The sequence below is a fragment of the Actinoplanes sp. NPDC026623 genome (assembly GCF_040638275.1).
Classification (GTDB): domain Bacteria; phylum Actinomycetota; class Actinomycetes; order Mycobacteriales; family Micromonosporaceae; genus Actinoplanes.
The window spans coordinates 1-48342 of record NZ_JBEZXZ010000050.1 but is presented as its reverse complement, the minus strand read 5'-3'; the positions used below and the strand labels follow the sequence as shown (position 1 = coordinate 48342).

At 71.3% G+C, this 48342-nt stretch carries 42 protein-coding genes and 2 pseudogenes; 33 read left to right on the top strand and 11 right to left on the bottom strand.

Going from position 1 to position 48342, the window contains the following annotated elements:
- Positions 1 to 216 precede the first annotated feature (216 nt).
- Positions 217 to 825 (bottom strand): TetR family transcriptional regulator, encoded by a 609-nt coding sequence (locus AB0F10_RS17470; protein ID WP_360625309.1) that lies wholly within the window; start codon positions 823 to 825, stop codon positions 217 to 219.
- A 128-nt stretch (positions 826 to 953) separates the two neighbouring features.
- Between AB0F10_RS17470 and AB0F10_RS17465 the strand changes: the two genes are divergently transcribed.
- The 4 genes from AB0F10_RS17465 (at position 954) to AB0F10_RS17450 (ending at position 5771) form a co-directional block, all read left to right on the top strand.
- Positions 954 to 1877, top strand: a complete 924-nt coding sequence (locus AB0F10_RS17465; RefSeq protein ID WP_360625306.1) for an ABC transporter ATP-binding protein — start codon at positions 954 to 956, stop codon at positions 1875 to 1877.
- A complete protein-coding gene (locus AB0F10_RS17460) occupies positions 1874 to 3466 on the top strand; it encodes a multidrug ABC transporter permease (protein ID WP_360625303.1) in 1593 nt (530 codons plus the stop codon). The genes AB0F10_RS17465 and AB0F10_RS17460 overlap by 4 nt, the downstream gene beginning before the upstream one ends.
- Before the next feature lie 158 nt (positions 3467 to 3624).
- Positions 3625 to 4638 carry a LacI family DNA-binding transcriptional regulator gene (locus AB0F10_RS17455; RefSeq protein WP_360625300.1) on the top strand — a complete coding sequence of 338 codons (1014 nt, stop codon included), beginning with the start codon at positions 3625 to 3627 and terminating at the stop codon, positions 4636 to 4638.
- A gap of 359 nt (positions 4639 to 4997) precedes the next feature.
- Positions 4998 to 5771: a glycoside hydrolase family 16 protein gene (locus AB0F10_RS17450; RefSeq protein ID WP_360625297.1), complete on the top strand. Its 774-nt coding sequence runs from the start codon at positions 4998 to 5000 to the stop codon at positions 5769 to 5771.
- Between the two features lie 146 nt (positions 5772 to 5917).
- On the opposite strand, the gene AB0F10_RS17445 is transcribed toward AB0F10_RS17450, so the two are convergent.
- Positions 5918 to 8020 (bottom strand): ATP-binding protein, encoded by a 2103-nt coding sequence (locus AB0F10_RS17445; protein WP_360625294.1) that lies wholly within the window; start codon positions 8018 to 8020, stop codon positions 5918 to 5920.
- Positions 8021 to 8086: 66 nt separating this feature from the next.
- Complete coding sequence (locus tag AB0F10_RS17440) at positions 8087 to 8824, bottom strand: TetR/AcrR family transcriptional regulator (protein ID WP_360625291.1); 738 nt, start codon at positions 8822 to 8824, stop codon at positions 8087 to 8089.
- Positions 8825 to 8922: 98 nt separating this feature from the next.
- Here AB0F10_RS17440 and AB0F10_RS17435 point away from each other — a divergent pair, with 98 nt between their 5' ends.
- Complete coding sequence (locus AB0F10_RS17435) at positions 8923 to 9876, top strand: ATP-binding cassette domain-containing protein (RefSeq protein WP_360625288.1); 954 nt, start codon at positions 8923 to 8925, stop codon at positions 9874 to 9876.
- Positions 9873 to 10658, top strand: coding sequence for an ABC transporter permease (locus tag AB0F10_RS17430; protein WP_360625285.1), 786 nt, complete (start codon positions 9873 to 9875; stop codon positions 10656 to 10658). Before AB0F10_RS17435 ends, AB0F10_RS17430 begins: the two co-directional genes overlap by 4 nt.
- 10 nt (positions 10659 to 10668) lie before the next feature.
- Here AB0F10_RS17430 and AB0F10_RS17425 read toward each other — a convergent pair.
- From AB0F10_RS17425 to AB0F10_RS17405, 5 genes and pseudogenes are all read right to left on the bottom strand, one after another.
- Positions 10669 to 10963 (bottom strand): annotated as a pseudogene (locus AB0F10_RS17425) (enolase C-terminal domain-like protein); the annotation flags it as partial.
- A gap of 49 nt (positions 10964 to 11012) precedes the next feature.
- Positions 11013 to 11684, bottom strand: a complete 672-nt coding sequence (locus AB0F10_RS17420; RefSeq protein ID WP_360625282.1) for a FadR/GntR family transcriptional regulator — start codon at positions 11682 to 11684, stop codon at positions 11013 to 11015.
- A 72-nt stretch (positions 11685 to 11756) separates the two neighbouring features.
- A complete protein-coding gene (locus AB0F10_RS17415) occupies positions 11757 to 12518 on the bottom strand; it encodes an SDR family oxidoreductase (RefSeq protein ID WP_360625279.1) in 762 nt (253 codons plus the stop codon).
- Positions 12519 to 12619: 101 nt separating this feature from the next.
- Positions 12620 to 13096 carry an SRPBCC domain-containing protein gene (locus AB0F10_RS17410; protein WP_360625276.1) on the bottom strand — a complete coding sequence of 159 codons (477 nt, stop codon included), beginning with the start codon at positions 13094 to 13096 and terminating at the stop codon, positions 12620 to 12622.
- The gene (locus AB0F10_RS17405; protein WP_360625273.1) at positions 13093 to 13431 is read right to left on the bottom strand and encodes a metalloregulator ArsR/SmtB family transcription factor; all 339 of its coding nucleotides are present in this window, start codon (positions 13429 to 13431) and stop codon (positions 13093 to 13095) included. The genes AB0F10_RS17410 and AB0F10_RS17405 overlap by 4 nt, the downstream gene beginning before the upstream one ends.
- A gap of 178 nt (positions 13432 to 13609) precedes the next feature.
- Here AB0F10_RS17405 and AB0F10_RS17400 point away from each other — a divergent pair, with 178 nt between their 5' ends.
- Both AB0F10_RS17400 and AB0F10_RS17395 read left to right on the top strand, forming a co-directional pair.
- A complete protein-coding gene (locus AB0F10_RS17400) occupies positions 13610 to 15241 on the top strand; it encodes a methyl-accepting chemotaxis protein (protein WP_360625270.1) in 1632 nt (543 codons plus the stop codon).
- Between the two features lie 106 nt (positions 15242 to 15347).
- Positions 15348 to 15905: a hypothetical protein gene (locus tag AB0F10_RS17395; RefSeq protein WP_360625267.1), complete on the top strand. Its 558-nt coding sequence runs from the start codon at positions 15348 to 15350 to the stop codon at positions 15903 to 15905.
- 91 nt (positions 15906 to 15996) lie between these two features.
- Here AB0F10_RS17395 and AB0F10_RS17390 read toward each other — a convergent pair whose 3' ends face one another.
- A complete protein-coding gene (locus AB0F10_RS17390) occupies positions 15997 to 16518 on the bottom strand; it encodes a hypothetical protein (RefSeq protein ID WP_360625264.1) in 522 nt (173 codons plus the stop codon).
- A 149-nt stretch (positions 16519 to 16667) separates the two neighbouring features.
- Here AB0F10_RS17390 and AB0F10_RS17385 point away from each other — a divergent pair, with 149 nt between their 5' ends.
- From AB0F10_RS17385 to AB0F10_RS17355, 7 genes are all read left to right on the top strand, one after another.
- Positions 16668 to 16811, top strand: coding sequence for a hypothetical protein (locus AB0F10_RS17385; RefSeq protein ID WP_360625261.1), 144 nt, complete (start codon positions 16668 to 16670; stop codon positions 16809 to 16811).
- 168 nt (positions 16812 to 16979) lie between these two features.
- Positions 16980 to 17642, top strand: a complete 663-nt coding sequence (locus AB0F10_RS17380) for a response regulator transcription factor (protein ID WP_360625258.1) — start codon at positions 16980 to 16982, stop codon at positions 17640 to 17642.
- A 136-nt stretch (positions 17643 to 17778) separates the two neighbouring features.
- Positions 17779 to 18111: a hypothetical protein gene (locus tag AB0F10_RS17375; protein ID WP_360625256.1), complete on the top strand. Its 333-nt coding sequence runs from the start codon at positions 17779 to 17781 to the stop codon at positions 18109 to 18111.
- Between the two features lie 16 nt (positions 18112 to 18127).
- Complete coding sequence (locus tag AB0F10_RS17370; protein ID WP_360625253.1) at positions 18128 to 18397, top strand: hypothetical protein; 270 nt, start codon at positions 18128 to 18130, stop codon at positions 18395 to 18397.
- A gap of 11 nt (positions 18398 to 18408) precedes the next feature.
- Positions 18409 to 20349, top strand: a complete 1941-nt coding sequence (locus AB0F10_RS17365) for a phage tail sheath C-terminal domain-containing protein (protein ID WP_360625250.1) — start codon at positions 18409 to 18411, stop codon at positions 20347 to 20349.
- A 30-nt stretch (positions 20350 to 20379) separates the two neighbouring features.
- Positions 20380 to 20877, top strand: coding sequence for a phage tail protein (locus AB0F10_RS17360; RefSeq protein WP_360625247.1), 498 nt, complete (start codon positions 20380 to 20382; stop codon positions 20875 to 20877).
- Between the two features lie 3 nt (positions 20878 to 20880).
- A complete protein-coding gene (locus tag AB0F10_RS17355; RefSeq protein WP_360625244.1) occupies positions 20881 to 21741 on the top strand; it encodes a hypothetical protein in 861 nt (286 codons plus the stop codon).
- Between the two features lie 144 nt (positions 21742 to 21885).
- Here the strand turns inward: AB0F10_RS17355 and AB0F10_RS17350 are convergent, their stop codons facing one another.
- Positions 21886 to 22608 carry a hypothetical protein gene (locus AB0F10_RS17350; RefSeq protein WP_360625241.1) on the bottom strand — a complete coding sequence of 241 codons (723 nt, stop codon included), beginning with the start codon at positions 22606 to 22608 and terminating at the stop codon, positions 21886 to 21888.
- A 279-nt stretch (positions 22609 to 22887) separates the two neighbouring features.
- Here AB0F10_RS17350 and AB0F10_RS17345 point away from each other — a divergent pair, with 279 nt between their 5' ends.
- The 15 genes from AB0F10_RS17345 (at position 22888) to AB0F10_RS17275 (ending at position 44432) form a co-directional block, all read left to right on the top strand.
- On the top strand, positions 22888 to 23727 hold the full coding sequence (locus AB0F10_RS17345; protein WP_360625238.1) for a Pvc16 family protein: 840 nt from the start codon (positions 22888 to 22890) through the stop codon (positions 23725 to 23727).
- Positions 23724 to 25874: an ATP-binding protein gene (locus AB0F10_RS17340; protein ID WP_360625235.1), complete on the top strand. Its 2151-nt coding sequence runs from the start codon at positions 23724 to 23726 to the stop codon at positions 25872 to 25874. Before AB0F10_RS17345 ends, AB0F10_RS17340 begins: the two co-directional genes overlap by 4 nt.
- Positions 25871 to 27046: a hypothetical protein gene (locus AB0F10_RS17335; RefSeq protein ID WP_360625232.1), complete on the top strand. Its 1176-nt coding sequence runs from the start codon at positions 25871 to 25873 to the stop codon at positions 27044 to 27046. Before AB0F10_RS17340 ends, AB0F10_RS17335 begins: the two co-directional genes overlap by 4 nt.
- 28 nt (positions 27047 to 27074) lie before the next feature.
- Positions 27075 to 31418: a DUF4157 domain-containing protein gene (locus AB0F10_RS17330; protein WP_360625229.1), complete on the top strand. Its 4344-nt coding sequence runs from the start codon at positions 27075 to 27077 to the stop codon at positions 31416 to 31418.
- Positions 31419 to 31439: 21 nt separating this feature from the next.
- The gene (locus AB0F10_RS17325; RefSeq protein ID WP_360625226.1) at positions 31440 to 31898 is read left to right on the top strand and encodes a hypothetical protein; all 459 of its coding nucleotides are present in this window, start codon (positions 31440 to 31442) and stop codon (positions 31896 to 31898) included.
- A 154-nt stretch (positions 31899 to 32052) separates the two neighbouring features.
- The gene (locus AB0F10_RS17320) at positions 32053 to 32766 is read left to right on the top strand and encodes a hypothetical protein (protein WP_360625223.1); all 714 of its coding nucleotides are present in this window, start codon (positions 32053 to 32055) and stop codon (positions 32764 to 32766) included.
- 5 nt (positions 32767 to 32771) lie between these two features.
- Positions 32772 to 33356, top strand: a complete 585-nt coding sequence (locus tag AB0F10_RS17315; RefSeq protein ID WP_360625220.1) for a hypothetical protein — start codon at positions 32772 to 32774, stop codon at positions 33354 to 33356.
- 7 nt (positions 33357 to 33363) lie between these two features.
- Positions 33364 to 34494 carry a hypothetical protein gene (locus AB0F10_RS17310; RefSeq protein ID WP_360625217.1) on the top strand — a complete coding sequence of 377 codons (1131 nt, stop codon included), beginning with the start codon at positions 33364 to 33366 and terminating at the stop codon, positions 34492 to 34494.
- On the top strand, positions 34491 to 35213 hold the full coding sequence (locus AB0F10_RS17305; protein WP_360625214.1) for a phage baseplate assembly protein V: 723 nt from the start codon (positions 34491 to 34493) through the stop codon (positions 35211 to 35213). Before AB0F10_RS17310 ends, AB0F10_RS17305 begins: the two co-directional genes overlap by 4 nt.
- A 2-nt stretch (positions 35214 to 35215) precedes the next feature.
- Positions 35216 to 35674: a hypothetical protein gene (locus tag AB0F10_RS17300; RefSeq protein ID WP_360625211.1), complete on the top strand. Its 459-nt coding sequence runs from the start codon at positions 35216 to 35218 to the stop codon at positions 35672 to 35674.
- Entirely contained in the window at positions 35671 to 36030 is a 360-nt protein-coding gene (locus AB0F10_RS17295; protein WP_360625208.1) for a GPW/gp25 family protein, read from the top strand. Before AB0F10_RS17300 ends, AB0F10_RS17295 begins: the two co-directional genes overlap by 4 nt.
- Positions 36031 to 36051: 21 nt before the next feature.
- The gene (locus tag AB0F10_RS17290; RefSeq protein WP_360625206.1) at positions 36052 to 37608 is read left to right on the top strand and encodes a baseplate J/gp47 family protein; all 1557 of its coding nucleotides are present in this window, start codon (positions 36052 to 36054) and stop codon (positions 37606 to 37608) included.
- Between the two features lie 2 nt (positions 37609 to 37610).
- The gene (locus tag AB0F10_RS17285) at positions 37611 to 39608 is read left to right on the top strand and encodes a hypothetical protein (protein ID WP_360625203.1); all 1998 of its coding nucleotides are present in this window, start codon (positions 37611 to 37613) and stop codon (positions 39606 to 39608) included.
- Positions 39609 to 39621: 13 nt separating this feature from the next.
- Entirely contained in the window at positions 39622 to 41136 is a 1515-nt protein-coding gene (locus tag AB0F10_RS17280; RefSeq protein WP_360625200.1) for an IPT/TIG domain-containing protein, read from the top strand.
- Positions 41137 to 41165: 29 nt separating this feature from the next.
- Entirely contained in the window at positions 41166 to 44432 is a 3267-nt protein-coding gene (locus AB0F10_RS17275) for a hypothetical protein (protein ID WP_360625197.1), read from the top strand.
- Positions 44433 to 44504: 72 nt separating this feature from the next.
- Here AB0F10_RS17275 and AB0F10_RS17270 read toward each other — a convergent pair whose 3' ends face one another.
- Positions 44505 to 45767, bottom strand: a complete 1263-nt coding sequence (locus AB0F10_RS17270; protein WP_360625194.1) for a GAF domain-containing protein — start codon at positions 45765 to 45767, stop codon at positions 44505 to 44507.
- Positions 45768 to 46208: 441 nt separating this feature from the next.
- Here AB0F10_RS17270 and AB0F10_RS17265 point away from each other — a divergent pair, with 441 nt between their 5' ends.
- The 3 genes and pseudogenes from AB0F10_RS17265 to AB0F10_RS17255 form a co-directional block, all read left to right on the top strand.
- Positions 46209 to 46919 carry a SigB/SigF/SigG family RNA polymerase sigma factor gene (locus AB0F10_RS17265; RefSeq protein WP_360625312.1) on the top strand — a complete coding sequence of 237 codons (711 nt, stop codon included), beginning with the start codon at positions 46209 to 46211 and terminating at the stop codon, positions 46917 to 46919.
- 241 nt (positions 46920 to 47160) lie between these two features.
- Positions 47161 to 47898, top strand: coding sequence for a DUF4118 domain-containing protein (locus tag AB0F10_RS17260; RefSeq protein WP_360625191.1), 738 nt, complete (start codon positions 47161 to 47163; stop codon positions 47896 to 47898).
- 187 nt (positions 47899 to 48085) lie between these two features.
- A pseudogene (locus tag AB0F10_RS17255) lies at positions 48086 to 48342 on the top strand (amino acid transporter); the annotation flags it as partial.

Genomic DNA, 48342 nt, shown 5'->3' with positions numbered 1-48342 from the left:
GGGGGGCCCCCCGGGGGCCCTCCCAAAACCCGCGCGCGTGACACCCCCCCGGGCGCCCCCGGCCGGGGCGCGGGGGCAACGGGGGGGGGCGCGCCCCGCCGCCGTCAGCACGTATCGCTCGGCACCATCACCATCACCATCACCATCACCGACGCCGGCCGGGAACGCTTCGGCCGCCTCCCGCCCGGTCACGTCGAGGTCGCCCGCCGCGCGAACCTAGGAGGTGGGCCTGGGGCCGGTCAGGTATCGCTGGATCGCGGGCGCACACAGGGCGATGAGCTCGGCGCGGTCCAGGTCGGCGATGGGGCCGGCGCGCACGACGTACCGGGCGACGGCGATGCCGAGCAGGTGGGCGCCGGCGAGGGCGACGCGGGCCTGCCCGATCGTCCCGCCGAGGTGGGGTGCGAGGTCGGCGAGGAAGCGGGCGCTGAGCATCGCCTGCAGGCGGTCGGCGGCGTGGTCGGAGGCGATGGCGGAGCGCACGATCGCCAGCAGGGCGCCGGCGCTGGCCGGGTCCTCCCAGAAGCCGAGGTAGACGTCGATGAGGCGTTCGCCGAGCCGGTCCGGGTCGCCGGTGAGCGCCCGCGTCAGGCGCTGGGGGATCTCGTCCGGGAGTTCGAGGGCGGCGTCGAAAAGGTCGTCCTTGCTGCCGTAGAAGTGCCGGATCAGGCCGGTGTCGACGCCCGCGGCCGCGGCGATCACCCGCAGCGACGCCCCGTCGTAGCCCTTGCCGGCGAACTGCTCGCGCGCCGCGGCCAGGATCGCGTCCCGGGTGCCGCTTTCACCCGTACGGCGACCGGCGGTGCGGCGGTTTTCCGGCTCCACGCCTGACGACACTACCAACCACCCGGCGTTATTCATCGAGTGTTGACTTCAACGGCCGTGGAATTTATCGTCGGAGTGAACTCCTCACCTGTGGAATTCGACCTCGGCTGTTCGGGAAGGGCATCGCCATGAGCTCCTCGCAGTCCGCGTCCGGCGGCGACGCGGTCATCGAAGTGGAAGGCCTGGTCAAGTCGTTCGGGGCGTTCCGGGCCCTCGACGGCCTCGACCTGCACGTCGCCCGGGGCGAGGTGCACGGCTTCCTCGGCCCGAACGGCGCCGGCAAGTCGACCACGATCCGGGTGCTGCTTGGCCTGCTCAAGGCGAACGCCGGGCGGGTCCGGGTGCTCGGCGGCGACCCGTGGAAGGACGTGGTCGCGCTGCACCGGCGGCTGGCCTACGTGCCCGGCGACGTCAGCCTGTGGCCGGGGATGACCGGCGGCGAGGCGATCGACCTGCTCGGCAAGCTCCGCGGCGGCCTCGACGAGACCCGCCGCCAGCATCTGATCGAGCGCTTCGAGCTGGACCCGACCAAGCGCGGCCGGCAGTACTCCAAGGGCAACCGGCAGAAGGTCGCCCTGATCGCCGCCCTGGCCTCCGACGTCGACCTGCTGATCCTGGACGAGCCCACCTCCGGGCTGGACCCGCTGATGGAGTCGATCTTCCAGGAGGAGATCGGCAAGGAGAAGGCCCGGGGCCGCAGCGTGCTGCTGTCCAGCCACATCCTGTCCGAGGCCGAGGCTCTCGCCGACCGGATCAGCATCATCCGGGCCGGGAGGGTCGTCGAGACCGGCACCCTCGACCAGCTGCGCCACCGCACCCGCACCACGATCTACGCCGTCTTCGCGGAGACGCCCGCGAGCCTGGACGCGCTGTCGTCCATCCACGACGCGAAGCTCAAGGACGGCCGGTTCACCGGCGCGGTCGACGCCGAGCAGCTCAGCGCGGCGATGGCCGAACTCGGCCGCTACCCGCTGACGTCGCTGACCGTGGCGCCGCCGTCGCTCGAGGAGCTGTTCCTGAGCCAGTACGGCACCGGCGGCGGCGCGGCATGAACCAGACCCTGACCGGCGCGAAGCCGCTGCTGCGCGCCGCCCTGAAGCAGGACGCCCGAAACATCGCCCCCTGGATCATGCTCATCTCCGCGCTGTCGGCGTCGTCGGTCCTCGCGTACGCGTGGGTGTTTCCCGACCTGCACGCCCGGCAGCAGCTGTCGGCGACCCTCGGCGCGAACCCGGCGCTGAGCCTGATCTTCGGCCCGTCCCGGGACCTGCTGACCGCCGACGGCTTCAACGCCTGGCGCGCCGGCGCCCTCGGCACCTTCTTCGCCGCCCTCATGACGATCTTCATCGTGATCCGCAACAGCCGCGCCGACGAGGACTCCGGCCAGGCAGAGCTCCTCGCCTCCGGCGTGATGGGACGCCAGACCCGCCTCGCCGTCGCCATGATGATGGCGGTGCTCGCCTCGATCGCCCTCGGCGTCGTGTCCTGGCTGCTCACCATCGCCTGCGGCGGCGGCTGGCAGAACTCGCTGATGCTCTCCGCGACGTTCACCGCCTCCGGGCTGATGTTCGCCGGTGTGGCCGGCATCGCCGCACAGATCGGCTCCGACGCGCGCACCGCGAACAGCATCGCCGTCGCCACCCTCGGGATCGCGTTCATCGTGCGCGGCTACATCGACGCCAGTCAGGCGGGGGAGTGGGCGGTGTGGCTCACCCCGCTCGGCTGGCTCGAGCAGGTCCGCCCGGCCGCCGGCAACAACGGCCGGCCGCTGCTGCTCGCGCTGGCCTTCACGATCGTGACGGCCGCGATTGCGCTGGCGCTGCACGCACACCGGGACTTCGGCCTCGGCATGATCGCCCCCCGGCGGGGCCCGGCCCGCGCCGGGATGGTCGCCTCCGTGTGGGGCCTGGCGCTGCGGATCAACCGGGGCTCGCTGATCTCCTGGCTGATCGCGTTCGCCGGCCTCGGCATGGTGTTCGGGTTCCTGGCCACCTCGGTCGGCGACGTCTTCGCGAGCAACCCCGCCATGGGCGGGCTGATCCGATCCGGCGCCACCACTCAGGCCGGGCTGATCTTCGCGTTCCTGGTCACCATCCTGCAGCTGGTGGGGATCATCGCCTCGGTCTTCGGCGTGCAGATCGTCATGCGCGTCTACGCCGAGGAGCTCGACTACCGGGTCGAGCCGGTACTCGCCGGCTCGCTGAGCCGCACGAGGTATCTGGCCAGCAACGCGATCATCGCGTTCGTCGCTCCCGCCGTCGCGCTGCTGATCGCCGGCACCGTCATCGGGCTGGTCGCCTCCGCCGCCGAACCCGGCATCGCCGCGGGCGACGTCCTGCGCCAGGCCGCGGCGACCATCCCGGCCATGTGGGCCATCGTCGCGGTGTCCCTCGCCGCCGTCGGCGCCAATCCGCGGGTCCGGCTGGCCGGCTGGCTCGCCGTGGTGGCCACCTTCGCGATAACCCTGCTCGGCCCGATGTTCCGGCTCTGGGACTGGATCCTCGGGATCAGCCCGCTGTGGCACGTCCCCAACGTCACCGCCGCCGCCGTGGACTGGAGCGGACTGGGCTGGGTCAGCCTGGTGGCCGCCCTGCTGACCGTCGTCGGCTTCGTCGGCTTCGGCCGCCGTGACGTCATCTGAGGGGGTGCGCCGGCGACCTGCCCGGCGCGTCGGAGCCGGGAGTTCTGACCGGCCATGACGCCGCTTTACATGGTCGCGCGTGACTATCTAGGATCGCCGGAGGCCATGTCGGCAGGAGCGTTCCATCCTGGTGATCGGCTCGAGCGGAGGGGGCACGAATGCCGTCACCGGCCCCGTCTCGGCCGCCTACCCTCGACGAGGTCGCCGAGCGCGCGCAGGTGTCCCGCACCGTCGCCTCCCGAGTGATCAACAACGGCCCGCACGTGAGCCGGGCCAAGCGCGACGCGGTCGAGAAGGCGATCCGGGAGCTCGGATACACGCCCAACCGGGCCGCGAGGGCGCTGGCCACCCGTCAGTCCGGTGTGGTGGTGCTGGCGGTCTCCGGCGACGGGCCCGAGGTGTTCGCGGACCCGTTCTTCGCGCAGGTCATCGTCGGCGCGTCCGCCGCCCTGGAGAAGACCGAACTGCACCTCATGCTCAGCCTCGCCACGAGCGGTCACGGCCGGCGCCGGCTGCATACCTTCCTGCAGACCCGGGGAGCCGACGGGGTGATGCTGGTCGCGATGCGCGGCCACGACCCGCTGATCGACATCGCCGCGCAATCGGGAGTGCCGACGGTCTTCGTCGGGCTGCCCCTGCACGGGACGCCGCCCTGCTACGTCGACGTCGACAACGTGGGCGGGTCGCGGGCGGCGACCGAGTACCTGCTCAACAGCGGCCGCCGCCGCATTGCCATGATCACCGGACCCGTCGACACCGCCGTCGGCCGGGAACGTCATCGCGGCTACGCCGAGGCGTTGCTGCTGGCCGGGCTCGAGCCGTACGCCACCGAGCCGGGCGACTTCCTGGAGACCAGCGGCGTCGCGGCCATGCGCGCGCTGCTGAGCGCGCGGCCGGACCTCGACGCGGTGGTCGCGGCCAACGACAACATGGCGGCCGGGGCCCTGCGGGTGTTGCGCGACGCCGGCCGCACGGTGCCCGGCGACGTGGCCGTCGTGGGTTTCGACGACTCGCCGCTGGCGGTGCACACCGATCCGAAGCTCACCACCGTCCATCAGCCGGTGCAGGCCCTGGGCCGCGAGGCCACCCGCATGCTGATCGAGTTGCTGGACGGCGTGCAGCCGGAGTCGTGCATCCTGCCTACGAAGATGGTCGTGCGGGAATCCGCCTGACTGGAAGCGTTTCCAGTTTTGACCGTACGGTTCGGCGCCATCGATGTAAACGACGGGTTTCGCCGATCATGTGGACGGTCGGGCCGCGGCAAGCCCCTCTCGCTGCTGGAACGCGGTACATCCCTGAACAGTAGCCCGAGATCGCGCGGCCGGCCCTTGACACAGTTCGCCGCGTGAGTTCAAAATCTGCCATAGACGTCGCTGGATGAAACGAGCTGGAAGCGCTTCCGAAATGTTTCCACGAGCATCCAGAAGGTCGACGTGTCCACATCAGACAGCGCGGCCCGGGCGCCCCCTCGCCGGCCCACCCCCGACCCGGCATCCCCCACCTCCCCCGCTGTACCGAACTGGAGACATCCGTGCGCAAAATTCGATCCCGCGCCCCGATGGCGCTCGCCCTCGCCGCCCTCACCGTGGCCGCCACCCTGATCGGTGCCGGCGCCCGACCCGCGGAGGCCGCGATCGGCCCGAGCTTCGTCGACAACTTCGACGCGTTCAACACGGGCCGCTGGCACAAGGCCGACGGTTACAGCAACGGCAACCCCTTCAACGTCGGCTGGCGCGCCGACCACGTCTGGTTCAACGGCGGCGTCATGGGCCTCAACCTCGACACCGCCTCCTGCCCGGGCGGCTGCTCCGGAAAGCCCTACGCCTCCGGCGAATACCGCACCAACGACCTGTTCTCGTACGGCCGTTTCGAGACGCGCATGAAGGCCGTCAAGAACCCCGGGACCGTGTCCTCGTTCTTCACCTACACCGGGCCCAGCGACGGCCAGCCCTGGGACGAGATCGACGTGGAGGTTCTCGGCAAGAACACGACCCAGGTGCAGCTCAACTACTTCACCAACGGCGTCGGCGGCCACGAGACCGTCATCAACCTGGGCTTCGACGCCTCGACCGGCTACCACAACTACGCCTTCGAATGGTGGAACGGGGGCACCATCAACTGGTTCGTCGACGGCCGGCTCGTCCACCAGGAGAACGGCTCGCGCGGGCCGCTGCCCACCCACCCGCAGCGCATCATGATGAACCTCTGGCCCGGCATCGGCGTCGACGGCTGGCTGCAGCCCTTCACCTACCCGGGTAGGACGCTGACCGCGAACTACGACTGGGCCAGGTACACCAAGTACTGATCGCCCGGCGTGGCGGCCGGCGCGAACCGGTCGCCACGCCCGTGGTTACAGCTCGATCAGTGGCGAAGGCGTGGTGGCGGGCTTTCCCGGTCACCGTGCGGACCGCGGTCTCGCTGCGCGGCGTTGGTCCCGTCGCCCGCGCCTGGTCAGCCCGGGTCGCTCGACATCGGACCCGAGGTGCGCGATGCCGCGGCGGCGGAGGGGAGGCCCCGGGGCAGCGTGAAGGCGAAGCAGGAGCCGCCGCCGGGGTCGTCGGTGGCGGTGATGGTGCCGCCGTGGCGTTCCACGATGCGCCGGCAGATCGCCAGCCCGAGCCCGGTGCCCTGGTAGCCGCCGCCGACGTGTGCCCGGTGGAAGTTGCCGAAGATCGCCTCGTGCTGGCCCTCGGGCACGCCGATGCCGTTGTCCACGATGCGCACGGTGACCATCGCCTCGTCCTGCCCGGCGGCGATCCGCAGGACGGGGACCACCCCCGGCCTGGTGTATTTGATGGCGTTGCCGACCAGGTTGTCGATCAGCTGCCGGACCAGCACCGGGTCCGCCTGGACCGGGGGCAGCTCGCCGACGGTGAAGAGCGGCTCCGGCCTGCCGGACGCCACCGCCGCGTCCGAGCGGGCGAGCGCGATGTCGGCGACCACCTCGGCCAGGTCCACCTCGGCCGGTGCGAGCGTCGCCTGCCGCGCCGTCGCGTAGGACAGCAGGCCGTCGATCAGGCCGCGCATCCGCGCGGAGGCCAGGGCCAGGCGGGCCAGGTCGGCGCGGGCCTGCTCCAGGTCCGGATGATCCGGTACGCCCTCCAGCGAGTCCCGCGCCGCCATCGCCCACCCATCCACGCTGGCGAGCGGGTTGAGCAGGTCGTGGGCCACCACGCTGGCGAAGTTGGTCAGCTCGTCGCGGTGCCGGCGTTCGGCGGTCACGTCGTGGAAGAGCACCACCGTGCTGAGCGTGCCGTCGGGGTGCGGCAGTGCGGTGGCGGTCACCCGCACCACCCGGCTGTCCGACGATCCCTGGTTGTGGATCAGCATGTCGACCCCGGGCGCGTCCTCGCCGGCGAGCGCCCGCAGGTAGGCCGGCTCGCCCGCGGCGTCCCGGGTGCCGTCGGCGTGGTAGAGGCCGGACCAGTCGGTGCCGAGGATGTCGTTCGGGCCGGCGCGCTCGCCGAACAGGTCGGCGACGGCCGGGTTGCGCAGCGTCACCCGGCAGTCCGGGCCGATCACGGCGAGGCCGTCGCCCATCGAGTCGATGATCGCGGTGAGCAGGTCGGCGTGGTGCGTGACCTCCGCCTTCTGCGCGGCCAGTTCGATCTGCCGGGCGGCCAGTTCGGCCTTCTCCCGGGCCAGGGCGCCCAGCAGCGCGCGTCTTTCGTCGCGGCCCAGCGCCAGGGCGAGCCCGATCACGGCGACCAGGACGGCGAAGAGCTGCACGACGGCCGCCCGCAGCATCACGTCACCGATCAGGGCGAACGGGCCGAAACCCGCCAGGGTGCAACAGAACGCCACGATCCAGACCGCCGCATTGTGCAGCAACACCCAGGGGAGGCTGAGGCGGGCCCCCGCCAGGACGGTGATCCCGAGCAGGGCGAACGACAGCGGAAAGCGGCCCTCGGCCGTGAAGACGGCCAGGTACCCGGCGACGCTGAGGGCGCCGATCCCGGCGACCTCGGCGATCCGCCAGGGCGAGGCGGGACCGCGGGGGTGCCACCAGTCGGCGACCGGGCGGCCCTGCGCCCGGAGCCGGGTGAGCGCGGCTCCCGCGCAGATCCCGGCGGCTCCGATGATCAGGATGCTGGCCATGTGCCGGGCCACCGACATCGTCGAGACCAGGACCGGGAACCCGTCGGTGACCAGGCCCTGGCCGAGCACGTTGACGGTCTTGGCGGCGACGGTCGCCGCGAGGCCGGCCCCGAGCAGGGTCCACAGGTCCCGCGGGGAGCGCAGCGGCGCGCTGCCGCCCGCGCCCCAGAGGCGCGGGCACCACCGGTGCAGCAGCCAGAGGAAGACCATGATCTGGATCAGGCCGACGAGGCCGGCGACGACGCCGCTCGCCACGGAGGCCCCGGTCAGCCAGTCCGTCCCGCCCAGGATCAGGGCGAGAAGCAGCATGTCGAGGCGGCGGGTGGGTGCCCGGCGGTGTGCGCAGAACCAGACCACGGCGACGCCGGCGGCCGGCCAGACCAGGTTGACGTCGTAGCCCAGCCAGAATCGTCGCCCGATGTAACACGCGCCGGCGTATACGAGGGCGAACAACATGGTCCGGGCCAGAGAAAGCCGGTAACCAGCCGTCACCGCCACCCCCGCTCGACAGTCTTCACCTCCCTATCGGCTGGATTCCGCCGTTGCTGAGACGTCGGTTCCGGCGATCGCCGCGAGCCGGGCCTCGATCCCGGTCAGGAGGATCGCCAGCCCGTTCTCGAACCGCTCGTCGGCGTCACCGAACTCGGCCGCCTCGATCATCCGGCCCAGGTACGGGAACTCGCCGGTCGCCAGCAGGGTCGTGAGGTACGGGCCCATGCGCTTCTGCCAGGCGAGGCGGTCGGCGCCGGACGGGTCGGAGTCGGCCAGCTCGGCCTGCACGGCGCCGTTGACCCAGGTGCGAACCAGGTTGAACACATCGAGCATCTCGTTGATGTGCAGGCCGCGACCGCCGAGCAGGGCGAGGTCGCGCTCCGTGCCGCGCAGCACGTTGGGACCCATGATCGGCCGGCTGGCGAGGAACGGGGCGAGCCAGGGGTGCCGGCGCAGGGTCCGCCGGTGGCGGCGCGCCAGGGCCGCCAGGTCGGCGCCGACGTCGCCGGTCGGCTCCTGCGGCTCGAAGCCGACCGCCTGGTCGATCATCACCGTGTAGAGGTCCTCCTTGGCCGGCAGGTAGCGGTAGAGCGTCATCGCGCCGGTGCCGAGTTCCTTGGCGATGCGCCGCATCGAGACGGCGTCGATGCCTTCGGCGTCCGCGATCCCGATCGCCACCGCGGCGATCCGGTCGCGGCTGTATGCCGGCGCCGGACCGTGCGCGGACTTCTCCGGTCGCATCCAGATGATCGATTCCTGCTCGGGCACGACAGCCACTCTACGCAATCCGCCGACAGCTTGCGTACGCCGTACCCAGTCGGTTAGATTTGCGACTGCATACACCGTACCCAGTTAGGGAGGTGATCATGACCGATCCGATCGTTCGCACCAGCGGGCTGCGGAAGGACTTCGGCGCCGTCACCGCGCTGAGCGGCCTGGACCTGGAGATACCGCCGCACGTCGTCTACGGGCTGCTCGGCCCGAACGGCGCGGGAAAGAGCACGACCGTGCGGATCCTGAGCACGCTGACCAGGGCGAGCGGCGGGCAGGCCGTCGTCGCCGGGTTCGACGTGGCCCGCGAGCCCGGCAGCGTCCGCGAGGTGATCGGGCTGGCCGGCCAGGACGCCGCGCTCGACCACGGCCTGTCCGGCCGGGAGAACCTGCGAATCTTCGGCCGGCTGTCCCGGCTGGGTGTGCGCGGCGCCCGGCGGCGCGCCGACGAGCTGCTGGAACGCTTCGACCTCGGGCACGCCGCCGACCGGCAGGTCGGCACCTACTCCGGCGGCATGAGGCGCCGGATCCACCTGATCGCCGGCCTGCTGCGCGCTCCCGAGGTGCTGTTCCTCGACGAGCCCACCACCGGGCTGGACCCCCGGAGCCGGATCGGGGTCTGGGAGTCCATCCGCGACCTGGTGGCCGATGGCACCACCGTGCTGCTCACCTCCCAATATCTGGAGGAGGTGGACCGGCTCGCCTCGGCCGTCGCCGTCATCGATCACGGCCGGCTGATCGCCGAGGGCAGCCCGGCCCAGCTCAAGTCCAGGATCGGCGGTCACATCGACGTCGTGGTGGATTCCGTGGACCACCTGCCGGGCGCCATGGCCGTGCTGGAAAGGCTCACCGGCCGGCGGCCGGAAGCCGACGGGACGCGCATCGTGGTCGCCGCCGTCGGCGAGGTGCCGCCGCTGCCGCGGGTCGTGCGCGAACTCGACCTGGCCGGCGCCGGGATCCGCGACATCGGGATCCGTGAGCCGAGCCTCGACGACGTCTTCCTGTCCCTGACCGGGCCGGCGGCCCGGAGCCCGGAGGTGATGGCGTGATCCTCCTGGCCGACGGCTGGACCCTGACCTTGCGCAAGCTCCTCCAACTGCGCCACCAGCCCGGAACGCTGGCCGCCATGCTGATCGGGCCGATGGTGTTCGTGGTGCTGTTCGGGTTCGTGTTCGGCAGCGCCATCGCCATACCCGGCGGCGGCAACTACCGCGAATACCTGTTGCCCGGGCTTTTCGTCATGACCACCGTGCCCGCCATCTCCACGGCGATGGTGGCCATCGCGACCGACCAGGGACACGGCGTCATCGATCGCCTGCGCTCGATGCCGGCCAGTCGTGCGGCCGTGCCGCTCGGGCAGGCCAACTCGGACGGGATCACCGGGATCTTCGGACTGACGGTCATGCTGGCCTGCGGGCTGGCCGTCGGCTGGCGGGCACACCACGGCATCGGGAAGACCCTGGCCGGGATCGGCCTGCTCCTGCTGTTCCGGTACGCGATGTCCTGGATCGGCACCTTCCTCGGGCTGGTGATTCCCTCGGTGCAGATGGCGGCCGGCCTGGCGCCGCTGACGTTCGTCATCAGCATGCTGTCCAATTCGTTCGTGCCCACCGACGGCATGCCGGACTGGCTCCGGACCATCTGCGACTGGAACCCGGTCAGCGCGACGGTCACGGCGTGCCGGTCACTCTTCGGCAATCCCGGCGTCCCGGGACCGGACGCCGCCTGGCCGCTGGCGCACCCGGTGACCGCGAGCCTGCTGTGGCTCGCCCTCCTCCTGCTGATCTTCGTGCCCCTGTCGGTGCGCCGCTTCGCACGCGCCGGGTTGTAGCGAGGACGGGTCAGGTCCATTCGGGCCCGTCCGGGTAGTCGTACCGCCGCAGCGTCTCGGGTCGTATCCGGGCCGAGAACCCGGGCGCGGCCGGCAGTTGATAGGCGCCGTCGCGGATCACGACCGCATCGACGAAGTGCTCGTGCAGGTGGTCCACGTATTCGATGACCCGGTCCTGCAGGCTGCCGGAGACGGCCACGAAGTCGAACATCGACAGGTGCTGGACCAGCTCGCACAGGCCGACCCCGCCGGCGTGCGGGCAGACCGTACTTCGCGGCCAGCAGCAGGATCGCCACGTTCTCGTTGTCAGTGTCCTGAGCCGAATGAGGCCCTATACGTAAGAAGTTTGTCGGGTCAGAGCGCGCTGCGGAGCCACTCCTCCACGCCGGCGATGTGCACCGTCGCCCACGATCGGGCCAGCTCCGGCTGCCGTGCCGCCAGGGCGTCGTGGATGGCCTGGTGCTGCTCGCGGGTCCGGGACACCGCGCCCTCCTGGGTCAGGCCGCGCCACACCCGGGCCCGGCTGGTCGGCGCGGACAGCCCCTCGATCAGCGAACAGAGCACCCCGTTGCCGGCGCCGGCGGCGATCTGGCGGTGGAACTCCAGGTCGTTGGCGACGAGCGCGTCGACCGTCGGCTCGGGACCGAGCTCGTCGAGCAGGGCCTGCAGCTTCTCGATGTCGGAGTCGGCCATCCGCAGCGCGACGAGCGCGGTGGCGGCCGGCTCGAGGATCCGGCGCACCTCGAAGAACTGCAGGACGGTGTCGTCGCGATGGAAGTCCACGACGAAGCTCAGCGCGTCCAGGAGGACCGTGGGGTCGAGGCTGGTCACGTAGGTGCCGTCGCCCTGGCGGACGTCCAGCACGCGGATCATCGACAGCGCCCGGACCGCCTCGCGCAGGGAGTTGCGCGAGAGGCCGAGGCGTTCGGCCAGGTCGGCCTCGCGCGGCAGCCGGTCGCCGGGTCCCAGCTCACCCGACACGATCATGTTCTTGATCTTCAAGATCGCATCGTCGGTCAGCGCCACGTGTCATCCCCTGTCGATGTGGTCGCGAAGGCCTCCGGACACCCTATAGCGATACATCGGATGTAAATCCGTTCACTGGGCCGCTGCCGGCCGCAGGCGCAGGCCCGCCATGCCCCCGTCGACGGCGAGCGCGGTGCCGGTGGTGCTGCCGGCGGCCGGTGAGGCCAGGTAGGCGATGGCGGCCGCGACCTCGCCGGCGGTGACCAGTCGCCCGGTCGGCTGCCGGGCGCACAGCGCGGCGCGCTCGGCGGCCGGGTCGTCCGCCGCCGCCAGCAGCCGCCCGACCCACGGCGTGTCGGCGGTGCCGGGGTTGACGCAGTTGACCCGGATGCCCTCGCGCACGTGGTCGGCGGCCATCGCCAGGGTGAGGGAGAGGACGGCGCCCTTGCTCGCCGAGTACAGGGCGCGTTGCGGCAGCCCGGCGGTGGCGGCGATGGAGCACGTGTTCACCACGGACGCGGCGGCGGACCGGCGCAGGTGCGGCAGGGCGGCGCGGGTGACCCGGACGATGCCGAGCACGTTGACGTCGAGGACCCGGTGCCACTGCTCGTCCGGGTTGTCCTCCACGGTGCCGGCGGCACCGATGCCGGCGTTGTTGACCAGGATGTCGATCCCGCCGAGCGCGTCGGCGGCGTCCCGCACGGCCGCGCGCACGGAGAGGTCGTCGGCCACGTCGGCGCGGAACGCGCGCAGCGGGGCGGGCACGTCGTCGCAGTCGAGGTCGAGGACCGCCACGCGTGCCCCGCGTTCACCGAGCAGCCGGGCGGCGGCCAGCCCGATGCCGGAGGCGCCGCCGGTGACCAGGGCGGTGAGCCCATCCAGTTCTGCGGTCATTGGTCGTGATCCTCCCCGCGCACAAGGGACGTCGGGTCGTGATCATAAGAGCCGCGGGATCCGGGTGGCAAGAATTCATCCGATGTATCGCGGTCCGGTCCTCAGCGTGGGTCGGCGCCCTCGGCGACCCTGGCGAGTTGCTTGGTGACCGCGCCCCAGCCATCGAGGAAGCCGAGCTCCTCGTGGCGGCTGCGGGCTGCGGGATCGCCGTGGCGGACGATGACCCGGTAGTCCGTGCCGTCCGAATGATCGCTCAGGGTGATCTCCGCGGTCAGGGACACCGGCATCGGGTTCGTGGGCCGCCAGGCGCTGTCGATCGCGTTCGTGAACACGATCCGCTCCAGGTCGTCGACGACGAGGAAGGTCGCGTCCATGTGCGGGACGAAGGTCACCCCGTCGTCGCTGAGCCGGGTCACGAGGGCGCCGCCGGGCCGGACCTCCAGGCGGTCGACGCGGCACAGGGTCGGGGCCGGCAGCCACCACTTCTCGAAGCGCGACGGGTCGGTCCAGGCGCTCCACACGGCGGCGCGGGGTGCGCGGATGACCCTCTCCAGGGTCAGGTCCAGGTCGGGATTCACTGTCGGTTCTCCTTGGGATCGGTGACGAGACGTTCGAGGCGGTCGGTGCGCTCTTCCCAGACCCGGCGCTGCTCCGCGAGCCAGTCGTCGACGAGGGCGAGGCGCTCGCGGTTGAGCACGCAGGTGCGCACCCGGCCGGACTTGGCCGTGCGGATCAGCCCGTTGGATTCCAGCGTCCGCACGTGCTTCATGAACGAGGGAAGGGTCATCGGAAACTCGCGGGCGAGGTCGCCGACGCTCGTCGGGCCGTGCCCGAGGCGCCGGATGACCCCGCGTCGGGTCGGGTCGGCGAGCGCGACGAACACGCCGTCGAGCTGCGGCGAAAACTGTTCCATGTGGCTAAGTATTGCCGCGCGACAATACTTAGCGCAAGAGCAAAGTATCGCGGATTTCCTGCCCTGCGGGACGACCGGCCCGGAATGTTCAGCGCCCCCGCCGCCCGGCCGAAATGCCTCACAACGTGGCGCACGCCACGTCCGGACCGCCGGTCGGCGAATGAAATGTGGGGGTTTCATGAGCACTTCGAGCGAGGCGCGCGGGTTCCGCGGCCATCAGTGGGCGCGGCTGGTGACCGACCGGAAGGTCGGCACCAAGATCGGGATGGCCGTCGGCGCGATGGCGGTCGCCGCCGGCGGGGTGGCCGCCGCCTCGCTTGCCAACATGAGCACGATGCAGCGGCAGTCCGACTACATGTACGGCCAGACGCTGTTGCCGATCACCGATCTCGCGCGCATGCAGCACGCGGCCGAGATCATGCAGAGCAGCCTGCTCAACGCCGCGATCTCCACCGACCTCGCCCAGGTGCGCGGGTTCCTGCGGGAGAGCAAGGCCCAGGACGCGGCCTTCGACCAGGCGTTCGCGGACTACACCAGCACCGACATGACCGACCGGGAGCAGGCGGTCACGCAGGTCGAGCAGGCCGTCGCCGCCGTACGGCAGCTGCGCGACGGCAAGCTCGCCCCGGCCGCCGAGAAGGACGACCGGGAGGAGTTCGCCCGCGTACGCGACAGCGAGGCCGAGCCGGTCCTCGCCGCGCTCAACGGCGGGATGGAGGACCTCATCGAGATCGAGACCGCCGCCGCGCGCGACCGCAACGACGAGTCGCGGGCCACCTCCGGCGGCGCGCAGACCACGGTGATCGTGTTCGTCGTGCTCGGCGTGGTGCTGGCCGGCGCCGCGAGCTGGCTGATCGCCCGCGGGATCACCCGCCCGCTGTCGCGCTGCGTGACGGTGCTCATGCGGGTGCAGGGCGGGGACCTCACCCAGCGCACCGGGCTCACCGGCCGCGACGAGGTGGCGCAGCTCGCCGCGGCGCTGGACGCGTCCACGGGGTCGACGGGGGTCATGGTGCGTGAGGTGACCGAGAACGCCACCCAGGTGGCGGCTGCCGCCGAGGAGCTGTCGGCGGTGTCGACGCAACTGTCGGCGGCGTCCGAGGAGACGTCGGCGCAGGCGGGCACGGTCGCGGCGGCCGCGGAGCAGGTGTCGGGGAACGTGCAGACGGTGGCGGCGGGTGCGGAGCAGATGTCGGCGTCCATCGGCGAGATCGCCGGCAATGCGGGCGAGGCCGCGAAGGTCGCCACCGAGGCGGCGCAGGCGGCGACGCGGACGAACCAGATCGTCGCGCGGCTCGGCGAGTCGTCGGTGCAGATCTCCGGCGTGGTGCGGCTGATCACCTCGATCGCGGAGCAGACGAACCTGCTGGCGTTGAACGCGACCATCGAGGCGGCCCGTGCGGGCGAGCACGGCAAGGGTTTCGCGGTGGTGGCGACCGAGGTGAAGGACCTGGCGCAGGAGACGGCGCGGGCCACCGGTGACATCGCGGCGCGGATCGCGGCGATCCAGGACGAGACGGCGCAGGCGGTCTCGGCGATCGGGGAGATCGCGGTCGTGACGGGCCGGATCAACGACTACGCGACGACGATCGCGGCGGCGGTGGAGGAGCAGACCGCGACGACAGGTGAAATGGTGCGGAACGTGGCGCAGGCGGCGTCGGGCACCGAGAACATCGCGGGGAACATCGCCGGGGTGGCGTCGGCGGCGGATTCGGCGGCCTCGGGTGCGTCGGAGACGCAGGCCACGGCGAACAGCCTGGCGGCGATGGCGACGGAGTTGCAGCAACTGGTCTCCACCTACCAGACGTAGGCGTCACACCCACCTGGCCGGTGGCCGGTCCGAACGGACCAGCCACCGGCCGCCGGCTTCCCGGGGCGAGGCCCGGTCCGATCCACTGCTCGGGCATGATCTGTCGGTGCTTGCCGAGTCGAACTCAGCCGTTGCCGACACCCTCACCCTCCCGCTGAACCGGCGGCGGCGCGTCCAGCGGGGCTTCTTCCTGCTCGGTGTCGTCCTCACCGTTCCGGTGCTGGCCCTGGTCGCCATTCTGATCCTGACCAGCACCCTGCAGTTCGCGTACCTGTTCGCGCCGGGGTTTCTGGCCCTGCTGACCGTGCCCTTCGGCATCGCCTGGCTCAGCCGGCCGAGCCGGTTGCCGCACGCCGACCCCGTGCTCGACCGGACCGGCATCCGGCTCAGCGCCGACGGCCGGCTCCTGCGCCGCGACGTCGTGCTCACCTGGGACCGGGTGCAGCTCCTGGCGATCACCCTGCGGACCCTCACCATCGACCCGGCGGCGTGGCCGGATCTCGCCGGCGACGATCCGGCCGAGCGCGGCCGCTGGGCGAAGCGGGAGAAGAAGCGGACCGGCCGCGGAGCGCTGCAGTACGGCCTGGCCGCGGGGCTCCCGGCGAAGGCGCGGCTGCGTGAGATCGTGGCCGACCTGAGCGCCGGGCGGGTCGACCTGCAGTGATGCCGTCCGGCGATCCGCGCGCACGTCGACCGCGCGGGCGACACTCAGTTGGACGTCGTTCAGGCGGCTGCAGGTGTGGGCACTTTCCGTGCTATTTGATGGCGACAATTGCGAATGCGACCGGGCCGAGGAAGGCTATCGCCGCGAGTTGAAATCCGTAGCCCCATCGGAGGGCTATCGCTTTTCTGTCGTTGCTTGACTGCAGGCTCTCTATGGCGCGATAGCGGTCTGTGCTCACATGGTGCATCGACTCGCCGGATGAGTCACGCCATCGCTCATTGAGCAACGACTTCAGGCCTGCGGTGCCGGTGGCTTCGTATCCACGATTCAATTGAGCGACCACGCCAGCCACCGCTGCTGCGAGGAACGTAAGGATCGCCAGCATCAAGAAGGGCATCGTCCAATGAGGAATCGCCGAGCGGGCCGATCCTTGATTGATCGAACCAAGCCCGACCAGGACGGCGTGGATGGCTCCGGACGAGGTCACAAGACTCGCCCCGCGACCGTCAATCTTGGACTTCCTTTCAACCTCGGACTTCAATTCAACCTCGAAGAATCCCGCATAGGTGGGATTGTCGGGGACTGCACCGACGGAAATGTTGGGTTCACTCATGATTTGACGGTTGCATCGATCTTACAACGAGTTGCGCTTCTTCCGAGGATTCGTGAGCGACAGCCCTCCGTAACTCGCCGGGTTCGCGCTCGGGTGGCCCTTCCCGACCCGGTTCATCGGTTCGAGTCAGAACGGCCGGCGATCCGACTGTGGCCACCGTCGACGAGATCGTCGCAGCGCTCGGGGGCATCCCGGCGGCGGAGCGTGTCGGCTGGCGCTCGGCGGACGAGCTGTGCCGCCTCGGCCGTGGCCCCCGCAAACACATCCTCGCGGTGCGCCTCGTCGGCACCTGATGGTCCCTTCAGCCGACCGCACATCCGGAACGTCGAGGAAATCATCCGAAGGTCTGGTATCTCGGCTACGGTCTGTCGCCAGTACGTCACTGCGATTGTCCGCGCGCCGTTTTGGGGCTGAATTGACAGCGGAGCTGTCGGCTTTTCTGGCCTTGCGGGAGCGGTGTGATGATGAATGGCTACGCCAATGACTCCCGGATTCGGGTCCTCGTCATCGATGATATTCGACTTTACCGCGAAAGCCTGATCTCGATGCTCAGCCTGGAGCCCACGATCACCGGTGCGGTCGGTGCCGTCGACGGCGACGACGCCCTGCGGCAGCTGGACGGCGCGACCTTCGAGGTGATCCTGCTGAGCCTGGCGACCTCCGGGAGCCTGCGGATCTGCCGGGCGCTGGCGTCGACGACGCCCGTGGTGGCGCTCGCCGTCACCGGCGGCGACGACGAGGCGGTGGCCTGCGCCGAGGCCGGCGTCGCCGGTTACCTGATGCGCGACGAGCCGCAGGACGCGCTGGTCAAGGTCATCGCGACCGCGGCGCGGGGGGAGACCTCGTGCCCGCCGCAGGTGGCGGCGGCCCTGATGCGCCGGATGGGCCCGCGCGGCAGGCCGCCCGGCGCCTCCCGGCTGACCGTTCGGGAGCGCGAGATCCTCGGGCTGATCGACGACGGCATGTCCAACAAGGAGATCGCCCGCAAGCTTTGCATCGAGGTTCGCACGGTCAAGAACCACGTGCACAACCTGCTCGAGAAGCTCAGCGTGCATCGGCGCGGTGAGGCCGCCGCGCTGCTGCGCGGGCGCGGTGAGCCGTACGCCGGGCGGGTGCTGCGGTAGTCCCAAAGGACCAGACCGGGGCCTGGTCCCTCTTTGAATATCAAGCTCCATTCTTAATCCGCATCGGTTTCCGTAGCGTCGGAAGTGCCTCGCAAAGGGGGCCGATGTGTCAACGATTCGAGTTCTCCTCGGTGCCATGCCGACGACGGTTCGGAAAACCGTTTCGGACACGACCGACCGGCAGGCGGACGTGGAGGTGGTCGGGTTCTTCACCCGGCCGTCGGAACTACTGCACGCCGCGGGCGACCTGCGCGCGGACGTGGTCGTGGTGGCGGCGGTCGACGGCGAGTTGCCGGGCATCGCCACGCACCTGCTGGACCAGTATCCGGACCTCTGGGTCCTGGCCGTCACCTCCGAGGCGCGGACGGCCCTGATCTACACGGCGCGCCCGCGGGTCGAACGGATCGCCGGGGCGACACCGGACGACCTGGCCGCGGCGCTCCGGGCGAACTGCGCGATCCGCGCCTGAACAGGAAAGGTGAGTCATGACCGTCAGGATCCGCAGTCTGCTGGTCTCGGGCCCACTGCTGGTGCCGCTGTCCAGCGGCGGCACCGTGCGGCTGTCACCGGGGCAGGTGACCGACGAGCTGTCCGACGCCGAGATCACGAACAACGCCAAGATCGAAAAGCTGCGCGCCCAGCAGGTGATCGATGTCGAGCAGACCGAGGCCGCTGAAGCCGAGGGCGACGAAGCCGAAACCGAAACCGGCGGCAGCGACTCGAAGACGTCCCGCCGTAGCAACCGGTCGCGATAGGAGATCACGGTATGCCGACGTTGAGTTATCCGGGCGTCTACGTCGAGGAGATCTCGAGCGGGGTCCGCCCCGTCGACATCGCCAGCACGTCGACGGCCGCCTTCGTGGGCCTCGCGGAGATGGGACCCGCCGAGGCCACCCGCGTCACCAACTGGACGGAGTTCCAGCGGCTGTACGGTTCGTACATCGCCGACGGGTATCTCGCCCACAGCGTCTTCCAGTATTTCAACAACGGCGGGCGCCAGTGCTACATCGTGCGGGTCACCCACGGCGACGCCGCGGTCGCCGCCGTGACGGTGCAGAACCGGGCCGCCGCGCCGGTCGCCGGGCTGATCCTGACCGCCCGCAACGCCGGGAACTGGGGAAACTCGCTGCTGGTCTCGATCGACGACGGCACCCTGGACCCGGGCAACGAGTTCCGGATCACCGTGCGCCGTCAGGACGATCCGGCCGTGGTCTCGGCGACCTTCCGCGACACCACCCCGCTCGAGGTCTTCGACAATCTCAGCGTCGATCCGGCCGCCCCGAACCATGTGGTGACCGTCCTGCGGCAGAGTTCGGCGCTGATCAGCGCCCAGGTGCCCGCCGCCAACGTCAGCGCCCAGCGCGGCCAGCACCGGGGCGGATTCACCCCGACGCTGCCGCTCGGCGCCAAGGTCTCCTTCCTGATCAACGTGGACGGCGACGGCTTTCAGCAGGTGACGCTGCCGGCGGCGGCCGGGACGTCGACGGTGCTCGGCGACGTGGCGACCGCGATCCAGAACGCCGTGGTGGCGCTGGTCAAGAAGAAGACCTCCACCAGCGGGACCGCCTTCACCGGCTTCACGTGCACCGTGGAGACGGTCGGCGGGCAGTCCCGGCTGCTGCTGCAGTCGGGCACGACGGCGGCGACCTCCTCGGTGGCGGTGCAGCCGGCGGCGGCGAACGACGCGAGCCCGCAACTGCGTCTCGGCACCGGCAACGGCGGCCTGTCCGAGGGCGGCGCGGCCATCCGCCGCCCCGCGAAGGTCGACGCGCTGCAACTCGGCGACGCCGCCGTGGCGGCGCCGGTCATCGCGGCCACCCCGGGCGGCGACGGCGTCGCGGCGATCAACGAGCTGACCTTCGGCGCCGCGCTCACCAAGCTCGACGCGATCACCGACTTCAGCCTGCTCGCGGTGCCGGGCGAGGGCTCGACGGCGATGTTCGACATCGGCGCGGCCTACTGCGCCAACCGGCCGCTCAAGGATGCCTTCTACATCGGCGAGACCACGTCGCACGACGACACGGCGGCCGAGGCGGCGGACTTCCGGGCCAAGCTCACCACGGCCAACTCCTACGGCGCGCTGTACTTCCCCTGGGTGAAGGCCCTGGACCCGACCGGCCTGTCCCGCGATCCCATCCTGCTGCCACCCAGCGGATTCCTCGCCGGCCTGTACGCCCGCATCGACGCCTCCCGTGGCGTGTGGAAGGCGCCGGCCGGCACCGAGGCGAGCCTCAACGGCGTCCTCGGGCTGGCCGCCGAGCTCAGCGACGTGCAGCAGGGCAACCTCAACCCGCTGGGTGTCGACGTGATCCGCCGGTTCCCGGGTGCGGGCGTGGTGGCGTTCGGCGCCCGGACGGTCACGTCGGATCCGGAGTGGCGGTACGTTCCGGTCCGGCGTACCGCGATCATGCTGCGGGTCAGCATCTACAACGGGATCCAGTGGGCGGTCTTCGAGCCCAACGACGAGCCGCTCTGGTCCCAGCTGCGGCTCAACATCGGCGCGTTCATGATGAACCTCTTCCGGCAGGGCGCCTTCCAGGGCGCGTCGCCGGCGCAGGGATTCTTCGTCAAGTGCGACGGCGAGACGACCACCCAGGGCGACATCGACGCCGGCGTGGTCAACGTCCTGGTGGGCTTCGCGCCGCTGAAGCCGGCCGAGTTCATCGTCGTCAAGATCAGCCAGAAGGCGGGTCTGGCCGCCGGATAACGAGGCGCCCAGCGGAAAGGAGAACGGCCGATGGCCAGATTCACCGTCAACAGCACTCGATTCGATCCCTACCTCGGGTTCAAGTTCAAGATCATCATCGACGGGCAGCCCGTCGCCGCGGTCAACAAGTGCAGCGCGCTCAAGCGCACCATCGAGGTCACGCCGTGGTACGAGGGCGGCGACTCCAGCGGCCCGCGCCAGATGCCGGGCAAGTGCAAGTACGACCCGATCACCCTCGAGGCCGGTGTCACCCACGACACCACCTTCGAGGAGTGGGCCAACAAGGTGAACAACTTCCAGGGCGACGCCGCCATGTCGCTGGCCACGTTCCGCAAGAACATCAGCATCGAGGTCTACAACCACCAGGGCCAGAAGGTGCTGGCGTACAACGTCTTCCGCTGCTGGGTGTCGGAATACCAGGCGCTGCCGCAGCTCGACGCCGGCGGGAACGCGGTGATGATCACGACGATCAAGCTGGAGAACGAGGGCTGGGTTCGCGACCCGATCGCCGAGCTCAAGGAGACGTAACCGGTGGCCGACGGTGAACTGCCCGGCGGGTACTTCGACGCCGCCGGGCGGCTGCAGCGTGACTTCGACCTCGCGGTCCTCACCGGCCGCGAGGAGGAGTTGCTGACCCGGACCCGGCACGCCGGCCCGGCCGCGCAGATCACCGAGGTGCTCAGCCGCTGCGTGCGGCGCCTCGGCGACATCAGCCCGGTCCCGGCCGAGGTGGTCCGCGACCTGCTGGTGGCCGACCGGCACTACCTGATGCTGCAACTGCGCCGGGCCACCTTCGGCGACCGGGTCCGGGCCGACCTGTTCTGCCCGTGGGCCGACTGCGGCGAACGGGTGTCGCTCGACTTCGCCCTGGCCGACGTGCCGATCGAGGCGCCGGCGCAGCCCGGCCGGGTGCACCGGATGACCCTGTCCGACCGGCGGCCGGTGGAATTCCGGCTGCCGACCGGGGCGGACCAGGAGTTGCTCGCCGGCCGCCTGGCGGAGAACGAGGCGGCGGCGCTGACCACCCTGCTGGCCCGCTGCCTGTTCCGCCTCGGTGATGAGACGCCGGACGAGGACGCGGTGGCGGCGCTGCCGGCCTCGGTCCGGGCCGAGATCGAGCAGCGGATGCGCGAGGTGGCGCCGAGCGTCGCGCAGACGATCGACGTCCGGTGCACCGCCTGCGGGCGGATGTTCGCCGCGCCGTTCGACATACAGCGGTTCTTCCTGGGCGAGCTGCGCACCGACGGCGCGCTGCTCTACCAGGAGGTGCACTACCTCGCCTACCACTACCACTGGGCGGAGAGCGAGATCATGGAGATGACCCGCGACAAACGGCGCACCTACATCGACGTGCTCGCCGACGCGATCGGAGCGCTCAATGACGGCGCCTGACGGCTATCTGCGCGCGATCCTGGCCGACGGTGCCCGCCCGGTGCGTCACCGCGGCGGCGTGCGGGAGCTGCTCGGCGTCGTGCCTGACGCCGGCGTCCGGGTGAGCTTTCCGGCAATGCCACGCCTCGGCTTCGTCTATCGCCATCAACAAAGCGACGGATACGCGCCGACCCGACCGGCTTCTTCACCATGGCAGATCGAAGAGATGGACGACCCGTTTGGCAGCGACGGCCGGCTCCGCGGACCCGACCCGGTCGTCGCACAAACCTCTTTTTCCGATACGCACACAGAATCGTCCACAATGCACGGCCCGGCCGGGTCGTCCGTCACCGCCGAGCCGCAGCCGCCGGCTCCGCGGGCCGGCGCCGAACCACCGTCGCCCGAGGCGACACCGGAGCCCCCGGCGGGATCGCTCAGCGGGCCGATCATCGCCGTGCCCGGGATCACGACCCGCCCGACCCGTCCCGCATCGCCGGCGCTGTCGCGCTCGGCTCCGGCGACCGCCGAGCCGACGGCCACCGCGGGTGGCGGTCCTGCCGCGGCGCGATCCGAGCCGGGCGCGAGGCGACCCGGGATCGGCGCGGCGCCATCCGGGCCGGGGTCCGATCCCGATGCGCCCGGCGCATACCGCGTCATGGAGGAGACCCGGCGCGACGGACCGGCCAGGCCGCAACGGCCCGCTCCCGCAGCGTCAATCTCGTCTCCGGACGCACCGGCACGGCCCGCTGCGCCCCGGCCAGGCTCGGCCGGCACGCCGGAGCATCCCGATGCCGTTCCCGTGACGGGATCTCGGCCCGGCACCTCCGCATCCGCACCGCGGCCGGCGGCGATGACGACCGGTGCGAGCGATTTCGCAGTGAAGAACACTTCGGCGCGGTGGACGGCGACGCCCGGTGCCGTCCCGCCGCCTGGGCACCCGCCGACAACAGAGTCTCGGCCACGGCAGCCCGGCCGGCGGGCGGCGCCGCCGGCGCTTCCCGGGCCGGAGGCTGACTGGCCTTCGCCCGTCGAACGGCCCGCGCCGCCCGCCCCGGTTCCACCGCCATCGCCGCCGCCGGTCGTGGTGGCGGCCGCGCCGGGTGGCGTGGGGCCGGCGGCGTTCTGGGAGCGGCGGCACGTCGGGCGGTTGCGCGCGAGGAACCTGCGATGAGCGCCTCCACGGCCATCGGCATGGTCAGCGCGTCGCTGCGCAACCTGCTCGTCGGCGAGATGCGGCTCGCCCCCGCGGTCGACGTGACCCTGCTCGCGCCGGACGAGACCGCCTCGGCGCGCCGGGTCAACCTCTTCCTCTACAAGATCGTCGAGAACCCGTTCCTGAAGAACCAGGACTGGACCGTGCGCCCCGGCAACCCCGGCCAGCTGGTCGCGGCACCCCTGTCGCTGTCGCTGTACTACCTGCTCACCCCGTACGCGGCGAACGATCCGCTGACCGGGAACGCGGCCGCGCAGCAGATCCTCGGCGAGGCGATGCGGGTGCTGTACGAGAACTCCGCCGTGCCGGCCACCTATCTCGAGCCGGGGCTCGTCGATGCCCGCGAACAACTGCAGATCGCCAGCAACGCCCTCGATCCCGAGGAGCTCAGCCGGATCTGGAACACGTTCTCCCAGCCGTTCCGGCTCTCCGTGCTCTACCAGGTCTCGTCGCTGCAGCTGGACCGGCTCGCCACGACCAGCCGCCCGGTGCCGCAGCGGGTACGCCGGGTCGGCGTGCCCGACGTGCGGGTGCCGTACCGGCCGCCGGTGGTCCTGGGGGTCACGCCGCAGGCCGGCGCGCCCGGCGACGTGCTCACCTTCACCGGCACCGACCTGACCGGCTGGCGCGCCGACGTGGTGATCGGCGACCAGCGGGTGGTGGCCGCGCAGCAGCTGACCGGCGACACGTTCACCGCGACCCTGCCGCCCGGCCTGGCGCCCGGCTTCTACGACGTCCGGGTGGAGGTCTCCGGCCTGTTCCGGCGCGGCTTCCTGGTCGAGGTGACGCCGTGAGCACCGAGCTGGGCTATCTCGACAATCTGGAGCATCTCGCCGACGAGCTGCACCGGCTGGATCTGATGATCCGGGCCCGGCTGTCGACGCTGGCGGCCCTCAACGACCTGTCCCCGCAGAGCCAGACCGCCCGGACCGTCTACATCTCCCGCGAGGAGGTGGCCTGGCTGCTCGCCCCGGCGCCCGCGCCGCCACCGGACGGCGCGGTCCACGGCGAGCTCGAGCTGGCGTCGCAACGCATCGAGGCGCGGCTGCGGCAGAGCCATGCGGCGGGCGTGTCGCCGCGGCTTGCGGCGCTGGGCCGCCGCTTCGGCCTGTCCGCCGCCGAACTGCGCGCGGTGGTCGTCTGCCTGGCGCCCGAACTGCGCCGCAAATACGACCGGCTGTACGCCTACCTGCAGGACGACATCACCCGCAAGCGGCCGAGCGCCGACCTGATCCTCGACCTGCTCCACGCCGACGAGGCCGACCGGTGGCGGGCGCGCGCCCTGTTCGACGACGCCTCGGCGCTGCTGCGGCTGGGCATCCTGCGGGCCTTCGCCGATCAGGGCAGCCCGTCCGGGTCGACCGGGCTGGCCCGATTCCTGGCACTGGACCCGCGAATCTGCTCGTTCCTGCTCGGCGGCGACGACCTCGACGCCCGGCTGATCGGCCTCGCCCGGCTGCACCTGCCGTCGCCCGGCCCGGAGCCGCAGCACCCGGCGGCCGCCGGGCTCATCCGCCTGGCCGGCCGGGCACCGCGCGCGTTCGTCATCGCGCTGTACGGGCCCGCCGGGGTGGGCCGCCGGGAACTGGCCGCGCAGGTGTGCGCCGGCACCGGCCGCTCGATGCTCAGCCTGGACCTGCGGGCGATCCCCGGCGCGGACGCCGAGCGGGCGGAACTCGTGCGGGTCGCCGTACGCGAAGCGGTTCTGCAGCATGCCGCGATCTGCCTGACCGGCGCGGAGGAGCTGGCGAACGACGATGCCCGGCCTCTGCTCGCGGCCCTCGGGGCCGCCCTGGCCGACCTCGGCGGGCTGGCGTTCCTCTGCGGGCAGCAGCCGTGGCCGGGCGCGGCCACGCTCGGCGAGGTGCCGGTGCACGTCGTCGCGCTGGCCCTGCCGGACGTCGGCCGGGCCGCCGAGCTGTGGCGTCGCGCGCTGGGCGGCCTGGCCGCCGATCCGCCGGGGTGGGCGGCGGAGCTGGCCGATCGCTTCCGGCTCACCCCGGCGGCGATCCGGGCCGCCGTCGCGGCCGCCGACCGGCACCGGCTGGCCGGCGATCCGCCGCGCGCGCTCGCCCTGAGCGACGTCTACGCGGCCTGCCGGGAGCTGTCCGCGGGGCGGCTCAGCGACCTCGCGGCCGCCATCCACCCGGCGTGCGGCTGGGACGATCTGGTCCTGCCCGCCGACCGGGTGGAGCTGCTGCGCGACATCGGCGCCCAGGTCCGGCACCACCATCGGGTCTTCGGCGGCTGGGGGTTCGGCGCCCGCGGCAGCCGCGGCACCGGGCTCACCGCGCTGTTCAGCGGGCCGCCCGGCACCGGCAAGACGATGGCGGCCGAGGTGCTCGCCGGCGACCTGGGCCTGGACCTCTACAAGGTCGACCTGTCCGGAGTGGTCAACAAGTACATCGGCGAGACGGAGAAGAACCTGCGGAAGGTCTTCGCCGAGGCGCGCAGCAGCAACGCGGTGCTGTTCTTCGACGAGGCCGACGCCCTGTTCGGCAAGCGCACCGAGGTCTCCGACGCGCACGACCGGTACGCCAACATCGAGACCAGCTACCTGCTGCAGCAGATGGAGCAGTACGACGGGGTGGTGGTGCTCGCCACCAACCTGCGGCAGAACCTCGACGAGGCGTTCACCCGGCGGATCCGCTTCATCGTCGAGTTCCCGTTCCCGGACGCCGACACCCGGGCCCGGATCTGGCGTGCCCACTTCCCGGCGGCGGCACCGCTGGCCGACGACGTCGACGTCGCGTCGCTGGCGCGGGAGTTCCCGGTGGCCGGCGGCACGATCCGGAACATCGTGCTCAACGCCGCCTTCCTCGCCGCGGCGGACGGCGGCGTGATCGACCGGCGGCACATCCTGCACGGCACCCGCCGCGAGTTCGAGAAGATCGGCCGGCTCTGGACCGAGCCGGCCGCGCTGAACGGCGCGCCGCGATGAGCGGCGACGAGCACGAACAGCTGGCGGGCCGGACGAGCAGGAAGACCGCGCCGCCGCCGACGACGAAGACCCGGGAACCGGCCGGGCAGAGCGGCGACCGCGCGCTGGGCAACCAGTTCCTCGCCAAGTCCGGCACCCCGCACGCGACGGACTTCAGCGAGGTGACGATGGAGTTCGACGGCGAGGACCTGATCGTGCGCGGCGACGGCAAGGAGATCTACCGGTTCGGCGCCCAGTCGGGGCGGCCGGTGCCGCTCACCGACGCGGACGCCAAGGCGGCCGGCGCCGACCAGGTCACCGCCACATACATGAACGACAAGCGGTTCGTCGGCGTCACCGACTTCGGGCCGATCCCCGAGGGCACGTACGCGTTCCGGCCACCGGCGATCGAGCGGTTCAGCGGCACCGACCAGTTCTGGATGACCGTCGACGGGATCATCGGCAAGCACGATTCGACGGTCAACGGCGCGCTGATCCACACCGGAGACTGGGGCAGCGGCCGGGTCGCGCTCAACCCGCAGGGGCGGCTGCGGCCCGGGCCGCCCGGCATCGGCGACGTCTACAAGCGGACCGGCTTCTTCCTGCACGGCGGAATCCTGGCCGGCAGCTCCGGCTGCATCGACATCGACGGCAACTTCGACACGGTGGTGGAGTTCCTGCAGGGATTCCGCAAACCGGTGACCGTCAGCGTGCGTTACGGCAACGACCCGCCCGTACCGGGCTTCCTGCAGGGCACCTCCGGCCTCCTCGCGTACGGGCGCAGCCGTCACCTGCACGGGCCGACCCTCGGCCTGGGCGCCGAGTTCTCCAGCGCCGGCGGCCGTGCCGTCGCCTCCGCCGAGTACGACCTGGTCGCGCAGTGGGCGGGCGGCGCCGCGGCGCTGGGGGCGCGGCTCGACATCCCGTTCACCGACAAGGAGGCCTTCATCCGGGCCGGCCTCAGCGGCTCCCTCGACTTCCGCATCTTCCGCCCGCTGTACGGCCGGATCAGCGGCGGATACAGCTGGGATCTCACCGGCGCCGCGCCGCAGCACGGCCCCGAGGTCGGCGGCGGCCTGCGGCTGGACTTCAACCGGGTCCAGCTCGAGGCGATCTACAACGTGCTGCGGCCGACCGCCGACGCCGACCGCCAGGTGCAGCAGGCGCTCGTCCGGATCGGCTTCCGGTTCTGATGGCCCGCACCCGACCGGATCGCCGGCGATGAGCGCCTCAGGTGCGACGGCGCACGACACCAGGTCCGTGACCCGGGCGAGCGCCCCGGCGCCCGCCGTGAGCCAGGCCGGGCCGGCCGACGACGCCCGGCAGGCGGTGCACCGGGGCCTGGGCAACGACTTCCTGAGCCAGGCGATCTCCGCACCGGACGACGCGGCCGAGCGGCTGGCCGACGCCCGGGCCGCCGAGGTGCTGCGGGCGGCTCCGGTGCCGGTCGCCCCGGGCGGCGACCGCGCGCCCTTCCTGCCGGCGGGTGTCGCCCCGGCGATCGCCGAGCGGGCCGGCGGCGGGCGGCCGCTCGACGCCGGCGACCGGGCCTGGTTCGAGCCGCGGTTCGGCGCGGATCTCGGCCACGTCCGGGTGCACGACGATCCGGGCGCGGCCGCGCTCGCCGAGGCGGCCGGCGCGGGTGCGTTCACCGTCGGCAGCCACATCTTCCTGGGCGTGGGCGGCGGCCGGGCGCTGCTCGCCCACGAACTCGCCCACGTGGAGCAGGACCATCGGACGCCGACGCTGTGGCGCGCGCCCGCCGCGCAGGCCGGCGCCGAACGCCTGGTCGTCACGGCGGGCAGCACCACCGACGCGGCCCGCACCCTGGCCGCCGCCTGGACCCGCCGGAGCGGGCCCGGCAGCCGGCTCTTCATCGGGCTGAGCTCGCGCTTCATCACGTTCTACGACTCGGACGGCACGCTGCTCGACCGGGTCGGCGTCAAGGAGAGCCAGCGCCTGAGCTTCGTGCCGGGCGTCTACGTCTTCAACAGGAGCAAGCTGGTCGCGCTGGTCTACTTCAACGCGAACCCGGACGGCCGCTGGGCGCTGGAGTCCACCGGCGCCGAGGGCGGCTCGCACATCTTCAGCCGCGAGCCGAAGTCCGAGCCCGCGGCCGCCGGCACCGACGCGGCGGCCGCCAAGAAGCCCGCCGCCACCGCGCCCGCCGCACCCACCACGGAGACCCTCGACATCGAGGAGCTGGTCGGCGAGCCGGATCGGATCCGGTCGCTCGCCGCGCGGATCCCGGCCGCGCACACCAGCATCTTCTTCGTACCGGAGATGGAGACCCACGACACCAAGGTGCCCCGCAGCGGAAAGGCCGGCGCCGGGGTCTACGCGAGCCCGATCGAGGGCCGGGGCGACGGCGAGCCCGCCAACGCCCCGCCGTGGCCGGTCTCGGTCGAGGGCCCGAAGCTGGTGCCGATCGACTCCGATCCGACCTTCGCCGCGAAGGTCGACTGGACCGCGAACGGCAACTACACGCTGGCCTCTCAGGTGATCTCGCAGGTCGGCGAGTCGATCCACTACCGCTGGGAGCGGTACGACATCACCGCGTACGCCCGCCGGCAGCTCGCGGCCGACCCGGCCGGCGCGGCCGCCGCGGCGAAGACCAAGGCGCCCGGCGCGGAGAAGACGCTCGACCAGCGCATCGAGGAGTTCACCCGGGCCAAGGCCGGCTCGGGCACCGACGTGACCGGCTCGGGCGGCGCCCGCCGCGAGTTCAACCGCGAGTTCGAGGACTGGTGGAAGGACACCAAGCGATCGGCGGCGGCGACCCGCGACCCGAACGGGGACACCGTCGGCGAGAAGCTGTCCAGCCTGGCCGCCAACCGGCTCTCGCTCGAGCTGGCGCCGGTCTCGCTGCTGGTCACCACGCTGGGTGCGACGCTGCGGCTGATCGCCGACCTGTTCGCCGGCCCGCGCCAGCAGCAGGAGATCCCGCTCGAGCAGGAGGGCATCTTCCTGATCCGGGTGATCACGACGCCGGCGATCAACGAGGACCGGGAGGGCAAGCCGATCATCCGGCCGCCGTCGGTGGCCTCGAAGGTCGTCGAGGTCTCGCCGATGGACCGGGCCGTGCGTGAGGCGCTGGACGAACCGTCGGCGCAGCTCGCCGAGCTGCAGGCTCAGATCGACCTGGCCGGGAAGACCGGGAACCAGGCCAAGGTCGACTATCTGAAGAGCCTGCTGGCCGAGGCGAAGTTCCGGTTCGAGGGTTCGCCGCTGCTGGTGCTGCAGAAGCGCCGCGTCGAGAAGCAGAAGGAGCTGGAGACCTTCCGGCTCGAGCACCCGCACCTCTCCGACTACACCCGGGTGCGCGACCTCGCGCTGATCGACGACCAGATCATGCTGGGTGTCCTGCACGAGAGCCGGCGTACCGAGGGCGCGAGCGGCCTGGCCCCGGCGGTCCGGGTCAACGCCACGCTGATCTCCGAGGTGACCGGCGAGCAGTACCCGCTGCTGATCTCGGCCGGCCCGATGGCCATGGACGGCGACCAGCACCGCTGGCTGATCAGCGACGTCACCAACCGCGACGGCTTCGAGTACGTGGGCCAGGGCGCCACCCCGAGCGCGGCGTTCCGGTCGGCGCTGACCAAGTTCGGCGGCAAGGCCGCGTACGGGCGGGGCCGCATCGGTGTCCGGACCGCCGGGCTCGGCCTGGAGGCCGGGGCGGCGGCCGAGCTGTTCGTCGACAGCGCGCCGGCCGACTGGGCGCTGGCCGAGAAGCGCATCGACGACCTCGTCGCGACGCTGGCCGCGCTCGGCCTGTTCGTCGCGTCGGCGGGCGCGGCCGGCGCGCTGATCGGGGCGGGCGTCGCGGCGGCCCGGCTGGTCGAGCGCTGGCGCGCCGGCCACCTGCGCCTGGATGCCCAGACGGTCAGCGACGTGCTCGGGATACTCGGCGGGCTCGGCGCGGCCGGCCAGCTCGCGGCGGGCCTGCGGGTGCAGAAGTTCGACAAGCTGTTCGCGATCACGGTCGAGGGCGGCGCCACCGAGGCGCAGCTGACCAGGGCCGCGGCGGCCCTGCGCGGGGCGCAGACGCTGGCCCGGGTCGTCGAGCTGGCCAACGAGGCGATCAACTACGGCGGGCTGCTCTGGGGCAACCTGCAGTTCCTGGATCAGATGGTCGACATCGCCGGGCAGGAGAGCAGCGGCGCGATCACCCACGCCGCGGCCCGCCGGGCCCGGGCCGGGGCGATCTCGTCGGCGGTGCAGAACACCGGCCTGTTCGTGGCCGCCAACGCGATGAAGGCGGCGAAGCAGTCGGCACCCGGGGCGGAGAAGCCCGCCACCGCCGAGGGCTCCACCGCGGCGAAGGACACCGGCGCGCCGGCCCGGGAGGCCCCACCGATTGAGAAGGCCCCACCGATCGAGAAGGCCCCACCGACAGAAAAGACGCCGGCGACGGAGAAGACACCACCGGTGGAGAAGGTGCCGGGCGAGAAAGTGCCGGGCGAGGAGACCCGGCCGGACGCCGCGGCGCCGAAGGCCGAGGCGGTGCCGATCGGGGAGCGGCAGGCCACGCTCGCCGAGCTGCGCGAGGCCATGCCGGCCGACCTGCGGGCGATGGTGAGCATCGACCCGGCGCTCAAGGGCGACGCCGTGCACGTCGACTACACGCTCGACAAGCAGACCGGGCTGATCACCGAGATCAAGATCCGCTGCGGTCCGGACGCCCGGCCCGGCACCGTCGCGCTGCACACCGACACCGTCCGGACCATGCAGAAGTACCAGGGCTTCGCCGGTCGGGTCCGGCAGGCGCTCAATTGGATCGGCGAGCTCGTCGGCGTCGACACCCTCGACCCCACCAACAAGGCGCAGTTCGAGGCGAAGCTCGAGGTCGGCAAGCTGCCCAAGCTGATCGAGGCGCAGCTGCAGCACATGAGCCGGCTGGAGCCCAACGCCCGCGACCTGGCCGAGGCGGAGCTGGCCCACCTGGAGGTCCAGCTCGAGCAGCACATGCGCACCCTGGACCTGGGCGGTTTCGGCGAGGGCGCCGGCTACGTCGCCGCCGAGGGCCTCTCCCGGCCCAAGCAGCGCAAGTACGCCGAGCTGCTCACCAAGCTGCGCGAGCACGAGGCCGGCAGCGACACCCACCGCAAGATCAGACGCGAGATGTACGAGCTGATCGGCGGCAAACTCGAGTATCCGGCCTGGAAGTCGATCTACGACGCGAACGTCGAGCGGGCCAACAAGGCGAACGTCATCGTCGCCGCCGAACAGCAGCGCCTGGGCTGGGGCAAGACCGAGCAGACCGTGCCGACCGGGCGCGGCGAGGTGCGCCGGCTCGACATCGCCGACGTCGGCCGCCGACGCGGTGTGGAGATCAAGGCGTACGAGACTGGGAAGATCTATGCCAGCGAGGACATCATCTGGGAGGTGAACCGGGACGCGAAGCTGGTCAAGCAGGGCTGGAACATCAAGTGGGTGCTGATCGACACCGAGGCGAGCGCGCCGCTGCTGAAGGCGCTCAGCGACGCGGGCATCCTGGTCGAGAACCGCACGGCCAAGGGCGGCACCACCGAGTTCGAAAGCCGTACGCTGCCGCGCAGAAAATAGTCCGCAAATCAGGAGAAGACGATGACCGACGACGGCTTCGGCGCGATGCGGCTGCATTCGCGCGCGGCGTTCGAGAACTGGCTGGCCGGCGATCTCGAGGCTCGCGAGGAACTGTACGGAATGATGGGCGGCGACCCGGGATTCGACATCGCCTCGCTGGACGCGCTCGAGGCGTTCCTGCTGAAACGCTATCGCAAACCCGACGCCGCGCTGACGCTCGATCAGCGGCCGGTGCTGGACGCCGCGGCCCGCCACGTGGGCCTGGTCATGGTGCTCGCCATCGACGGCGCGACCTGGGACCTGGACCTGTCCGACCCCTCCGGCGTCTACTTCGGGCTACCCGTCGTGCAGCTGCCCGACGGCCCGGCCGAATGCCCGTTGTCGCTGGTCACGGCGGCTCTGGACCGCCGCTCCGGCGACTATCTGAGCACCGTCGTGCGGCATCTCGCCGACGAGTGGAACCCGGCCGGGGACAGCTGAGAAGCCCGGCGGCACCGGCACAAGGACCAGAAAGGTACCAGCCGATCCTCTGGTCCCTAACTGGGAATCTGGCTCTATTGGGTGGACGCCGTTCCGCTCGTACGGTGAATGTCATCGCCGAATTCGGGTCTGAAGATTCCGAGGTGTCGCTGGCATGTCCGATGGCTTTCCCAACAAACCCAAGATTCTGCGCGGCGCCTTCGTCGAATTCGGGCTCAGCGTGCCGCCGCTGTTCGTGGTGTTCCAGTTCAATCCGATTCAGCTCACCCGCAATCGCGGGCTGAGTTTCGCCGCGCCGGGCAGCACCACCGCGCCCGGCGCGAGCGCGCCGGTCGTTCCGCCCCGCACGCTGCGACAGGTGCACGGCCGCACCTCCGACCTGCTCGCCCTGCAGAAGCAGCAACTGGTCACGGTCCAGGAGCAGACGATCGGGTTCGACATCCGGCTCGACGCCAGCGACCGGCTCGACGACGGCGACACGATCACCGAGCAGTTCGGCATCGCACCGCAGCTGTCCACCCTCGAGCTGATGGTCTACCCGAAGGGGGAGAGCCTGCTGGGGTCCGCCCTCGGCGCGCTGCTCGGCAAGCCCGGCGGCTTCAGCTTCACCCGCGGCGCGAACCCGCCGATGATCTTGTTCATCTTCGGCCGCAAGCGGGTGCTGCCGGTGAACATCAACTCGATGAACATCACCGAGACCGAGTTCAGCACCGACCTGAACCCGGTCCGGGCGACGGTCGCCGTCAGCCTGACGGTGATCGAGGGCAAGAGCGTGCCCTATCTCTACTCCAAGGCCATGACGGAGGCGATGTCCGTGCTCAATCTCGCCAACGCGGCCGACGTCGCCAACGTCGTCGTGCCGGGGTGATCGCCGTGTTCAGCAAGCAGTCGCGTTACTGGCAGGTCGGCGACGTCGTCGCACCCGACTCCCGCGGGCGGGAGGTCGCCGCCAAGGACATCAGGCCGCTGCCGGAGGTCACCGGCACGTTCACGCACACCGTCGCCGCCGGGGACCGGCTGGACCAGCTGGCCTGGACCTACTACAACCAGCCGCTGCAGTTCTGGCGGATCTGCGACGCCAACCCGCAGTTCCTGTCGCCGCTGGCGCTGATCGGCGGGGAACCGCTGATCCGCACCCGGTTCCCGATCACCGGCCCGGCCGGCGAGCCCGCCTGGTCCGGCGTGCTGGCCGCGCTCTGCGAGGTGGTGGGTGTCGACGACGTCCTGGTGAGCGACGACGTCACGCTGGAGACCGAGCGCCAGATCGTGTCCGGCCAGCCGGTGCAGGTGACGGTCGAACGACATGACCGCGCCCTGCTGGTCACCTACAACCGGATGCGGGTCGACGCCCCCGCGCTCGTCGCGGTCATCAAGGGCGCCGGGCTCCCGGTCGGGCCGTTCAGCGACGCCGGACAGCTGGGCAAGCCGATCATCGTGCCCGTCGCGGCCGGCGGATAGGCCCGCGATGCAGAGCGAGAACATCCGGATCACCTTCGGCGGCGCCGAGATACCGCAGGTCTACGACGACCTCGTGGCCCTGGAGATCGAGCTGGACGACGAGCTGACCGGGATGTTCCGGATGAAGCTGGCGCTGCTGCTCGACAGCGACGGCGCCTGGAACTACCTCGACGACGACCGGTTCGCCCTCTGGCAGAAGGTCGTCATCACCGCCGGACTGGACGACGACAGCCCGCAGCTCATCGCCGGCCACATCACCCACCTGCGGCCCGACTTCGGCGCCGGTCTGGAGCAGTGCGTCCTCGAGATCTGGGGGATGGACGCGGGGGCGCTGATGGACCGGGTCGACCGGCTGCGGGACTTCAGCAACAAGCGCGACAGCGACATCGCCACCCTGCTGTTCAAGGAGAACCACCTGACGCCGCGGGTGACCGACACCGAGATCGTGCACGACGAGAAGGTCTCGACCATCATCCAGCGCGAGACCGACATGCAACTGCTGCGCCGGCTCGCCCTGCGCAACGGCTTCGAGTGCTGGGTGGACGGCGACGTCGGCTACTTCGGCCCGCCCGGGCTCGCCGGCGACCCGCAGCCCGTGCTGGCCGTCCAGTTCGGCGACGAGACGACGGTCAGCCGCTTCAGCCTGCAGGTCAACGGGTTCGCCACGACCGACGTCGCGATGCACCAGATCGACCACCTCAGCGGCGAGCTGCTCGAGGCCACGGCCGACTCCGCCAGCGAGGACGAGATGGGTTCCAGCCTGTCGAACGAGTTCCTTCCGGCCGGCGTACCGCCGGGGCGGGTGATCGTGGCGCAGACGGTGACGACCGGCGCGCCGGAGATGACCGCGCTCGCGCAGGGCCTCTACGACGACGGCTCCTGGTTCGTCACCGGGGAGGGCGACGTGATCGCCAACGACTACGAGACAGTGCTCAAGCCGCGCGCGACGGTGACGATCAAGGGCATCGGCGAGACCTACAGCGGCGTCTACTACGTCACCCACGTCACCCACTGCTTCACGCCGGACGGCTACCAGCAGCACTTCAAGGTCAAGCGCAACGCGCTGGGCACGACCGGCACCGAGAACTTCGGCGGCGACGGCGGCGGCCTGCTCGGAGCCCTGGCGGGTGCGCTGTGAATCGCGAGCGGGCCGGCACCCCGGTCGAGCTCGAGCGGATCGTGGCCGGGCTGGTCGAGCAGGTCGAGCGCCGGTTCTGGGGCAAGTACCGGGGCCGGGTGGTGGACAACGAGGATCCGGCGCGGCTGGGCCGGCTGCGGGTCAGCGTGCCCAGCGTGCTCGGGCCGGACGTCGTCACCGGATGGGCCAGCCCGTGCGCGCCGTACGGCGGCGCCGCCGACCAGGGCATGTTCTTCATCCCCGAGCGCAAGGCCGGGGTGTGGATCGAATTCGAGGAGGGTGACCTCGAGTTCCCGATCTGGGTCGGCACCTACTGGAGCCGTCCGGACGACGGCAGCGAGGTGCCGCTGGCCAACGCGGCCGCCGACGCGAGCGAGGCGGCCGAGCCGCAGCAGGTGCCCACCCGCAAGACGATCAAGACGCTCAAGGGGCACACCCTGCAGTTCGAGGACGCCGACAAGGCCGAGGCGATCCTGCTCTACGAGGGCGTCAACGGTCACCTGGTGACCCTCGACAAGAACGGGATCGCGGTGCTCGACGGCTTCGGCAACGAGGTGGTGCTGAGCAAGGACGGCATCCGGCTCACCGACCTCACCGGCAACGAGATCTCGATGACCGGGGACGCGCTGACCATCATCGCGAAAAAGGACCTGACCATCGACGCCACCGGCAAGAAGGTGCAGATCATCGCCTCCGCCATCGACCTGACGAAGGGATGACCATGGCCAAGCTGGTGGTGCGGAACGACCCGGTCGACGGCACCGACACCCACGCGGTGAGCGGCACCCTGCCGAACTCCGCGCCGTACACCGGCACCGGAGACTACGACTACCAGGGTGAGGTGGTCAGCGGGCTCAGCGCGTTGGTCACGGTGGACGGCGTCGCCCTGGCCGTGGTGAAGAGCGGCAGCAAGCTGCGTTCCGCCGGCGCGACGGCGCACACCGCGCCGCTGGGCAAGAACTTCGCGCCGGCCGGACCGAACGCGGCGACGCTCGTCTTCGTGCCGACCGCCGGGGTCGGCGACGGGGTGCCGTCGGCGACCGCGGGCAGCACGCTGCTCAAGGTGGACGGCGTCAAGGCGCTGCTCGACGGCGACACCTTCGACACCTGCGCGGTCCTCGGCGGCAAGGCGGCCGCGACGGTGGCGGCGCAGGGGCAGGGCTGGGTGACGTCGGCATGAGCACCGGATTCGGCTTCCCCTTCGCGGTCACCGACGGCGGCATCGCCCCCGATCCGGACGACGACGTCGAGCTCCGCGGCAAGATCATTCAGGTGCTGTTCACCGCGCCGGGCGAGCGGGTGAACCAGCCCGAGTTCGGCTGCGGCCTCTTCACCCTGGTCTTCGACCCGAACAACACGATCATGGCGGCGGCGGTGGAGTTCACCGTCGGGCAGGCACTGACCCGCTGGCTCGGCGACGACCTGGTCGTGGCCGGCGTGGACGTCGCGGCCGAGGACGAGGCGCTGTCCGTGGAGGTCGCCTACGTGCGCCGCCGCGACCTGGCGCGCTCGGCGGTCCGGGTGCAGTTCCGATGAGCAGGCAGACGGGAACCCCTCATGGCTGAGATCAACCAGTCGGACGGCCGGCCGGTCGTCGACTACATGGCGCGCGACTACGACAGCCTGCTGCGGGCGATGCGCGAGCTCATCCCGCAGAAGCTCGCCGAGTGGCGGGACTTCACCAACGAGGCCGACTTCGGCAACGTGCTGCTGGAACTGTTCGCACACACCGGCGACATCCTCAGCTACTACCAGGACCGGGTGGCCAACGAGAGCTTCCTCGGCACCGCGCGTACCCGGCGCGGCGTCATCGAGCATCTGCGGCTGATCGGCTACGAGCTGGGCACCGCCGCCCCGGCGTCGGCGGCGCTGTCGCTGTCCGTACCGAAGAGCGTCACGGCCTCGGTCACCGTCGCCAAGGGCGACGCGTTCGCGACCAAGAGCCAGAAGAACCGGGCCGGCGCCCGGTTCGAATACGCCCGCGACGCGCCCGTCACGATCAACTTCGCGACCCTGCCGGTCGACCCGGTCACCGGCCGCAAGGTGTACGCGGGCCTGCCGGTCGAGGAGGGCCGGCTGTTCACCGCGGAGGTCATCGGCCAGTCCGACGGCGGCGCCAACCAGCGTTTCCCGCTGGCACACGCCGGGGTGATCCTGCGGCCGCCCGGCGCGGCGCTCACCGGGCAGGACATCACCGTCCTGACCACCCTCGGACCCGCCGTCGACAGCTGGACCCTGCGCGAGAGCCTGGCGTTCAGCCAGGCCGCCCAGCGGGACTTCAGCGTGCAGGTCGACGCCGACGACCGGGCCGTCGTGATCTTCGGCGACGGCACCTTCGGCAAGGTGCCGCCGCGCGGCGCGACCATCACCGCGACCTACCGGGTCGGCGGCGGCGCGGCCGGCAACGTCGCCGCCGGCGCGATCGGCACGATCGTCGACGCGCCGAACCTGGCCCTGCTGGGCGCGGCCGTGACCAACCCGGGGCCGGCCACCGGCGGCGCCGACCGCGAGGACATCGAGCACGCGGTCAAGCACGCCCCCGCGGTCTTCCGGTCGCTGCGCCGCGCGGTCACCGCCGCCGACTACGAACAGATCGCGCACAGCTTCAAGGGTGTCGGCAAGGTCCGTGCCGTGGCCACCGGCTGGAACCAGGTGACCCTGTACGTCGCGCCGCAGGGCGGCGGCAAGGTCAGCGACGTGCTCGAGGCGAACCTCAAGGGCTTCTTCGAGGACAAGCGGATGCTCAGCCAGATCGTCGAGGTCGCCGACGTGGACTACATCCCGATCCGGGTCACCGCCGAGGTGGCGGTCGAGGGCTTCTACCTGCCCGACGACGTGCTCGCCCAGGTCCGCGCCGCCGCCGCCGACCTGCTCGACTTCGACCGGGTCGGCTTCAACCAGACCGTCTACCTGAGCAAGTTCTACGAGCAGTGCCAGGACGTGCCGGGCGTGATCTTCCTGAACATCACCGAGTTCCGGCGCGGCGACCGGCCGGCACCGGCGGTGGAGCCGCTGGGCAAGATCGAACTCGGGGCCAACGAGATCCCGGTGATACCCGCCGACGACGGCTACACGAGCGGGATCCGGCTCGTCCTGCTGCCCGGGGTGCGATGACCATGCGCCTGCTAGCGATCACCGCCGTCGCCCGGCCGGAAGGCAACCAGGTCGACCTGAGCTGGACGAATCCGCAGCCCGCCGAGTTCCCCGGCATCCGGGTGCTGCGCCGCGAGGGCACCCACCCGACCGGCCCGGCGGACGGCGACCTGGTCGTGGACGGCACCGGGCTCAGCTCCTTCTCCGACCTCGGGCTGCGGGGCGAGACGGTCTACTACTACGCCTTCTTCCCGTACGCGGGGAATCCGCCGGTCTACGACCTGGACCGGCACAACCGGGCCGCCGCGACCGCGACCTCGCCCTACGACTTCGCCGGCCAGATGTACGCGATGCTGCCGTCCATCTACCGCCGCTACGACTCGGTGCGCGGCGACGAGGACGGTCAGCTGCGCCGCTTCCTCGACCTGCCCGGCGGCGAACTGGACCGGCTGTACAGCCTGACCCGGATGCTGCTCGGCGCGTCCTCGGTGGACCGTGTCGACGGCGCGCTGCTGCCGCTGCTCGCGCAGTGGATCGGCTGGCGCACCAACCACGGCCTGGAGCTGGACCAGCAGCGCAACGAGATCCGGTTCGCGCCGCGGATCTACCAGACCATCGGCGGGCTGGACGCGGTCGGCGCCACCGTCGCCCGGGTCACCGGCTGGCCGAGCGTGACCAAGGAGTACGTGCACAACGTCGCGCGCACCAACGCCCCGGAGCGGCTCAACCTGTGGTCCGCCGTCCGCGACTCCGCCGGGGTGCTGGGCGAACCGGCCCTGGCGTCGCTGAACTTCGCCTACGACGGCCGGCCGGTCACGGTCGGCGAGGCCGACGGGGCCGTCCTGCTGATCTATCACACGCACCGGGCGCACGGCTGGGACATCTGGGCCAAGCGCTGGACGGCGGCGGGCGGCTGGGAACCCAGCGCGCCGCTGGTCGACCGGCCGGGCATCGACAAGCATCCGAGCGCGGCCCTCGCCGGCGGCAAGCTGTGGCTCTTCTGGCAGAGCTACGACCCCGCGGAACGGCCCGGGCCGCCGCGGTGGCGGATCTCGTTCGCGGTCCGGACCGGCACGACCTGGTCGGCACCGCAGGTCTTCGGCGACGACGCCACCGAGCGCCGGATGCCCGCGGCCGTGGCCGACGCGACGGGCGGGGTGTGGCTGTTCTGGCGCGAGCTCGCCGGCGGCGCCTGGCAGCTGCGCTGGAACCGGCACGACGGCACCAAGTGGCAGCTGACGACGCCGGCGACCATGCCGCTCGACGGCGGGAACGATCCCCGGATCGAGGACGACCTGCAGGTGATGTTCCATCCGGGCGCCGCGGCACAGCCGATCTGGCTGTTCTGGACCCGCCAGGGCGCCGACGGGCCACCCGGGCAGACCCGCCGGGACATCGCGTACCGGATCAAGACCGACCTGAACCCGGCGGCGACCGCCTGGTCCGTCGTGCGGACCGTGCCCAAGACCGGCGGCGAGCCGTATCACGACCGGTACCCGTACCCGCAGGTGACCGGGACGGGCGACGTCGAGCTGGTGTGGAGCACCACCCGGGGCGGCGGCGCGACGGTCGTCCGCAACGTGCTGGCGCGCACCCCGATGACCTGGGGGCCGGCGCAGACGCTGGTCGGCGGCCCGTTCGCCGGCCGGGCGCCGGCCGTGGCGAGCGCGGGCGGCGGCGCCACCCTGCTGATCTACCGCAGCAACCGGAGCCTGCCGCACGACTCGGGGGCGCTGCACACCCTCGACAACCGCTACGCCGGCACCACGACGGCGGACACCGACGGCGCCGCGAAGCTCGCGCTGCGGGGCACGTTCACGGACTTCCAGACCTACGTCTACGACGCCGGGTCCGCCGGAGTTCGCACCAACGACGACCGGATCGCCCGCGACACCGTCGGGCTGTTCCTGACGCCGGACGTCGCCGACCCGGACGAGATACGCGCCGCGGTGGCCCGGCTGGCCGAGGCGATCCGCGAGTTCATGCCGGTCACCACCCGAGCCGTCTTCATCACGTCCTAGAAGGGAGGTCGCCATGGCCGACTATTCGGTGAGCCCGCTCGACCTGCTGCTGTCCAACCGGCAGAAGGGCTACGTGGGGATACACATCGAGCAAGGGGTCCCCGTCCTGGACCGGGATCTCAACCTGCTGCACGACCTGGTCGCCGCCACGGTCCGCGACGTCGTCACGCGCTACATCGGCAACGGCTCGCCGGCCGGCGAGGACGGCTTCGTGATCCAGGCGCTGCCGGCGGCGGACGCCGACCAGAACTTCGGGATCAGCCCCGGCGCGTCCGGCTTCGGCCGCTGCCTCGTCGGCGGCATCGAGGTCACGCTCGACCGCCTGGTCCAGTACACGACCCAGGCCGCCGGCCCGCTGAGCACACCGACCGCGGCGCAGCCGGACCCGCGCGTCGACACCGTCTACCTCGACGTCTTCCTGGTCGAGGTGGACGGACTGACCGACACCGACCTGACCAACGCCCAGGACGTCGGGGTGCAGACCTCGGTGCGGCTCAAGCCGGCGTGGGTGGTCCGGGTGGCCGAGGGGATCCCGGTGCCGGCACCCGCCGCCGGGCACGCCTTCGCCACGCTTGCCGAGATCGCCCGGCCGCGCGGCAACTCCGTGATCACCGCCTCGATGATCACCGACAGGCGGCAGCGCAACATGACGGTGTCCGACATGGAGCGCCGGCTGCGACGGGTGGAGAACGCGCTGCTGCCGACGTTCGTCGCGCCGATGTTCGCGCCGAAGATCGGTGCCGCCGGGTCGCCGGTGACGATCTTCGGCACCAACTTCAACGTCGGCGCGGCCATCGTGCGCTTCGGCGAGACCCTGGCGACCGGCGTGGTCGTGAACTCGCCGACCCAGATCACGGCGACCGTGCCGCGGGGCATCGCGACCGAGGGCACGGCGGTCGGCGCGTTCATCAGCGTGGAGAACGCGGCCGGCCGGGTCTTCACGAGCCCGGCGTTCAGCGTCCAGCCGGGGCCCGCGTTCGGGGTGCCCGGGCAGCAGTTCACGCCGGCCAACGGGGTGGCCGGGGCACAGGTGACGCTCAAGGGCGACAACCTCAACGTCTCCGGCCTCGCGGTCCAGTTCGGCACCGTCACCGCCACGGTGGTCGGCTCGCCGACCGCACACCAGGCCGTGGTCCAGGTGCCGCCGGGCCTGGTGCCGGGCGGAAACGCCAGCGCGTCGGTGAAGATCACGATCACCACGGACCAGGGCAGCGTGGTCAGCGACGACACCTTCCGGGCCGACCAGCCGGTGCCGCCGCCGGCCTTCACCGGGCAGCAGTTCGCGCCCAAGACCGGGGTCGGCGGCGACAACATCACCATCTTCGGCACCAATTTCAACGTCGCGGGCCTGACGGTCAAGTTCGACACCGTGACCGCCGCGCTCGTCGGCAGCCCCACCGCGTCCCAGGTCGTCGCCAAGGTGCCGACCGGCATGGTCACCGGCGGCGTCTCCAGAACCGTACCGATCACGGTGAGCACGGCCGGCGGAACGGTCGTCAGCACCAGCAACTTCCAGGTCAACGGATAGCGGCCGTACGCCGCGAGAAGAGGCCAGTCATGACGTTCGAAGTCCATCCACACGACCCCAACACCCCGCCGATCGAGCCGTACAAGGTCGATCCGGGCGGAAACGTCGACGACACGGCGACGAGGCCGTTCACCCAGATCGACGGCCCGAGCACGGTTCCCGACGTGTACCCGAAGATGATGTTCATCCGGGTCGCCGTCTCCGGCACCCCGACGGCGACACCCCCGCTGCTGTTCGTGCAGTGCGGCACGGGCCCCAAGGTGCAGGTGAAACTCACTCCGACCACGCCGGTGCCGAAGAGTGCGGACCCCGCCGACCTGGTGGCCGACGTCAAGCTGATGCCGGGCCAGCTGACAAACGTGCAACTGATCCGCATCGGCTTCTACGACGCCGCGTCCGCCGAGTCGTGGAGCATCGGCATCTACAACCCGGACGCCGCCGTCCGCAAGTACACCTGGGTGGTGGCCGGGACCGAGGCCGAGACGGCCCAGCCGTGGCTCTCCGTGCCGACCGGCGCGCTGTCCATCACCTCGCTTGTCAACCGGCCGAACGAGAGCGCCGACAAGATCATCAAGATCTCGCGCTCGGTGCAGGTGTCCAACTTCGGCACGGCGCCGCTGAACGTCGACGCGCTGAGCCCCGCGCTGCCGGCGACCCTGGAGGCCGTCGGCGGGCCGCCGTTCACCGTCGCCCCCGGCGAGACCGCCGACCTGGTGCTCCGCTACACCCCGCCGACCGCCGGCCCGGCCCAGCTCAACCGGACCCTGACGCTGACGTCGACCCCGCCCGACACCACCGTCGGCACCACCGGCAGCCACAACAAGACCTTCCAGATCCAGGCGATCGCGCAGCGTCTCGAGGTCGTCATGCTGCTCGACGACTCGGGCAGCATGGGCACCGACCCGCTCGGCGGCCAGCCGGCGACCCCGGCCACCTCGCGGTGGGGAGAGCTGGTCTCGGCCGCCAACCCGTTCCTCGACCTGCTCGCGTTCTTCGGCTCCGGGCGCGGCAAGTTCGGCATCGCCCGGTTCCCGGCACCCGACCCGAGCAACCCGTCCACGTACGACGTCGTGCCGATGACCGACATCACCACGGACATGTCCCCGGCGCAGACCAAGGTGTCCGCGATCGTGCCGTTCAACGGCACGCCGATGGGCGACGGGCTCTTCCGCGTCCTCGGCCCGACCAGCTACTTCAGCAACGACAAGCTGAACCGCCGCTGGCTGATCCTGATGAGCGACGGCGCGCACAACTCCGGCACCCACCAGCCGCAGGAGTTCATCGCCGCGCCGAACGGCACCGCGCCGGCCGGCACGTCGCTCGACGACAAGGACATCTCGCTGTTCAGCGTCGCGTACGGCATCGACGGCTTCACCGACGTCAACCCGGTGCTGCTCAAGGAGCTCGCCACCGGCTCGCAGGCCGGCGGCCAGTTCCGGGCCGTCGACCAGGAGGGCGTCACCGCCACGACGCTGTCGGCGCAGATCCGCGACACCATCAAGTCCGGCCTGACCGCCGCCACCTCCCCGCTCGACCCCACCGGCGTGTTCGTGATCGGCTCGGGGGAGAAGCGGCACGAGGTCGTCCTGACCGAGTACGACGACCGGGCCGCGTTCATCCTGAGCTGGAACACCCCGCAGACCGACCGGCTGCGCCTCGAGCTGATCACGCCGGGCTGCGGCCTGATCACGCCGGAGAACGCCGGCACCGGGCGCTACGGCAGCGTCGTCTACAAGGCCGGCGACCGCTCCGCGATGTACCTGGTCGACACCGAGTACCTGCGCCACGGCGGCGGTGACACCGGCGGCATCGGCCTCGCCGGCACCGGCGACGGCACCGGCGGTGGGGGAGCCAGCGCCGCCGGCACCTGGACCTTCAAGATCACCAGCCCGGACGGCGGCGTGATCTTCCTGAACGCCGACGGGGAGGGCGGGGGGCAGGACACCGAGACCTACGTCTACGACACCATCGTCGAGTCCGGGCTCAAGGTGGAGGTGTCGCCGGACCGCCCCACCTACTTCGCCGGGCAGCCCATCACGATCTCCGCGCGGATCACCGCCGACGGCCGGCCGATCCGCGACGCCGCGGTGACGATGTCCACCACCAAGCCGGCCGAGTCGTTCACGAACTTCCTCGCCGGGCTCAAGGTGCCGGACGCGGCGCTCAAACAGGCACAGGAGCAGCTGTCCGGAAAGGACGCCAGCCCGCTGCTGGTCAAGCAGCTCGCCGCGCAGATCGCCGGGCTCACCTTCGGCGGCGGCACCAACCGGTTCGGCGTCGCGATGATCGACAAGAACAACGACGGCGTCTACTCCGCCACCTTCACCAACACCTCGGTCCCGGAGCGCTACACCTTCTACGTCACCGCGTTCGGCGTGACCGACGACGGTGTCAGCTTCCGCCGCGAGGGCAAGCAGGAGACATTCGTCGAGGTCCTGCCCGACCCCGAGTTCACCCAGCTGGACATCACCACGGTCAGCCCCGGGGTGTGCCAGGTGACCGCGATCCCGCAGGACCAGTTCGGCAACGTCGTGCTGATCGACCCGGCGGTCACCGGCGGTTTCGGGGTCGTCGCCCCGGACGCCACGGTCGGCCCGCTGGTCAGCGGGCTGGACGGCACCTACACCACCACTGTGACGTTCGACCCGAAGCAGTCACCGCAGATCGGCTTCCAGACCGGCGGCACCGACGTGGTGAAGCCGGTCCGCACGTTCCCGCTCGCCGAGCTGCGCTATCCCGACCGGGTCGTGCAGTACAACCCCGGCCCGATCATCAAGTCGAACAAGCACGACAACCCGAAGGCGGCCCTCGGCAGCGTCGCCGAGAAGCCGACCGACAAGTTCGTCTCCCTCGGCGCGCGCGGCAGCGTCATTCTGGCGATCAAGCGCACGCTGATCCTGGCGGAGGCCGACGAGGACATCACCGTCTTCGTCGCATCCCAGGCCGAGCGGCGCAGCTACCGGGTCGAGGCGTTCTCCCTGATCAAGGGGGACTGGGTGCAGCTGGGCAGCTCGGTCGGCACCACGATGTCGTTCGGCCTGGCCGCCGCCGGCCTCAAGTTCACCCCGGCGATCCGGATCACCGACACCAGCAACGTGATCCGCGACGCCGACCTCAAGCCGCTGGACGCACCGGGCGTCGGCGTGCGTGGCTTCGGCGCGCTGCGCACCACCCGGGACATTCCGCACGGCCGGTGGAACTGGCCGCACTGGTGGGACACCAACGACCACGACGACGACCACGATCACGACCACGACCACGACCACGATCACGACCACGATCACGACCACCACTGAGCGAACGGCTGGGTGGACGGCAGGCGGCCGCCGGTCGGTGACGGACTGGCGGCCGTCTGCTCAGCGTGAGGCTCAGCGGTGCAGGTAGGCGGCCAGGCCGCCGAGTGCCTCGCTCGCGATGAACACCGACCGGACGTTGATGATGGCCTCCTCGACGTGGGCGGGGCAGCCCCACGCCGCGTCGCCCCACGAGTCGGCGATCTTGATCTCGGCCGGTGCGGTGCACCCGCCGGTGCCGCCGAGCTGGCAGCGATCGGGGTGCGGCGCGGCGGCCTGCGCGGCCGCGGCGGTACGCATCTGTGCGGCGAGCTCCGCGGCGGCGGTTGCGCGTTGCTCGGCCTCGGCGCGCAGTTCCCGCTCCACCCGCACCGCCTCGGCCAGGGCCCGGCGGGCCGACTCGGCGTGCTCCTCGGCGGCCACCTTGGCCCGCTCGATGTGGTGGCGCTCGATGGCCAGGGCCGCGGTGCCCGCGAAGACCCGGGCGACGGCGAGGTCGGAGTCCTGCGGGACCCGCGGGACGCGGTGGTACATGGCGAAGGTGCCGAGCAGGCCGCCGTCGCGGGCCAGGATCGGCGTGGACCAGCAGGCGGCCAGCCCGGCCCGGCCGGCCAGGTCCCGGAAGTCGGCCCAGAACGGGTCGGTGGCGATGTCGGTGACGATGACCGGTTCCCGCCGGTGGGCGGCGGTGCCGCAGGAGCCGACGCCTTCACCGGTGGCGATCCCGTCGATGGCCTCGTTGTAGAAGCCGGGCAGGCTGGGCGCGGCGCCGTGGTGCAGGTGCCGGCCGTCCGGGTCGGCGAGCAGGACGGACACGAGCACCTCCTGCGGTGCGAGATCCTCGATGCTGCGGGCCATCCCGTCGAGCACCTCGCTCAGGGGTGCCTGACGGGCGATCTGCTCGAGCAGGGCACGGTGCTCGGCCATCAGCCGCTGGGCGTGCTTGACCTGAGTGGTCTCCACGCCGAGCACCCGAACGCCGCTCACGGCGCCGCCGGGGTCCCGGCGCGGCTCGTAGGTGAAGTCGAAGAACGCCTCCCGGCCGTGCGGGACCGCGCCCAGCTCGACGCGGACGTCCCGGCCCGTGCAGGGCTCGCCCGTGCGGTAGACCCGGTCCAGCTGGGCGATGAGGTCCTGACCGGCCAGCTCGGGCGTGAGGTCCACGAGCGCGACCCCGGTGCGGGCATCCTCGTCGCCGAGGAGGGCCAGGAACGCCGGGTTCGCCGCCACCAGCAGGTGGTCCGGCCCCGCGAGCGCCGCGAAAAGGGCAGTCGACTGCCCGAACAACGCCCGATGGTCCAGCTCCGCCGCCTGCCCGGCGGACGCCGGGTCTGCCACGGCAGGCCAGTGGCCTGATACCGCCGTCATGTGGTCGCCTCTCGTCTGCGGACGTGTGCAACGTTCGACGGCTCACCGGCCGGTGAGCCATCGGCTGAGTCCGGTTGCCGCAGAACCGCAGCGTGCTGACCACGAACCTGCCCCGACGATAGCGCGCACCGCCTCGTTCACCGGCACGGGCCGCAGCCGGGAATCCCGGCCCGCGCCGGTACCGGACCGAGCACAGAACGTGACTCATACTTTCGGCTAGCCATCCACCTGACTGTTCGGCTATGGTCTTGCTGCCGAACGGGCATCCGGGCTGGCTGAACGACTGGAGGACACATCATGACCACGACATCCGTCGAGACGGCCACCCGGTCGGTCATCACCCAGAGTGATTCGATCGTTGGCGACCGGGAGGCCGATGTCGCCGGCGACCTGATCAACGCGCTGGCCGCCATGCCCGCCGGTCATCCGTCCCGGCAGTCGCTGCGAGACAAGACCATCGAGGCGTGGCTGCCCCTGGCCCGGCACCTCGCCCAGCGCTACGCCGGCCGCGGCGAACCCGCCGACGACCTCGTGCAGACCGCGACGATCGGGCTGATCAAGGCCGTCGACAGGTTCGACGCGAGCCGCGGCGTCGACTTCGCCGGCTACGCCATCCCGACCATCCTCGGCGAGGTCAAGCGGCACTTCCGGGACCGCACCTGGTCGATCCGGGTGCCCCGCCGGCTGCAGGAGCTGCGCCTGCAGATCACCGAGGCCAACAACACCCTGACGCACAATCTGAACCGCCCGCCCACCGTGGCCGACATCGCGACGCACCTCGGCATCACCGAGGAGGAGGTGCTCGAAGGCCTCGAGGGCGCCCGCGCCTACAACGCCACCAGCCTGTCCACCCCGATCGGCACCGACGGCACCACCGAGCTGGGCGACACCCTCAGCGCCGACGTCAACGACTACGACGCCGTCGACCTGCGCACCAGCCTCGGCCCCGCGCTGGCGAAGCTCGACGAACGCGAACGGACGATCGTCACCCTGCGCTTCTACGGCAACCTGACCCAGTCGCAGATCGCCGAGCGGATCGGCGTCTCCCAGATGCACGTCTCCCGGCTGCTCACCAAGGCGCTCGCCAAGCTGCGCGGGAACATCGACGCCGACATCATCTGAGCCGCCCTACGGGCGCCTTCACACCCCCGGAACGGCTCGGTCCCGCAACGGCGCCGCTGCGACCACCATTGTGGACGGTCTTCCGCCTGTGCGGCCCCGTACCTGGTTGCCGGGGTGAACGCGAGCTGACGGCTCCGGCTCGCCGGCCCGTCCGCCGGGGCGGCGGCGGTTCCGGGACGCTGCCGCACCGGAGAGTGCGAAGTCGCCACGCCCCACGGTGCTTCGTGAGTATGGTCGAGCGGTGGCCACCTGGCGCGGGCGGGACCGGCTTGCCGTCGGTCTCGCGGTCGTTGCTCCGTTCATCGTCTCGACGATGCTGGTGCCGCTGCGCGACCGTATCGAGAACACCGACGTCGCGCTCCTGCTCGTCGTGGTCGTGGTCGCCGTGGCGGGGTTCGGCAACCGGCCGGCCGGATATCTGGCGGCGCTTTCCGCCGGCGTCTGGTTCGACTTCTACTTCACCGAGCCCTATCAGCGCCTCACCATCGGGGACGGGTCCGACGTCGAGACGTTCGTGCTGCTGATGGTGGTGGGAATAGCGGTGACCGAACTTGCGGTGTGGGGTCGTCGGCAGGGCGCCACCGCCCACCGGGAGGCGGGTTATCTCGCGGGCATTCAGGCCGCCGCCGAGGTCGGTGCCACCGGCGGGTCGTCCCAGGACCTGATCAAGCAGGTGTCCGGCCGGCTGGTGGATGTCCTGCACCTGGAGGGCGCCCGGTACCAGCCCGGTGTCGCCGGGTTCGGGGGGCCCGCCCGGCTCTGCCGCGACGGTCGGATCCTGTGGAAGGGCCACGTGTGGGATGTCGACCACGACGGCTTGCCGGCCGAGACCGACATCGAGCTGCTGGTGGAGAACGCCGGCCGCCTGCACGGCCGCTACCTGTTGAGCGCCGTACCCGACACGTCCGCACCGCTGAGCGAGCGCCGGGTCGCGGTGACGCTGGCCGACCAGGTGGGTGCGTCCCTGGGCCGATCCTGATCGCTTGTCGCCTACGCGCGGTCGAGTGCGAGGCTGAGCAGCCGGAACCAATATTGATGCGTTATTAACGCCGGGCACCGGGTCGTGCCGCGGGCCCCGATGAATACTTCCGAGGAGTGCCGTTCCACCACTCCCCAGGAGATTTCGCGTGACCGTTGCCACCCGCCCGCCGGCCGACCGCAACGGGATGCGGGACTGGCTGCTGAAGGGTCTCAACGACCGCGCGCAACGCCATCAGGGCCCGCACGCCCAACCCGAGGGCGAGAAGCCGCACACCTGGTGGCGGGTGATGTGCCTGACCGGTGTCGACTACTTCTCCACCCTCGGCTACCAACCCGGCATCGCCGCCCTCGCCGCCGGGGTCCTCTCCCCGATCGCGACCCTGATCCTGGTCCTCGTCACGCTGCTGGGTGCGCTGCCCGTCTACCGGCGGGTCGCGGCGGA

Bases quoted from the DNA above. Each gene is read 5' to 3' on its own strand.
- AB0F10_RS17285 (WP_360625203.1), top strand. From the start codon at position 37,611: ATGCGCCTGCTAGCGATCACCGCCGTCGCCCGGCCGGAAGGCAACCAG.
- AB0F10_RS17380 (WP_360625258.1), top strand. From the start codon at position 16,980: ATGATGAATGGCTACGCCAATGACTCCCGGATTCGGGTCCTCGTCATC.
- AB0F10_RS17405 (WP_360625273.1), bottom strand. From the start codon at position 13,431: ATGGAACAGTTTTCGCCGCAGCTCGACGGCGTGTTCGTCGCGCTCGCC.
- AB0F10_RS17300 (WP_360625211.1), top strand. From the start codon at position 35,216: ATGGCCAAGCTGGTGGTGCGGAACGACCCGGTCGACGGCACCGACACC.
- AB0F10_RS17290 (WP_360625206.1), top strand. From the start codon at position 36,052: ATGGCTGAGATCAACCAGTCGGACGGCCGGCCGGTCGTCGACTACATG.
- AB0F10_RS17265 (WP_360625312.1), top strand. From the start codon at position 46,209: ATGCCCGCCGGTCATCCGTCCCGGCAGTCGCTGCGAGACAAGACCATC.
- AB0F10_RS17415 (WP_360625279.1), bottom strand. From the start codon at position 12,518: ATGACCGCAGAACTGGATGGGCTCACCGCCCTGGTCACCGGCGGCGCC.
- AB0F10_RS17460 (WP_360625303.1), top strand. From the start codon at position 1,874: ATGAACCAGACCCTGACCGGCGCGAAGCCGCTGCTGCGCGCCGCCCTG.
- AB0F10_RS17360 (WP_360625247.1), top strand. From the start codon at position 20,380: ATGGCCAGATTCACCGTCAACAGCACTCGATTCGATCCCTACCTCGGG.
- AB0F10_RS17445 (WP_360625294.1), bottom strand. From the start codon at position 8,020: ATGTTGTTCGCCCTCGTATACGCCGGCGCGTGTTACATCGGGCGACGA.
- AB0F10_RS17465 (WP_360625306.1), top strand. From the start codon at position 954: ATGAGCTCCTCGCAGTCCGCGTCCGGCGGCGACGCGGTCATCGAAGTG.
- AB0F10_RS17375 (WP_360625256.1), top strand. From the start codon at position 17,779: ATGCCGACGACGGTTCGGAAAACCGTTTCGGACACGACCGACCGGCAG.
- AB0F10_RS17390 (WP_360625264.1), bottom strand. From the start codon at position 16,518: ATGAGTGAACCCAACATTTCCGTCGGTGCAGTCCCCGACAATCCCACC.
- AB0F10_RS17280 (WP_360625200.1), top strand. From the start codon at position 39,622: ATGGCCGACTATTCGGTGAGCCCGCTCGACCTGCTGCTGTCCAACCGG.
- AB0F10_RS17295 (WP_360625208.1), top strand. From the start codon at position 35,671: ATGAGCACCGGATTCGGCTTCCCCTTCGCGGTCACCGACGGCGGCATC.
- AB0F10_RS17310 (WP_360625217.1), top strand. From the start codon at position 33,364: ATGCAGAGCGAGAACATCCGGATCACCTTCGGCGGCGCCGAGATACCG.
- AB0F10_RS17275 (WP_360625197.1), top strand. From the start codon at position 41,166: ATGACGTTCGAAGTCCATCCACACGACCCCAACACCCCGCCGATCGAG.
- AB0F10_RS17345 (WP_360625238.1), top strand. From the start codon at position 22,888: ATGAGCGCCTCCACGGCCATCGGCATGGTCAGCGCGTCGCTGCGCAAC.
- AB0F10_RS17330 (WP_360625229.1), top strand. From the start codon at position 27,075: ATGAGCGCCTCAGGTGCGACGGCGCACGACACCAGGTCCGTGACCCGG.
- AB0F10_RS17335 (WP_360625232.1), top strand. From the start codon at position 25,871: ATGAGCGGCGACGAGCACGAACAGCTGGCGGGCCGGACGAGCAGGAAG.
- AB0F10_RS17435 (WP_360625288.1), top strand. From the start codon at position 8,923: ATGACCGATCCGATCGTTCGCACCAGCGGGCTGCGGAAGGACTTCGGC.
- AB0F10_RS17365 (WP_360625250.1), top strand. From the start codon at position 18,409: ATGCCGACGTTGAGTTATCCGGGCGTCTACGTCGAGGAGATCTCGAGC.
- AB0F10_RS17400 (WP_360625270.1), top strand. From the start codon at position 13,610: ATGAGCACTTCGAGCGAGGCGCGCGGGTTCCGCGGCCATCAGTGGGCG.
- AB0F10_RS17325 (WP_360625226.1), top strand. From the start codon at position 31,440: ATGACCGACGACGGCTTCGGCGCGATGCGGCTGCATTCGCGCGCGGCG.
- AB0F10_RS17320 (WP_360625223.1), top strand. From the start codon at position 32,053: ATGTCCGATGGCTTTCCCAACAAACCCAAGATTCTGCGCGGCGCCTTC.
- AB0F10_RS17455 (WP_360625300.1), top strand. From the start codon at position 3,625: ATGCCGTCACCGGCCCCGTCTCGGCCGCCTACCCTCGACGAGGTCGCC.
- AB0F10_RS17370 (WP_360625253.1), top strand. From the start codon at position 18,128: ATGACCGTCAGGATCCGCAGTCTGCTGGTCTCGGGCCCACTGCTGGTG.